Raw genomic sequence first — 52,991 nt, forward strand, 5'->3', positions numbered from 1 at the left:
GCTGGGCATCTGCTACGGCATGCAAACCATGGCGGCCCAGCTGGGCGGCAAGGTGGAAAACGGCCTGGTGCGCGAATTCGGCTACGCTGAAGTGCGCGCCCGCAGCCACACCAAGTTGCTCAACGGTATCGCCGACTTCGTCACCGACGAAGGCCACGGCATGCTGAAAGTGTGGATGAGCCATGGTGACAAGGTGCTGGAAATGCCGCCAGGCTTCAAGCTGATGGGCAACACCCCGAGTTGCCCGATCGCCGCCATGGCCGACGAAGAGCGCCAGTTCTACGGTGTGCAATTCCACCCGGAAGTGACGCACACGGTGCAGGGTAAGGCCATGCTTGGCCGTTTCGTGCATGAAATCTGCGGCTGCAAATCGGACTGGAACATGCCCGACTACATCAGCGAAGCGGTAGAGAAAATCCGCGCGCAAGTCGGCACCGACGACGTCATCCTGGGCCTGTCCGGCGGCGTTGATTCTTCCGTCGCGGCAGCCCTGATCCATCGCGCCATCGGCGACCAGCTGACCTGCGTCTTCGTCGACCACGGCCTGCTGCGTCTGGACGAAGGCAAGATGGTGATGGACATGTTCGCCAAGAACCTGGGCGTGAAAGTCATCCGCGTCGATGCGGAAGAGCAGTTCATGGGCCACCTGGCCGGCGTCACCGATCCTGAGCAAAAGCGCAAGATCATCGGCCGCGAATTCGTCGAAGTGTTCCAGGTCGAATCGGGCAAGCTGGTCAATGCCAAATGGCTGGCGCAAGGCACGATCTACCCGGACGTCATCGAATCGGCCGGCAAGGGCAAGAAAGGCCAGACCATCAAGAGCCACCATAACGTGGGCGGCTTGCCGGACACCATGAAGCTCAAGTTGCTGGAACCCTTGCGCGAACTGTTCAAGGATGAAGTGCGTAAACTGGGCGTGGCCCTGGGCTTGCCGCATGACATGGTCTACCGCCACCCATTCCCGGGCCCGGGCCTGGGCGTGCGCATCCTCGGCGAAGTCAAGAAAGACTACGCCGACTTGCTGCGCCGCGCCGACGCCATCTTCATCGAAGAATTGCGCAACACGCCGTATGAGCCGGTCGTGGTTCCCGGCTTCGACCAGGATAGCGTGCCGACCAACTGGTACGAAGCGACCAGCCAGGCTTTCGCCGTGTTCCTGCCCGTCAAATCGGTGGGCGTGATGGGCGATGGCCGTACTTACGAATACGTGGTGGCCCTGCGCGCCGTGCAAACGCAAGACTTCATGACAGCCCACTGGGCGCACCTGCCGCACAGCTTGCTGGGCAAGGTGTCGAACCGCATCATCAATGAAGTGCGCGGCATCAACCGCGTCGTCTACGATATTTCGGGCAAGCCGCCGGCGACCATCGAGTGGGAATAATTATCAACCCGGCAGCGTAAGGTAACGCCGGGTCAATGAAACAGCCAAGCCCCTGATTTTTCAGGGGCTTTTTTTTTGCGAAACGAGGTGGCAGGGGTGGCGTGCGGCGGGACCGGCTGTCTACGTCATGCTGCCGCTGAAGGGTTTGCTATGGTCGCCGCATTCACGCCGTCTGCCCCAGGCTGACCAGGCGAGCCAGTGTCTCCTGCGCATTCATGGTCTGGGCCAGCTTGACGGCGTTCATGCCGCGGCTGTCCACGGGGTCGATGCGCGCGCCGTGTTGCAGCAGCAGGTCGAGGATGGCCAGGCGGTTGAACATGGCGGCCATCATCAACGGTGTCTTGCCGTCCGGGCTGGCGCCTTCCACATTCGCGCCGTGCTGGAGCAGCAGGGCGGCGATGTCCAGGTAGCCTTTGTAGGCCACGCCGGCCAGCGGCGTCTGGCCCTGGTCGTTGGGGACGTTGGCGTCGGCGCCCGCTTCGAGCAGCAGGCGCGACGTTTCCAAATGGCCATGGTAGCTGGCCAGCATGATCAGGCTGTCGCCTTTTTCGTTACGGAAGTTGACCGGCACGCCTTGGGCGACCATGGCGCCCAGTTGCTGCGTGTCGCCTTCGCGCACGAGGGCAAACAGGCCCTGGATGAATTCCAGGGTTTCGGCATCCATCGTTGGCGGGAGGTTTCGTGCATCGGTCATCGTGTTCTTTCTGCGAGGGTGGTCAATGTCCTAGTCTACTATGCGGCCGGCGCCAGCGCCTTTTGCCGCGAAGCCAGCGCGGCGCCGATGAACAGGGCGATGGCCGAGGCAATCAAGCCCCGCTCCAGTCCGGCCGGGCCGTCGGCGATCCAGCCGACGACGATGGGGCCAACTATCTGACCCAGCGCGAATACCGTCGTGTAGGCGCTGATGCCGGCCGTCCAGGATCGCTGCGGCAGGTTATGCCGCACCAGGGCCGTGGTCGACGCCACTACCGACAGGAAAACGGCGCCGAAGACGAGGCCGGAGAGGAACACGACTGGTACAAAATTCGTCAGTGCGGGCAGGATGGTGACTGCGCCCAGCACGCCGTTCAGGATCGCCAGCGATTCGCCGCCCTTGTAGCGGTCGAGCATGCGGGCCCAGATGCGCGACGACGCCACCACCGCAAGGCCCAATACAGTGTAGAAAACGGTGATCAGGGTGGCGCTCATGCCTTGCTGCTTGAGCAGGGCGATGACGAAGGTCATGTAGCCGATGTAGCCGACGCCAAACATGAAATAGCCGGCCAGGCTGGGGGAAAAGTCGCGCCAGGCGAAGCGCCGCGGCGTGTCGAGGGCGCGCGGCGCTTCGCCGATCGCCTTGGCCGGCAGTGCCATGATGGCGGTGGCGAGCAGGCAGGCGACACCCAGTGCCAGCCAGGGCCATTGCCACGCATGCGCGGCGCCGTGGTCTTGCGCGGCGGCCAATGCGGCCGGCACCAGCAGGGCTGACAGCGCGATGCCAAAGCCCGTGCCGCCGTAATACAGGCCGATGTAGAAGCCTGCGCGCTGGCTGTGCATGGAACCGAGCCGCGCCGCCAAGACGCCGCCGGCGATGAAAATGAAAGCGCTGGCCACGCCCGCGCACACGCGCTGCAGGAACAGGGCCGTCGTATCGCTGACGAGGCCCGACATCAGCATGAAGAAACTGGCCAGCACGGAACCGATGATCAGCAGGCGCCACACGCCAAGGCGGCGCATCAGCGCGGGCGTGGCCAGGGCGCCGAGAAAATAGCCGAGCGCATTGAAGGTGTTCATGGCCCCGGCCAGCAGGTAAGACCAGCCCAGGTCGGCACGCATGGGCGGCAGCAGCAAGCCATAGGAAAAGCGCGACAGGCCCAGGGCGACGGCGGCGCCCAGCGAGAGCGCCAGCGCGGTGGCCAGCGGGTGGGACGGGGAATGTTCGTGTGTCGGCATGGCCTGAGACCCATCCAGGTAGGGGAAAGCGTGGGTGGAAGTGGCGCTGACGACACGCATTTTTACTACTAAGTTAATGAATCGGACCAGGGAAGTCAAGCAGGGGCACGTCTGTATGTGGCGGGCAACAATGTAATCTTTGTCATCGTTACTTTTGGAGAGAATTGTGAGACTTGCAATCTCATATAATTGCAATCAGGAAATTAACTTGCCAAAATTCAATTTTGCAGCTGACTTCTGATCCTCCATATCTTAAGGGCACTATGAACAAGAATAAACCTGGCGCGTTGTTGATCGCAGCGCTGATTGGCGCGGCGTTGGCTGGCTGCGCTTCCGAATCGTCCCAAGCCCTGGCTGTTCCCACAGTCGCCAGCGCGGCCCGACCTTATGTTGGCCCACGCACCCTGATCGCTGTCGGCAAGTTCGACAACCGCTCCAACTTCATGCGCGGCATCTTTTCCGATGGCGTCGACCGCCTGGGCAGCCAATCGAAAACGATTTTGATTGCGCACCTGCAGACGTCCAACCGTTTCAACGTCCTCGACCGCGACAACATGGCCGAGCTCAAGCAGGAAGCCGACTTCAAGAAACAAGGCCAGAACATCAAGGGCGCGGACTTCGTTGTCACGGGCGATGTGACCGAATTCGGCCGCAAGGAAGTGGGCGACAAGCAATTGTTCGGCATCATGGGCCGCGGCAAGACCCAAGTGGCGTATGCCAAGGTTACCTTGAACGTCGTCAATATCGCTACGTCTGAAGTCGTGTTTTCGGCCGGCGGCGCCGGCGAATACAGCCTGTCGAACCGTGAAGTGCTGGGTTTTGGCGGCACCGCCAGCTATGACGCCACCCTCAACGGCAAAGTCCTGGACCTGGCCATGCGCGAAGCGGTCGAGCGCCTGGTGGCTGGCGTCGAAGCGGGCGCATTGCGCAAACAATAAGGTATCCCATGAAAATAATGATGAACAAGGGCGCAGCCCTGCTGGCCATGCTCGCCTGTGCCGCCCTGACCGGTTGCGCCACGCAATCGAAGACCCTGTACCAATGGGAAGGCTACCAGCCGCAAGTGTATGAATACCTGAAAGGCGAAAGCCCGGAGCAGCAGATGGCCGCCATGGAAAAAGACCTGCAAATGATCGCTGCGAAAGGCAATCATGCGCCGCCGGGCTTCCATGCCCACCTGGGCATGCTGTACTCGATCGCTGGCAAGCCGGAGCAGGTCGCCGCGCAATTCGAAGACGAGAAGAAACTGTTCCCGGAATCGACGCCGTACATGGACTTCCTGTTGGGTAAATTGAAAAAAGGCGAAAAATTATGATGTCGCGCATGTTGAAAATGGCCCTGTGCCTGGGTCCCGCCATCTTCATGGTCGGTTGCGCCACCAAGCAGGCGGCATACGATTACACCGCCTTCAAGGCAGCCAAGCCCCGCTCGATCGTGGTCTTGCCGCCGTTGAACAATTCGCCGGAAGTCAATGCCGGCAACAGCGTCTACGCGCAAGTAACGTATCCGCTGGCAGAAGCGGGTTACTACGTGCTGCCGGTGGCCGTGGTCGGTGAAACCTTCAAGCAGAACGGCTTGACGAACGCGGCCGATATCCACGGCGTCGATGCGAAAAAGCTCAACGAGATCTTTGGCGCCGATGCGGGCCTGTACGTGACGATCTCCAAGTACGGCACGACGTACGCCGTGATCGACAGCGTGACGGTGGTGTCGGTTGATGCCAAGCTGGTCGACCTGAAGACGGGCGCCTTGCTGTGGCAGGGCGCGGCCAGCGCGTCCAGCAATGAAGGCAATAACAGCGGTGGCGGCGGCTTGATCGGCGCGCTGGTGACGGCGGCGGTCAAGCAGATCATCAACACCAGCACCGATGCCAGCCATCCTATCGCCGGCACGGCGAATGCGCGGCTGCTGTCGGCCGGCGTGCCGAACGGCCTGCTGTACGGTCCCCGTTCGGAACGCTATCTGGCGCAGTAAGTGTAATACCAGGCCCTGCACTGTTCAGGGCCTGTCGCCTGGCCGGCGCCGGCTCCAGAACGGCGCCGTCGGCCAGCGCGTTTCCTGGCCGTAGCAGTACGCCAGGTGGCGCTCGTATGCGGCGCCGATGGCGGCCAATTCCCCATTGTAGTGTTGGCAGGCTTGCAGCTCTCCCTGCAGCGTGCGGTCGGCGGCCTCGGCCGCGGCCAGGCCCGTGTACAGGGCGTTGAAGATACCTTGCGACGACAGTGGATCGAAGCTCAGGGCGGCGTCGCCGACGGCGAACCAGCCTGGGCCCGCGCCGGCGTCCAGGCTGGCCGTATGGGCGGGCGTGGCCATGGCGAGGGTATCGGCCGCATAGCCTTGCTGCTCCAGCAATTCCCCCGTGGCGGGCAGTCGGCGCGCCGCCGCTTCCAGCCAGCCGGCGTCGTGCAGGGCGTCGCTGGCGAGCAAGTCCGCATCCGTATGCAGGGCCAGCACGCGGCGCTGGCCGGGCAGGGGCGCGCTGTACCACCAGCCGTGTTCGCAAGCTTCGATGTGGGCCAAGCCCCGCGCCGATGGTGTCCGGTCATGCCCGTATTGCCATACTGAAACCAGCCGGTCGCCGCGCTGGCGCCGCGCCCCGACTTTGCGGGCCAGCCAGGCGCTGCGTCCCGTGGCGTCGATGACGATGCGCGCGGCCGCGTCGCAGGGGCCATGCTGCGTTTGCAGCCGTACTCTCCAGCCGCCATCCTCGGGCGTGATGCCCGCGACTGTGGCCGAAGCCAGCAGGGCGGCGCCGCGCCGACGCGCCTCGTCGCGCAGCCACAGGTCGAAGGTGCCGCGCGCCAGGTGCCAGCCGTGCCCATCGGGATCGCTGAGGAAATGGTGTTCCGTCCAGGCGCCGTTCCACCAGGCGCGGTTGCCGTGGTAGGGCGCATGGCCCTGCCGCAGGAAGGCGTCAAGCAATCCCATGTCCTGCAGCAGGCGCGCAGCGGCCGGCGGCAGCGATTCGCCGATGCGCGCCAGCGGTACGGCCAGCCGGTCGACCAGCAACACCCGGTGCCGTCCCGCCAGGTTCAGGGCGGCCGTGGCGCCGGCCGGACCGGCGCCAACGATGAGCACGTCGGCCTGCAGCAAGGTCACAAGCGGTACCGCTGCAGATGGCGCGCTTTTTCCGTGCCCTCCAGGTCGACGTCGACGAACTCGTCCGGTATGGCCGCTGTCGCACGCAGCTGGTGCTTGCCGGCTACCGGCGGCGGCAGGTTTTCCACCTGCAGGAAGGTGGGGAAGCCGGTCACGTCCGTGGGACCGGGCCGCACCTCGACCACACCCACTTGCGCCAGGTCGCCGATCATGTTGTTGATCTGTTCTTCATAACTGATGTTGCCCAGTGGACGTATCCACGCGGCGCGGCGGGCAAAAGCGGCCAGGCGGTCGTCGACGGGCACTTCGCGGTTCATCACCGTGTCGTAGGCCAGCTTGCTCATCACCTGGTTGGGCACGCGCGCGGGCCAGAACGTGGGCACGTAGGGATCGTAGTCGGACTGGTAGCCGGAGCGGCAGCTGGCCGTGTCCGTCTGCCATGGCACGGCCATCCAGCGCGTCACGCCGCCGGCGATCTGCGCCGAGCAGGGGCTGCCGATATTGTCCGGCGTCAGGACGGCGCCGTAATCGGGCTCGACCCAGCCCGGCGGCCGGTGCGCTAGGCGGAACGGCGCGCTGTACATGCTGGCCTGTCGCATGGGCCAGGTCATTTCGCAGCCCGGGTGGAAGGCGTCGGCCAGGCAGAACTCCATGGCCGCGCGCAACAGGGTGTCCGGTTGCTGCGCCACGTCCACCTCGGCCAGGCTTTGCGGCGGCACCTTGCCGGGTGCGTAGTCGTCCGTGAACTTGCCGTCGGCCCATTGCTTGAGGAAGCGCAATTGCAGATTGCTCAGCGCGCAGTTCTGGCGCGGCGTGTCTGCCGGCGGGATGGCCATCGCATCGCCATACAGCCACGGCCACGGCGATGGCGCCCAGGCGTCGCGCTCGAACTGGCGGAACTGGTTATAGATGACGTTGCGCCACTCCCTGCGGTTTTCGGACGGGCTGGACAGGCGCGCCATCCATTCGTCGCGGCTGAACGGCGTGCTGCCGTCCCAGCCGAAGGCGGCCGCGAAGCCCGCGTTGACCCATTGCAGGTTCGACAGGCGCTCGAAAATGGGGCGGATATCGTCCTGGAACGAGGGAAGGGCAGGCGCGGCAATTTTGCCTTCGGAAACAAACAAGTCGCGCATCAAGTCCCACATGGTGCGCACGGACTTTTGCTGCGGCGCATAATCGGGCGGCGCGACGACCACCCAGGCCATGTCGACGGGCAAAGCCTGGCCCTGATAGCTGACCTTGGCGCAGACGGGGCCGTCGGACGTGTCGTCATGCCAGCCTTCGTTGTTGGCGAAGGTGATGGCGCGCGCGCCATTCCACGAGGCCGACTTGCCATGGCCGCCCAGCACGATCAGCCGTCCCATGGCGTCCGTCTGCAATTCGCCCAGGTAGACGGGCGTGCCCAGGAAGCTGCCGCTGTCGAAGGCGACGGCCGACTGTTCCTTGCCGCTGATCTTGCGCTCGCCCGGCGTGATGGACAACTGCGCGCGGTCCGTGACGGCCATGTTGCGCAGGAACGAGGGCTGGGTGACGTGTGCCTCCGGAATATCGAGCGCGATCTGGAACTGGTACCACGCCGCCTTGGTGTTGGCCAGGGTGACGGCCCATTCGATGTCGGCATTGCTTGCGTTCAATTCGGCCACGGCCACGCCGGCGGCATTCAGACCATAGATGCGAAAGCTTGCCGCCTGGCGCTTGATGGCTCCGGACGCATCGCGGTAGTACCCGGCCGGGCGCGCCGCCGGTTCCGGCACTTCCGGTCCCAGAAAGTATTCGCTGGGACTGTTGCCCACGCGGGCAATGCCGATGGGCGGATAAATCGCCGCCCTGACGATGACGGTATCTTGGGTGGAACTGGACATGGCAGGCCTTTCCAGATGCGTGGAGGGAAGGAAAATATACCGCATAAAAAACGCGCCAAATGCGCACATAGTCACCGCATCGTGAATTCCTGCGAGGGGCGGCCGACACATGCTGCGGCCTCGGCCAGACCCGCTTTTTCCAGCCACGTTAAGATAGCGGTATTTTCAAGACTGCGAGAGGTCCAGGTGCGCGTGTTGCTGGTGGAGGACGATCCGATGATCGGGGAAAGCCTGGTCGAGGGCTTGCGCGGCGAGTGCTATGCCGTGGACTGGGTGCGCGACGGCCACGATGCGGAGCTGGCGCTGGCCGGTTTCGCCTACGATCTGATGCTGCTGGACCTGGGCTTGCCCGGCAAGGAGGGCATGGAGGTGCTGCGCAGCATGCGCGCGCGGGGCGCCGAGTTGCCCGTGCTGATCATCACGGCGCGCGACGGCACGCCGGCCCGCGTCGACGGGCTCGACAGCGGCGCCGACGATTACCTGGTCAAGCCGTTCGACCTCGACGAGCTGCTGGCGCGCATCCGCGCGCTGCTGCGGCGCCGGGTCAGCCGTTCGCGCTCCGTCATCGAGCATGGCGCGCTGATACTCGATTTGGCCAGCCACGACGTCACGTTCGAGGGAGAACTGATCAAATTGCCGCCGCGCGAGTTTTCCGTGCTGCGCGCCTTGCTCGACCATCCGGGCAAGGTGGTGTCGAAGCGTCAGCTGAGCGAGAAGCTGTATGGCTGGGATTGTGAAGTGGAAAGCAATACCGTCGACGTGTACGTGTACCAGCTGCGCAAGAAGTTCGGCGCGGACTGCATCCAGACCGTGCGCGGCGTGGGCTACAAGATGCGGCTGGCAGCATGCTGACCATCCGCCGCCAATTGCTGCTCGGTTTGCTGGCCGCCACCTTGCTGTGCGTGCTCGGCGCCGGCATTTCGCTGTTCCGCTCGCTGCTGGAAGAAACCAATGAGCTGGCCGACTTGCAGCTGCGCCAGCTGGCCGTGGCCTTGCCCGACGAGTTCGAGCCGCAGGCGGGCCTGGCCGCCGCGCAAGACCCGGAAGAAGCGTTCGTGCTGCAGGCGTGGGACGAGGATGGACAGCCCTTGCCCGTCCTGCAGGGCCAGCCGGCATTGCCGCGCTATGCGCTGGCCGGCTTTGCCGATGTCACATTGCACGGCGAGGACTGGCGCCTGTATGGCGAGACGCGGCGCGGCCGCTACGTGCAGGTGGCGCAGGCGCAGGCCGTGCGCGACCAGCTGGCATGGCAGATGACCACGCGCGCCGGCGCGCCGCTGCTGGTGTTCGCGCTGATCCTGGCGCTGCTGATCGTCGCCGTCGTGGGGCGCGCGCTGGCGCCGCTGCACCGGCTGGCCGAATCCGTGGCGGGACGCTCGCCGGACGCCTTGACGCCGCTGGCGGCCGACGACATGCCGCCCGAACTGCGGCCCGTGGCGCTGGCGTTGAATAGCCTGATGGGGCAGTTCGAGGCGGCGCTGACGGCGCAGCGCACCTTTGTCGCCGATGCCGCGCATGAATTGCGCTCGCCGCTGACGGCGCTGAAACTGCAGTTGCAAGTGGCCGAGCGGGCCGGCAGCGAGGAGGAACGCCGCGTGGCGCTGGCACGGCTGCACGAACGGCTGGACCGCAGCACGCACCTCGTGCGGCAACTGCTCAGCCTGGCGCGCCATGAAACGGCGCTCACGGCCAGCCAGCTGCACACGGTGGACCTGGGCCAATTGCTGGAAGCGGCCGTGGCCGACCACAGCGCACTGGCCGACAGCCGCGACATCGACCTGGGCGTGCTGGAAACGCCGCCGGCCAGGGTGCTGGTGCAAGCAGATCCCGACGGCTTGCAAGTGTTGCTGAATAACCTGATCGACAACGCCTTGCGCTACACGCAGCAGGGCGGCAGGGTCGATTTGCAGGCGGCGCTGGAAGAGGGCAGGCCGCTGCTGCGTGTGTCCGACAACGGCCCCGGCGTGCCGCAACAGCACCATGCGCGCCTGTTCGACCGCTTTTTCCGCCCCGACGGCAACGACGCCTGGGGCTGCGGCCTGGGCTTGTCCATCGTGCGCCACATCGCCGAGCACCACCAGGCCGACATCGCGCTGGCCGAAGGCGAGGCGGGGCGGGGACTGCAGGTGACGGTGCGTTTTCCGCAGGCGGCGTGAATGAAAAAAGCGGATGCCGGTGAGGGCATCCGCTTTTCAGTCACAAACGAGGCGCTTAGGCCAGCTCGGTGATGAATTGCTCGCGCGCAGGGCGCACTTTTTTCAGGTCCACCAGCCAGTCGCCTTCGTCGGCGCGGTAGCCGAGCGGCAGCATGACGACGGAGCGCAGGCCTTTTTCGCGCAAGCCCAGGATCTCGTCGACCTTGGCCGGATCAAAACCTTCCATCGGCGTCGAATCGACTTTTTCCTGCGCTGCGGCGATCAGGGCCGTACCCACGCCGATGTACGCCTGGCGCGCCGCGTGCTGGTAGTTGGTTTCCGCATCGCGCTGCGGATACGCGGCCAGGATTTGCTGGCGGTACGCTTCCCAGCCTTCGTTTTTGAAGCCGCGCACTTCATTGACCAGGTCAAAGCGCGCGTTGATGCGTTCTACCGTGTAGTTGTCCCAGGCGGCAAATACCAGCAGGTGCGAGGCGTCCGTCACTTGCGACTGGTTCCATGCGTGCGGCTTGATCTGCTCGCGCAGGGCCGGATTCGTCACGACGAAGACTTCGTAAGGATGCAGTCCGCTGGAGCTGGCCGTCAGGCGCACGGCTTCCAGAATGCGCTCGACCTTGTCTTGCGGCACCGTTTTCGTCGGGTCCATTTTCTTGGTGGCGTAGCGCCATTGCAGTGTTTCGAGCAAATCGGACATATAAATCCCTTTCATAATGAATAGTTCAGATTGGAAATGATAGCGGATTCAGGCATTTCAAGTGCAAAGGGGCAAAGAATTGCTTGTCATACTCAAGCTAGCGCACTCCAGCATGATTGTCTACAGGCCAACCATGGCAAGCTCCACGTCCGGGTAGCGCGCACCCTGTACGCTGGCGGGCGCAATGGCGGCGCCGATGGCGGCCAGCTCGGCGTCGCTCAGGGTGATCTGCGCGGCGGCCACGTTTTCTTCCAGGTGGACCAGGCTGCGGGCGCCGGGAATCGGCACGATGTCGGTACCTTGCGCCAGCAGCCAGGCCAGGGCCAATTGCGCCGCCGTGGCGCCGCGCGCGGCCGCCAGGCGCTGCAATTCGGCAACGAGGTGGGCGTTGGCCGCCATCGCGGGCGGCTGGAAGCGGGGCAGGCTGTGGCGGTAATCGTCTGGCGCCAGCGCGGCGCCGGATGTGAGTTGTCCCGTCAGGAAGCCCCGGCCCAGCGGGCTGTAGGGCACGAAGCCGACGCCCAGTTCGCGGCAGGCGGGGAGTACGTCGGCTTCCACGTCGCGGCTCCACAGCGAGTATTCGGACTGGACGGCCGCAATCGGGTGCACGGCGTGGGCGCGACGCAGGGTGGCGGCCGACACTTCCGACAGGCCCAGGTGGCGTACCTTGCCTGCCCGCACCAGATCGGCCATGGCGCCGACCACGTCTTCGATGGGCACGGCGGGGTCCACGCGGTGCTGGTACAGCAAGTCGATGCACTCGATGCCGAGCCTCGACAGCGACGCTTCCACGGCCCGGACGACGTGCTCGGGGCGGCTGTCGACGCCCGCCATGCGTTCCACGCCCTGGCCGTGAGGCAAGATCTTGAAGCCGAACTTGGTGGCGATGTGGACCTTGCCGCGCAGTTCCTTCAGGGCGCGGCCTACCAAGTCCTCGTTGGCGTAGGGACCGTAGACTTCCGCCGTGTCGATCAGGGTCACGCCCAGTTCCACGGCGCGGTGCAGCACGCGCAGCGAGGTGGCGTCGTCCGCGCCGCCGTAGGCAAAGCTCATGCCCATGCAGCCCAGGCCGATGGGGGCGACGCGCAAGCCGGAGTTGCCCAGTGTTCTGTGATTGTCCATTGCATTCCTCTTTAATAGTTGGAACACAGAGTATGGGCGGGCGCACAGCATGCGATAAGATAGCTTATCCTGCATGTATTGCTGAATGAAACTCATGAATGATGGCTGACCTCAACGAATTGACGGCCTTTGCCGCCGTCGCCCGCCTGCGCAGTTTTCGCAAGGCGGCCCTGGAACGGGGCGTGTCCGCCTCCGCCCTTAGCCATGCGCTACGCGCGCTGGAAGAGCGGCTGGGCGTGCGCCTGCTCAACCGCACGACGCGCAGCGTCACGCCGACGGAGGCGGGCCAGTTGCTGCTGGCGCGGCTGGCGCCGGCCATGCGCGAAATCGACGATGCCTTGCTTGACTTGAGTACCTTGCAGGATGTGCCTGCAGGCAAGCTGCGCCTGAACGTGCCCCGTCCGGCCGCCCGCTTGCTGCTCGCGCCCATGCTGGCCAGTTTTGTCGCCCGCTATCCGCGCGTGCAGGTCGAAGTGGTGACCGATGACGGCATGATCGATATCGTGCGCGACGGTTTTGACGCGGGCATCCGCTTCGGCGAGCAGGTGGCGGCCGACATGATCGCCGTGCCCGTGGGCGCGCCGCAACCGTTCGTGGTGGTGGCGTCGCCCGCCTACCTGGCCGCGCATGGCGCGCCAGCCACGCCGCGCGCGCTGCTGAACCACGCCTGCATAGGCCGGCGTTTTCCCAGCGGGCGCCAGTATGCGTGGGAGTTCGAGCAGGCAGGCGAGGGCGTCAGCATCGCCGTCGGCGGGCCGCTCGTGTTCGATGACGATGAATTGATGCTGCGCGCGGCCCGCGATGGCGCGGGGCTGGCGTATGTGTACGAGGCCGATGCGCGCGCCGATATCGCGGCGGGCCGCCTGGCGTGCGTGCTGGAGAGTTGCCTGCCGCCGCCGCCCCGTTATTTCCTGTACTACCCGAGCCGGCGGCAGATGCCGGCCGTTTTGCGCGCCTTTGTCGACATGCTGCGCGCGCCGGCGTAGTTAGCCAGCGGGCGGCGGCGCCGCATGCTCGACCGGCCACTTGATGGTGAACAGGCTGCCGCCCGCCTTGCCACGCGTGCAGACGGCGCTGCCGCCGTGGGCGCGGGCGATGGCCTCGACCACGGCCAGCCCCAGTCCGCTGCCCGCGTTCAGGTCGACCCTGGCGCTGTCGCCGCGGCGGAATGCTTCGAACACGTACGGCGCCAGTTCGTCGGCAATGCCGGGACCCGCATCCTCGACGCTCAGATAATACTGGCCGGCCAGCACGCGGGTGCGCACGCGCAGCAGGCCCGGATGCGCATAGCGGCGCGCGTTGTCGAGCAGGGCCAGCACGATTTGCCGGATGCGCGCCGCGTCGCAGCAGACGGGATGGTCGGACAGGTGCAGTTGCAGGGTAAAACCGGCCGCTTCCATTTCCTGCGCCAGCAACCGGCCCACTTCCTCGATTTCCAGGGTCAGGTCCGTCCACGCCATGCGCAGCTGCATGTGGCCGCTGTCGGCCAGGCTCAGGGTGCGCAAATCCTCGATCAGGCGGCCCAGATCTTCGACTTGCGCCAGCAGGCTGGAAAACGGCACTTCCTCGGGTTTGAAGACGCCGTCGACGACGCCTTGCAAGGTGCCGCGCAGGATAGTCACGGGCGTGCGCAGTTCGTGCGCGATGGCCGCGTTCCACGTTTCGCTTTCCTTGGCCGCCCGCTGCAGGCGCTCGGCCATGCTGTTGAAGTCATCGACCAGCATGGCCGTCTCGCCCAGGCTGCGGTCGCCCGCGAAGGCGCGCGCGGACAGGTCGCCATGGGCCACGCGGCGCACGCTGTCCATCACGGAGTTGATCGGTTTGAGGATGCGCGAAGCCAGCTTGAGGGCGAAAAACGCGGCCAGGCCCAGGCCGAAGATGGTGATGGCGAAGATCCACAGCCATTCGGCCGTCGTCGGCGACCAGTCGTCCGGCTCGGACAGCATGCCGGGATCGATCTTGAAGGCGATGGCGAAGAAGGTCCAGGAACCGATCCAGATGATCAGGATGCTGCACACCATCAGCACGGACATCGACAGGATGATCTGCCGGTTCAAGCCTGTGAAGCGCATCAGAGATCGCTTTCCAGGCGGTAGCCTACGCCGCGCAGGCTGGCCGGCATGTTCATCACGCCCGCTTCTTCCAGTTTCTTGCGCAGCTTGCTGACGTGGCTGTCCACCGTGCGTTCCATCGAATTGCTCTCGGGCATGCACGACTCGAGCAATTCCAGGCGGCTGCAGACGCGCCGCGGCGTGCGCGCCAGGTGGGCCAGCAGGCGAAATTCAGTCAACGTCAGGCTGAGCATGAGAGGCTGGGCCATGCCATCCTGCAGCACGCTGGCCACATAGGTTTCCTGGTCGATTTCGATGGGGCCGCAGCGCAGGCGCTGGCCGCCCACCGGGTGGTGGCGCACGCGCGAGCGGCGCAGCACGGCCGCCACGCGGGCCACCACTTCGGCCGGATTGAAGGGCTTGATGATGTAGTCGTCGGCGCCCACGCGCAGGGCGGCCAGTTTGTCCGCATCCTGGTCGCGCGCCGTCAGCATGATGACGGGCGTCTCGCCGCGCCGCCGCACTTCGGCCAGCACGCCCCAGCCATCCACACGGGGCATTTGCACGTCGAGCAGCAGCAGGTCCGGCGCCAGCGCCAGGTGCTGCTGCAGCGCTTCCTGGCCATCGTGCGCAAAGGCCGTGCGGTAGCCGTCGCGCTCGAGGTAGCCGGCGAGAATGCGGGCGATTTGCGGTTCATCTTCGGCGATCAGGACGAGAGCGGAAGGCGGCGTGGTGGCAAGGAAGGAGGGCTGGCTGGCGCTGTGATGATAGTTCATGCAATTAGTCTAGCATTCTTCGCTGTCTCCATCGAATCTCCACATTTCTTTGACGGAACATCCACGTTGGCCTTCTATGCTCTTGTTATCTGTCGACCGGACTGCCGGTTGGGATCAGCCATAGAGAAAAGTCATGCCAGTAAAGTACCTCACCAGGAAAAACACGTTGATCGCCGCGGCACTGCTCAGTCTTGCCGCCTGTTCCAAGCCTGCGCCGGAAGAAGGCGCCGCGCCGCCCGCCGCCGTCACGGTGCTCAAGCTGCAAGCGGCGCCCGTCGTCCTCAGCGACGAATTGCCGGGCAGGGTGGCCGCCTTCCGCACGGCCGACATCCGTCCGCAGGTGGGCGGCATCGTGCTGCGCCGCCAGTTCGAGCAGGGCGCCGAAGTGAAAGCGGGACAGAAGCTGTTCCAGCTCAATCCGGCGCCGTTCCAGGCGGACGTCGATTCGGCCGCCGCCGCCCTGCAGCATGCGGTGGCCACGGCAAACCGCGCCAGCAGCCAGGCCGACAGGTTAAAACCGCTGGTGGAAGCGGACGCCATCAGCCGCCAGGCGTATGACGACGCCGTGGCCCAGCGCGAGCAAGCCGTGGCCACCGTGGCGCAGGCGCGTGCCGCCCTGGCGCGGCGCCGCCTGGACCTGGCCTTTGCCAGCATCGAAGCACCGATTGCCGGACGCATCGGCTCCGAACTGGTGACGGAAGGGGCGCTCGTGGGCCTGGCCGATGCGACGCCGATGGCGCGCATCCAGCAGATCGACAAGGTGTATGTCGACGTGCGCCAGCCGGCCGCCGCGCTGGCCGCCTTGCAAGCCTCGGGCAACGGGGGCGCGGACAAGCTGCCCGTGACCATTTTGGGGGCCGATGGCCAGCCGCACCCCGTCACGGGCCGCATCCTGTTCTCGGGCATCAGCGTCGATGCGGGCACGGGCGACGCCGTCATCCGCGTGCTGGTCGACAATCCGCAGCGCCAGCTCTTGCCTGGCATGTTCGTGCGCGCCCGCATCGCCCGCGCCGTGCAGGCAAATGGCGTGCTGCTGCCGCAGCAGGCCGTCTTGCACAGCAGCGGCGGCCAGGCGCAGGCCTGGGTCCTCGATGGCACGAACAAAGCGAGCCTGAAAACCATCGCCGTGGGTGATGTGATCGACCACCAGTACGTAGTCAACGGCGGCTTGAAGGCGGGCGAAACCGTCGTCATCGAAGGCCAGGAACGCTTGCAGCCGGGCGCCACCGCCGCGCCGCAGCCGTGGAAGCGTGCCGCCGCCGTGGCTGCAACTGCGGCAACTGCTGCCGCCAAGGTGCATTGATGCGCCATTTGAATACCATGAAAGTTTAACGACATGCCTCAATTTTTCATCAACCGCCCCGTCTTTGCGTGGGTGGTGGCGGTCTTCATCGTCCTGTTCGGACTGATCGCCATACCGCAATTGCCGATTGCGCGCTTCCCCTCGGTGGCGCCGCCCAGCGTCAGCATCAGCGCCAACTACCCTGGCGCCACGCCGCAAACCATGAACGATTCCGTGGTGGGCCTGATCGAACGCGAACTGTCGGGCGTCAAGCACCTGCTGTATTTCGAGTCGTCGACCGATACCTCGGGTTCTGCCTCGATCACCGTCACCTTCCAGCCGGGCACGGATCCGGAAATGGCCCAGGTGGACGTGCAAAACCGCCTGAAAGCCATCGAACCGCGCCTGCCGCAAGCCGTGCGGCAAAACGGCTTGACGGTGGAGTCGGCGTCGTCCGGTTTCCTGATGATCGTCAGCCTGATTTCCGACAATGGCCAGCACGATGAAGTGGCGCTGGGCGACTACCTGGCGCGCAACGTGACGGAAGAACTGCGCCGCATTCCCGGCGTGGGCAAGGTGCAGTTGTTCGGCTCCGAGCGCGCCATGCGCATCTGGGTCGATCCGGCCAAGCTGGTGTCGTACAACATCGCCATGGGCGAGCTGACGGCCGCCATCGCGCAGCAAAATGCGCAGATCGCCCCGGGCCGCCTGGGCGACTCGCCCGCCGTGCACGGCCAGCGCGTGACCATCCCGCTGACGGTGCAGGGCCAGCTGCAAACGCCGGCCGAATTTGCCGCCATCGTCCTGCGCGCGAATGCGGACGGCTCGAAAGTGACGATCGGCGACGTGGCGAAAGTCTCGCTGGGCGCGCAAAGCTTCAATTTCAGCATCCGCGAAAACGGGCAAGCCGCGTCGGGCGCCGCCGTCATGCTGTCGCCGGGGGCCAACGCCGTGCAGACGGCCAGCGCCGTGCGTGCGCGCATGGCCGAACTGGCGCACACCATGCCGGCCGGGATCAAGTATTCGGTGCCGTTCGATACGGCGCCGTTCGTGAAGATCTCGATCGAGAAGGTCGTCGTCACCTTGCTGGAAGCGATGGTGCTGGTCTTCCTCGTCATGTATCTGTTCCTGCAAAAGATACGCTATACGCTGATTCCCGCCATCGTCGCACCGATTGCCCTGATGGGTACGTTCACGGTCATGCTGATGGCCGGCTATTCCGTCAACGTGCTGACCATGTTCGGCATGGTGCTGGCCATCGGCATCATCGTCGATGATGCCATCGTCGTGGTGGAAGCCGTCGAGCGCCTGATGGCGACCGAAGGCTTGTCGCCGAAGGAGGCGACGTCGAAAGCCATGCGTGAAATCACGGGGGCGGTAGTGGGCATCACCCTGGTGCTAACGGCCGTGTTCATCCCGATGGCCCTGGCCAGCGGTTCCGTAGGCGCCATCTACCGCCAGTTCACCCTGGCCATGGCCGTGTCGATCCTGTTCTCGGCGTTTTTGGCGTTGACCCTGACGCCGGCCCTGTGCGCCACCATGCTCAAACCCATCGGTCCGCACGACCATGACAAGAAGGGCTTCTTCCTGTGGTTCGACCGCCAGTTTGAACGCATGACGGCCCGCTATGAAAAAGGCGTGGTGGCGATGGTGAAACGCGCGGGCCGCTCGATGGTGCTGTATGGCGCCATCGTCGCGGCGCTGGGCGTGGCTTTCATGCAGCTGCCGTCGGCCTTCTTGCCGGAGGAAGACCAGGGATACTTCATCACCTCGATCCAGCTGCCGTCCGACGCGACGATGGAGCGCACGCTCGACGTCGTCAAGCTGTACGAGCAGCACGTGGCCACGCGGCCCGGTATCGAAGTGAACCAGTCTATTCTTGGCTTCAGTTTTTCCGGCGCGGGCCCGAACGCGGGCCTGGCCTTCACCATGCTGAAGGATTGGAAACAGCGCAACGGCGCCACGGCGCAGGAAGAAGTGGCGCTGGCGCAGGCCGCCATGTCGCAGGCGAAGGAGGGCGTCATCATGAGCCTGATGCCGCCCGCCATCGATGAACTGGGCAACTCGTCCGGCTTTTCCCTGCGCCTGCAAGACCGCGCCAACCAGGGTGTCGCTGCTTTGCAGGCGGCGCAGAACCAGTTGCTGGGCCTGGCCGCGCAAAGCGGCAAGGTGGCGGGCGTGTATCCGGACGGCTTGCCGCCCGGCGCCAGCGTGCGCCTCGATATCGACCGCACCAAGGCCGAAGCGCTGGGCGTGTCGTTTACGGCCATTGCCGACATGCTGACGGCGGCCATGGGCTCGACCTATGTCAACGATTTCCCGAATGCCGGCCGCATGCAGCAGGTGATCATCCAGGCCGATGCGCCGTCGCGCATGCAGTTGAACGACGTGCTGGCCCTGCGCATCCGCAATAACGCGGGCGGCATGGTGGCGCTGGGCGAGCTGGTGCGCCCCGTGTGGAGCGAGTCGCCGCTGCAGCTGGTGCGCTACCAGGGTTACCCTGCGGCGCGCATTTCGGGCAGTGCGGCACCGGGCGTATCGAGCGGCGACGCCATGCTGGAAATGGAGCGTCTCGTGAAGCAGCTGCCACCCGGCTTCGCGCTGGCGTGGACGGGCCAGTCGCTGCAAGAGAAGGAATCGGCGTCGCAAGCGCCCATGCTGATGGCGCTGTCGATGCTGGTGGTCTTCCTCGTGCTGGCGGCCCTGTATGAAAGCTGGTCGATTCCCGTCTCCGTGATGCTGGTCGTGCCTTTGGGATTATTGGGCGCCGTGCTGGCCGTGATGTTGCGCGGCATGCCGAACGACGTGTTCTTCAAGGTGGGCATGATCACGATCATCGGCCTGTCGGCGAAGAATGCGATCCTGATCGTCGAATATGCGCGCCAGTTGCAGGCGCAAGGCAAGGGCTTGGTCGAAGCGACCGTGGAGGCGGCCCGCTTGCGCTTGCGCCCGATCTTGATGACGTCGCTGGCGTTCGCGCTGGGCGTCGTGCCGCTGATGCTGGCCACGGGCGCCAGCGCCGAGACGCAGCACGCGATCGGCACGGGCGTGTTCGGCGGCATGATCACCGCCACCGTGCTGGCCGTGTTTTTCGTGCCCGTGTTCTTTGTCGTGGTGCTGGGCGCCGTCGACAAGATGGGCACGTACTTCAACAAACGCAGTCATCGCATCGCCGTCAAGGCGGTGGAAGGAGAGTTGTAATGCGTTTATTCTTTATCACGCCCCTGGCCGTGCTGGCCTTGTCGGCGTGTTCATTGACGCCGCCGCTGGTCAAGCCGGCGGCGCCGATCCCTGCCGCGTATGCCGAGGTCTCCGCACCGGGCAGTGTGGACACTGCGGCGGACCTGGGCTGGCGCCAGATGCTGCTCGATGCGCGCCTGCAGCGCCTCGTCGACATCGCCCTGGAGAACAACCGCGACTTGCGCGTGGCGTCCCTCAACGTGGAAGCCGTGCGGGCCCAGTACCAGATCCAGGATGCGGGCCGCTATCCGGCCATCGGCGCGACTGCGGGCGGCGTGCGCCAGCGCGGCACCGATGCGGTGACACAGAATCAGTTCACTGCCGGCATCGCCATGAGCGCGTTCGAGATCGACCTGTTCGGCCGCCTGCGCTCCCTGTCCGATGCCGCGTTTTCCCGCTACCTGGCCACGCAGCAGGGCCAGCGCGCCGCGCACATGGCCCTGATCGGCGCCGTGGCCGATGCGTATCTGGAGCAGCGGCTGGCGGAAGAGCAGCTGGCGCTGGCCCGCCAAACCCTGCTTGACTGGCGCCAGGCCTTGCTCCTGACGCAGCGCCTGCATGGCGCGCAGCAGGGCAGCGGCCTGGACGTGGCGCAGGCGCAAGGGCAGGCGGCCACGGCGGAGGCGGACGTGCAGGCGCGCGAACGGGCCAGTGCCATGGCGCGCAACAACCTGGAATTGCTGCTCGGTGCGCCGCCGCCGACTGACTTGCCGGCTGGCCGGCCGCTCGACGGCCAGCCCGTGCTGACGCAGCTGCCGCCCGGCCTGCCGTCGGACTTGCTGGCGCGCCGGCCCGACATCCTGCAGGCGGAATACGCGCTGGTGGCGGCGAATGCGGAAATCGGCGCCGCCCGCGCCGCCTTCTTCCCGCGCCTGTCGCTGACGGCGTCGCTGGGCTTTGCCAGTCCGGAACTCGGTGACCTGTTCCGCGGCAGCGCGCGCAGCTGGTCGTTCGCGCCGCAAGTGACGCAGCCGCTGTTCCAGGGCGGCCAGCTGCGCGCGGAACTGCAGCTGTCGCGCCTGCGCAAGGACGTGGCCGTGCTGCAGTACGAACAGGCGATCCAGTCGGCCTTCCGCGACGTGCGCGACGGCCTGGCCGGCAGCGCCACGTACGCGCAGCAGATCGATGCCCAGCAGCGCGTGGTGGTAGCGGCGCAGCAGCGCCAGCGCCTGTCGCAGCTGCGCTACGACGCGGGCCAGGACAGCCGCCTGGAATTGCTCGACGCGCAGCGCCAGTCGTATGCGGCGCAGCAGACGCTGCTCGACGCGCGGCGCGACCAGTTCAAGTCTGCCGTGGCCTTGTACAAGGCGCTGGGGGGCGGGCTGGAAGAGTAGGGACTAGGCGGCAGGCCTTGGCGGGGCCAGCGCCAGCGACCACGGTTCCCGTCCCGGACGCAGGGCATACGCGACCACGGTGCCGTGGCCGCTGGAATCGGCCAGCACGGCGGCCACGCCGTGGACCGGGTTGCCGGACAGGGCACGCAAGTCGAAGTTTGGCATGCTCAGGCGACTCCACCTTGGCTGGGCGCCCGAGTCCAGCATGCACAGCTGCCCCTCGCCATAGGCGATGAAGCCATCATGGAAATTGCCCGACACCATCTCGATGGCCAGCGGTGGCGGCGGCAGCGCCGTCCAGGCGTCGTCGCCGCGCGCCAGTTTTGCTGCCGCACCGTCGCCCACCGCCAGCATGCCATGCTGCCAGTCGCCGGCGATCAGGGTGGCCTTGCCGCGCAACAGCGTGGGCGGGGCGGGGCAGCGCTCCCATGCATTCCACTCACCATTGCCATTGGCGGACCTGTCCAGCCGGTACAGGCCGTGACCATCGGCGGCCAGCAGCAGGTAGCCGTGATGGTCGCCGGCCAGGCCGGCCATGCCGGTGCCGGCAGGCGGCCCCGCGACGTCTTTCCAGCGCGCCAGCGGCTGGCCCAGGGCGGCGAGAAAACGGATGGCCGTGCCATGGACCAGCGTGGTGTAGCCGGCGCCGTCGCCGAGCAGGCAGGCGAACGCCGTATCGCCAGGCAGGAAGCCAGGGGCCCTGGCACAGTCCCGCCAGTACAAGTTCGGCTCGACCTGGGCCAGGCTGCGCACCGTGCCATCGTCGCCCAGCAGTACGATACCGGTGGCGGGGCTGCCGGCGATGCGGATGTAGTTGCTCATGCGGGTATCCTTATCGCGTGTTGTTTTGCTGAATGTCTACCATGCCGGACGCCGGGACTGCCGGGGCGAGCAGGCGAAGGTCATCTTTATCATGCCGTAAAGGCCCCGATCGGGCGGTTGCGCGCCAGGCTCCAGCCTGTCGTGTGTTGGGGGCCGGGCTTGCCGTCGGCCTGCTGCACGCTGTGGCTCCAGAGGATTTCCGTAAAGTTCAGCTTGAACTGTTCGGTGGGCATGTCGTCGGGATGGGTTTGCAGCTGGATTTCGCTGATCAGCGCGTCGCGCAGCGAGATGGTGATGATGTTGACCGTCTTGTCGCCCGCGTTGCGGGCGATGTACAGCTTGGTCGGCTGGGTCGCACCCCTGCCCAGCGGCTCGGCGCGCAGGCACAGTTCATACAGCTTGACGGACGTCTGGTCGACATATTTGACGCAGCTAAATTCCGTGATCACGGGCCGTCCGGATGTGCGCGCAGAATTGCTGACGTCCGTCGTTATTTGCTGCTTCATGCCCTGGTGCAGCGAGACCAGTTCGATGCATGGACCCATGCCCTGCAGCGCAGCGGCGTCGCGCCAGATGGTGTCGATGCCGGCATTGCCATCACCCGGCGTCTTGCCGAACACGAGCTCCCCGTTGCCGGGTTCCAACAAGATCAAATCCATGGCGATGCTCCCTTCAAGTCAGTGTGTACGGACCTTTTGCGCTACAGCTGGATATGGCGCGGGCGTGGCACTTGCCAGCCCGCTTCGCCGTAGCTGTCGACAAAACAGATTTTCAACTGCGCCATGCCTTGCGAGGTGAAGCAGACGATTACCGTGGCGCTCTGGCGGTCACGGGTGACGAACCATTGGGCGTCGCTGCGCGCCAGGCCGAAGCTGCTCACGCGATGCACCAGCAGGTCGGCGCTGCCGCGTTCCACCAGGGCTACGCGCAGCTGCGCATCGCCCAATGCGGTTGTCTGATACACGATTGCCATAGTCCGCCCCATGTTTTTGGATATCCTGTCCAGGACTATACACTGAAAAAGTTGCCTAAATACAAGCACAAATTGCGCCGAAATAAATTTTTTTGCATGGCTGCATCCAAACGCGGGCACGGCGAGTAGTACAGGGGTGCGCTCGCCGCAACGGCGGCATGAGCGGCACCTCCACTCACTTTATCGGGACCACGACCATGTCACCACTGCCAACCTTGCCATTCGCCAAGCTGCTGCTTGTTTCCGCCGTCGCCATGACCTTGTCCGCTTGCGGCGGTGGCAGCGACCACGACGATGTCGTCGTCACGCCACCGCCGCCCGTGGTGGTGGCTGGCGATGTCTTCGTGCTCACCGCCAGCAACAAGTTGCTGTCGTTCGACCGCGCCACGCCGGCCACCATCCGCAGCACGGCGACAGTGACGGGCCTGCAGGCCGGCGAAAACCTGCTGGGCATCGACTTCCGTCCCGCCGATGGCCAGCTGTATGGCGTCGGCAGCACGGGGCGCATCTACATCCTGAATGGCGTGACGGGCGCCGCCACCGTGAAAGCCACCCTGGCGGCCGATGCGGGCGATGCGACGGCGCCTTACACGACGCTGGCCGGCACGGAGTTCGGCGTCGATTTCAACCCCGTCGCCGACCGCCTGCGCATCGTCAGCAATACGGGCCAGAGCCTGCGCATCAATGTCGACACGGGTGCCACCACCACGGATGGCGCCATCAATGGCGGCGCCGCCAATACGGCCATCACGGCGGCGGCCTACAGCAACAGCTTTGCCGGCACGGCCAGCACCACTTTATTTGTCATCGACGCGGCCAACGCCACGCTGTACACGCAAAATCCGCCGAACAACGGCACCCTGGCCGGCGCCGTGCCGCTGGGCGTGGCGGCCACCGGCGTGGCCGGCTTCGACATCGATGCGCGCACGAATACGGGCTACGCCGTCATGACGGTAGCCGGCGCGCGCAACCTGTACACCCTGAACCTGGCGGCCAGCACGGCACCGGCGACCCTGGTGGCGGCCGTCGGCGTGACGGAAGAATTGCGCGGCATCGCCTTGAAAGCGCCGGCCGCGCCCGTCGCCTACGGCTTGACGGACGACGCCCGCATCGTCACCTTCAAGACGGCCACGCCGAACACGCTGGACGCCAACGTGGCCGTCACAGGCCTGGCGGCGGGCGAGCGCCTGCTGGGCTTTGACATCCGTCCGAAAGACGGCTTGCTGTACGGGATATCGTCGGCGGGGCGCATCGTCACCATCGATCCTGCCACGGGCGCCGTCACCGTCAAGGCGACGCTGGCCGCCGATGCGGCGGACGCCATCGCGCCGTACACGGCCATCGCCGGCACGGCTTTTGGCGTCGATTTCAATCCCGTCGCCGACCGCCTGCGCGTGATCGGCAACACGGGGCAAAGCCTGCGCATCAATGTCGACACTGGCGCCACGACCACCGACGGCGCCATCAACCGCGCGGGCGCGGCGCCGACTGTCACGGCGGCCGCCTACAGCAACAGCTTTGCCGGTACGACGGCGACCATGCTGTTCGATATCGACACGGCCAGCGCGGCGCTCGCCCTGCAAAATCCGCCCAACGACGGCACCCTGGTGAATGTGGGCGCGCTGGGCGTGGCCGTGGCGGGCGACGTCGGTTTCGATATCGCGGGCGGCGCCAACGGCCTGGCCCTGGCGGCCTTGCGCACATCGGCCACGGGACCGAGCTCCCTGTACCGCATCGACCTGGCGACGGGCGCGGCCGTGCCGAGCGGCGGCGCGGCCACGCCGGCGGCGTCCCTCATCGGCAGCGGGGCGGTGGGGCTGGTCGATATCGCCATCGCGCTCAAGTAAGTCAAGTAGGCCAGCCAGGCGCCGCCCGGTGTATCACGATTTCTGCATTTGCTGCTGGAATGTGAGCTCGATGAATTCGGCCGGGCGGCTGATGGCGACCAGGATGTTGACACGCAAGATACCTTCCAGGAGGTCGTCGGCTGTCATCGTTGTCCCGAGGCCGACTTCCACCTGGAAGGCGTCGCTCGGCGAGGCGCCGGCAAGGCCGCCGCGCTTCCAGATGCCGGTCAGGAAGTTGCTCGCCATGCTACCGATGGTGACCCAGGTGCTGGCCACGTTCGGCTCGAACACATAGGCCTGGATGGCCAGGCGCAGCGACTGCTCGAGCATGATCATGGTGCGGCGAATGTTAATGTAGCGCCAGTCGAGGCTGTTGCCGTCGAGCGTGTGCGCACCCCACACCAGGGTGCCTTGGCCTTGACCGGCGAAGCTGCGGATCGCGTTGACCGACTTTCCCGTGCCGTGCACGTTCAAGCCTTCCTGCTCATCTTGCGTGATATTGACGGCCGGCGCGCTGACCGCAGCGATGCCCACGTTGGCCGGCGCCTTCCACACGCCGCGCGTGTTGTCGGTCAGGGTGTACAGGCCGGCCATCGCGGCGCCTGGCGGCAGCAGATTGAGTTGGCCGTGCATGGCCAGCAGCAGTTGCTGGTACAGGGGACTCATGGCGCGCAGTGCATGGTCGATGGCCGCGATGCGGCTGGCTTGAGCGCTTTCTGACGAATGCGCGATGGCCATTTGCTCGAACAGGGCCGACACTTGCCGCTGCCCGCCGGCGTCCAGCGCCTGCAGCAGCAGGTCTTGCAGCGCGCCCCAGTGGCTTGTGCGGATGTGGGTGAAATTGAGTTCGTCCAGCGGAACGACCGTGGCCTGTACCCACGGATAGTAGGCGGCCCCGTAAGCCAGCGAGTCGCTGCCGATGCCTTCCCGGAAAGCGGCCACGGGCCCATCCGTCAAAGGCGCCGCGCCATTGTGGATGTCGAGGATGGCGAAGCGGTTGCGCATCTGCTGGCCACAATGCATGAGCATGTGACGTTGCAGCGCATGGCAGTCGTCCAACGCCAGCAGCATGGCGTCGGGCACGGCCAGCAGCGTGACTTCCCGCTCCTGCAGCAGGGCATCGATGCCGGCGCGCAGTGCGCCGATGTCCGGCGTGTCATGATAATCGCCGACGGAGACGATATGGCAGGCGCCGCCGCCATTCTGGAAGAAGAGCTGCATGCTGTGATACAGCAGGAAGTGGCCGGCGACCTGACGCAGCGTGCACGACGCGCCGCCAGGCGTCCCGGGTGCGTGGCCCGCCTCGAGCATGAAGCCGGGCATGGGCGCGCCGCCGAAGCAGGCTGTAAATTCCGCCATCGAAGCGATGCGCCACGGCTGGTTGCGCAGCGACTCGCCGTCGTGGCTGGCGCTGGCCGTGTAGCCGACAAAGGCCGGCACGGCCGTCGCGACTTCAACGACCGAATCGGGAAACGCATTTTTTTCCACGATGGACACGCCGGGAGTTTTGTATTGCGCCATTTGCATGCTTTCCTGGTTGGTCAGAGGGAGCGGGGCGTGCCTCGGGCCATGCATCGTCTCAAGCATCGTCCCACGCATCGTCCCAGTATAGCCAGTGATCAGGCGGCAATGGTCATTTCTTGCTTTACATTTGTTTGATAATTCCAGTAGTATTGAAATATTGAATATCATTCTCGCTTTTTCCCGGGACGACTGCCCATGCTCACCGCTTTCCTCATCTTTCTCGCCACCTTGATCCTTGTCATCTGGCAGCCGCGCGGCCTGGGCATCGGCTGGAGCGCCGTCATCGGCGCCTGTGTCGCCTTGCTGGCCGGCGTCATCCATTGGGGCGACATCCCCGTCGTCTGGCATATCGTGTGGAACGCCACCGGCACGTTTGTTGCCGTGATCATCATCAGCCTGCTGCTGGACGCGGCCGGCTTCTTCGAGTGGGCCGCGCTGCACGTGGCGCGCTGGGGCGGGGGCAGCGGACGCAAATTGTTCGTGCTGCTGGTCTTGCTGGGCGCGCTCGTCTCGGCCGTGTTCGCCAATGACGGCGCCGCGCTGATCCTGACGCCCATCGTCATCGCCATCTTGCGTGCGCTGAAATTTTCCGCCAGGGCCACCCTGGCCTACGTGATGGCGGCCGGTTTTATTGCCGACACGGCCAGCCTGCCGCTGGTGGTGTCGAACCTGGTCAATATCGTCTCGGCCGATTTCTTCAAGATCGGCTTTGCCGAGTACGCGTCCGTGATGGTGCCCGTCAACGTCGTCGCCGTGCTGGCGACCCTGGCCGCCTTGCTGCTCTTTTTCCGCAAGGATATCCCCCGCGACTACGAAGTCGCACAGCTGAAACGCCCGGACGCCGCCATCCGCGACCTGGGTACCTTCCGCGCCGGCTGGCTGGTGCTGGCGCTGCTGCTGGCGGGCTTTTTCTCGCAGGAGCACTTGGGCGTGCCCATCAGCCTGATCGCGGCCGTGGGCGCCACGCTGCTGCTGGTGGTGGCCGGCAGGGGCCACGTGATTTCCACGCGCCACGTGCTGCGCCATGCGCCGTGGCAGATCGTCGTCTTTTCTCTGGGCATGTACCTCGTCGTGTACGGCTTGCGCAATGCGGGCCTGACGGCGTACCTGACTGGCATGCTGAACCACTTTGCGCAGTACGGCGTGTGGGGCGCGGCGATGGGCACGGGCGTGCTGACGGCCTTGTTGTCGTCCGTGATGAACAACCTGCCGACGGTGCTCGTGGGCGCGCTGGCCATCGACCCGACGACGGCGCAGGGGGCCGTGCGCGAAGCGATGATCTACGCGAACGTCATTGGCAGCGACCTGGGACCGAAGATCACGCCTATCGGCAGCCTGGCCACCTTGCTGTGGCTGCACGTGCTCGACAGCAAGAATATCCACATTTCCTGGGGCTACTATTTCCGCGTCGGCATCGTGCTGACCGTGCCCGTGCTGCTCGTGACCCTGGCCGCGCTGGCGCTGCGCCTGGGGTGATGGCGGAGTAGGGGACAGTTTACTAGACGACCGGTCAGATTTCTTGTTATACTGGCCGCATGAGCAAAAAATCCTCCGCCGACATGCGCCAGCATCTGATCGATATCGCCAAGGCCCTGATGGCCGAGAAGGGCTATACGGCCGTGGGCCTGGCCGAACTGGTGGCTGCGGCCGGCGTGCCGAAAGGCTCGTTCTACTATTACTTCAAGTCGAAGGAAGAGTTTGGCCAAGCCTTGCTCGACGATTACTTCAGCACCTATCTGCAGACGGTCGACGCCTTGCTGGACGGCCCGGGCAATGCCCGCGAGCGCCTGCTCGCGTATTTTGACTACTGGAGCGCGACCCAGGCCGGCAGCGCGCCGGAAGGCAAATGCCTGGTGGTCAAGCTGGGCGCCGAAGTGTGCGACTTGTCCGTGGACATGGGCGCCGTACTGCGGCAGGGCACGGGCGCCATCCTGGAACGCCTGACGCAGTGCATCGAAGCGGGCCACCTCGACGGTTCCGTGACGGCGGCGACGCCGGCCCGCGTGCTGGCCGAATCGCTGTACCAGCTGTGGCTGGGCGCTTCGCTGATGGTCAAGGTGGCCAGGAACGGCGGACCGTTCGACGCCGCCATGTCGACCACGCAACGGCTGCTGGCGTAGCCGTTTTTTTTAATCATTAACTAGACGACCGGTCAGTTATTTTGATCTCTCGCACAATATGAAAGCAATACGATGAGCGAACAGCATGAAAGCGATTTATTTTCTCCAGTCGACCTTGGCGCGCTGGCCCTGGCCAACCGCATCGTCATGGCGCCGCTCACGCGCAGCCGCATGGGCGACGATGGCGTGCCGAACGCCTTGCACGCCCAGTATTACGCCCAGCGGGCCAGCGCCGGCCTGATCATCAGCGAGGCGACGAATATTTCGCCCCAGGCGCGCGGTTATGCCCTGACACCGGGCATCTGGACGGACGAGCAGGTGGCTGGCTGGAAGCTGGTCACGGATGCCGTGCATGCGGCGGGCGGCAAGATCGTCTGCCAGCTGTGGCATGTGGGACGCTTTTCGCATACGAGCTTGCAGCCCGATGGCGCCGCGCCCGTCGCGCCTTCCGCCATCCGGGCCGAGGGCAGCACCTACACGGCCAGCGGCATGCAAGATGTCTCCATGCCGCGCGCGCTGGAAACGCGGGAAATCGACGGCATCGTCGCCCAGTATGCACATGCGGCCGCATGTGCGCTGCGCGCCGGTTTCGATGGCGCCGAGGTGCATTCGGCGAATAGCTACCTGCTCGACCAGTTCCTGCGCGATTCCACCAACCGGCGCACGGATGCGTATGGCGGCAGTATTCAAAACCGCGCGCGGCTGACCCTGGAAGTGACGCAGGCCGTGGTGAACGTGTGGGGTGCAGCAAGGGTGGGCATCCGTTTGTCGCCCGTCACGCCCGACGCGGGCAACACGCCCGTCGACAGCGACGTGATGGCCACTTATGGCTACCTGATCGAGCAACTGAACCGCCATGGATTGGCGTACCTGCACTTCGTCGAAGGCGCCACGGCCACCTCGCGCGACGTGCCCGATGGCGTCGACCTCGATGCGTTGCGGGCGCTGTTCACCGGCCCCTACATCGGCAACAACCATTACGACTTGCCGCTGGCGCAGGCGCGCCGCGCCACCGGCAAGGTCGATGCGGTGGCCTTCGGCCGTCCCTTCATCGCCAACCCGGACCTCGTGGCCCGCCTGCGCCATGGCGTGGCGCTGGCCGTGGCGCCGCGCGCGGCGTATTACGGGGGCGGCGCCGTCGGCTACACCGATTGGCCAGCCAGCCAGTCCTGATTTTTTTTTCACCCAACCAAGGAGCGCAACATGAACACCACCACTTATGTGCAGGATTACCAGGCCATCGTCGCCGTGCTGAATCAATACAATGCGGGCGGCGCGCAGGCCGACAGCAGCATCATGCGCCCGGCCTTCAGCGGCGAGGCCACCATTTTCGGCGTTGACGGCGAAGACAAGCTGACGGGCGGGCCCATCGAAGGCCTGTTCGAAATCATCGACAGCGCCTTCCGTCCATCGCCGCAGGCAAAGGCGGCCATCGCGCGGATCGATATCGTGGGCACGGCGGCCAGTGCGCGCGTCGATACGGACGACATCTCGGGCTTTCGCTTCACTGATTTTTTCAATCTGCTCAAGGTGCAGGGCGAGTGGACCATCGTGAACAAGATCTATCACACGCACGCGGGCGCCTGATGCTGTATCGTGTGGCGTCCAGTGCATGCGGGAGAAGGAATGAAGTTGATACTGATAGGCGCCACGGGCCTGGTGGGCCGAGAAGTGCTGCGCCTGGCGCTGAGTGACCTGCGCGTCACGGCCATCGTCGCGCCCGTGCGCAAGCCCTTGCCGGCGCATCCCAAATTGGACGCGCCGCTCATCGACTTCGACCGCTTGCCGTTGGACGCCCCTTGGTGGCAGGCGGACGCCGTCATCTGCACCCTGGGCACGACCATGAAGGTGGCGGGCACGCGGCAGGCGTTCCGCAGAGTCGACCATGACTATCCGCTGGCCGCGGCGCGGCTGGCGCTGGCGGCCGGCACGCGCACGTATGCGCTCAATTCCGCCGCCGGCGCCAACGCGGCCTCGCGCTTTTTCTACAACCGGGTCAAGGGAGACTTGGAACGCGACCTCGAAGCGCAGGGTTTTAGATCGCTGACCCACGTGCGGCCGGGCCTGATCGGCGGCGCACGCGCCGTGGCGCGGGCAGGCGAGGGCGCCGCATTGCGCATCCTGCGCGTGCTGGGCCCCGTGCTGCCGCGCCGCTGGCGCATCAATCCCGCGCCGCATATCGCCAGCGCCTTGCTGGAAGCGGCGCTGGCTGGCGCGCCGGGCGTGCACGTCGTCGGCCCGGAGCAACTGGCTTGACCGCGCGCCCCTTATAATTGCCGTTCATGTTTTTTTGAGTACAAAAAATGCAAACTGTGCGTCCTTACCAGGCCGGCGACCGCGACGCCTGCCTGGCCCTTTTCGACGGCAATACGCCGCGTTTTTTCGACCCGTCCGAGCGCGCGGGCTTTGCCGCCTGGCTGGAAAATTCGACACATCCGTACCTGGTCATCGAACGCGATGGGGTCATCGTCGCCTGCGGCGGCCATGCGCTCGATGCGGGCGGTACGGTCGCCAGCCTGTGCTGGGGCATGGTGGCGCAGGATCTGCATGGCCAGGGACTGGGCCGCGCGTTGACGCAGGCACGCCTGGACGCCATCCGCGCCGTGCCGGGCGTGGCCAAGGTAAGCATGAACACCAGCCAGCATACGCAGGCCTTTTATGCGCGCTTCGGCTTTCAGACAGTCAAGGTGACGCAGGACGGCTTCGGGCCAGGCATCGACCAGTGGGACATGCTGCTGTCGCTAAATGAACGGGACCATATCGCCGCCGTGCCGCTGGAAAAAGCGTATCGGCTGCTCAATCACGGCCCGTCCATCCTCGTCTCGGCCCGCCATGACGGCATCGATAACGTGATGGCCGCCGCCTGGGCCTGCGCCCTCGATTTCTCTCCGCCGAAACTGACCGTGGTACTGGACAAGGCGACGCGCACGCGCGCGCTGGTCGAAGGCAGCGGCACGTTCGTCATCCAGGTGCCGACGGCGGCGCAGTTGCAGCTGACCCACGCTGTCGGCACGCACAGCCTCGATGCGCAACCCGACAAACTGGCGCGCGCCGGCGTGCGGCTGTTGCACATGGACGGCTTTGATTTGCCGTTCGTGGCCGGCTGTTCCGCGTGGCTGGCATGCCGTTTGATCCCCGAGCCGCACAACCAGGCCGCGTATGACCTCTTCATCGGCGAAGTGGTGGGCGCCTGGGCCGACACGCGCGTGTTCCGCGACGGGCACTGGCATTTCGAAGACGCCGATCCATCGTGGCGCAGCCTGCACTACATCGCCGGCGGGCGATTCTATGCGATCGGCGAAGCGCTCGATGCTGCTCCAAGCTGACCTGTTGGCGGGCCAGGCCGCCGCCACGCCGCTCGTCATCGTGGCCAGCAGCGGTACGGGCGGCGACATGCAACCGTTTATCGCGCTGGCGCAGGGCTTGCAGCAACGGGGCCGGCGCGTGCTGCTGCTGGTGCCGGGCTGGCAGGAAGCGGCCGCGCGGGCGTCAAGTCTGCCCTATCACACCTTCGGCAGCGCGCAAGAGGGCCAGGCCATGCTGGACGATCCCGGCCTGTGGGATGAGCGCAAGGGCTGGGGCGTGGTATGGAAAGGCCTCGTGCCGCACCTGGGCGCCGTGCGCGACGTCGTGCAAGGCTTGCCGGCCGGCGAGGCGTGCGTGGTGCTGTGCCATCCCATCCTCGTGCCGATGGCGGCCTTGGCCAGGTCGGTACGCCCGGACCTGCGCATCGTCGCGGCGTATCTGGCGCCATCGAATGTGTGCAGCAGCCATGACTTGCTGACCACGGGTTCCCTGCGCATTCCCGCTTGGGTGCCGCTGGCCTGGCGCCAGGCCCTGTGGCGGATAATCCACCGCACGATGATTGACCCGCTGATGCTGCCCGGCCTGAATGCCGCGCGTACGCAGCACGGCTTGCCGCCGGAGTCGCATTTTTTTGCGCACATGCTGGCCGCGCCGGATGCCTCGCTGGGGCTGTTTCCCGCGTGGTTCGCCGCCCCGCAGGCGGACTGGCCGCCGCATTTCGTGCAAGCCGGTTTCACGGGCGCCGCCACGCATGGCGCCGCGGCGCTGCCGCCGGAGCTGGAACGTTTTCTGGGCGAGGGTGCGCCGCCCATCGTGTTTACGCCCGGTACCGGCCACCAGCACGCGCAGCGCTATTTCAGCATCGCCCTGGACGTCTTGCGGCGGCTGGGGCGGCGCGGCCTGTTCATTACGCCCCATACGGCGCAAGTGCCGCAGCACTTGCCGGCCAGCGTCCTGTGGCAGGCGCACGCGCCGTTTGCGGCCCTGTTGCCGCGCGTGGCGGCCGTGGTGCACCACGGCGGCATTGGCACCAGCGCGGACGCTTTTCGCGCGGGCATTCCGCAGCTGGTCGTGCCGTTCGCGTACGACCAGTTCGATAACGGCTGGCGGGTCAAACGGCTCGGCGTGGGGGATGTCTTGCTGGCCAAACGGCTGTCGGCACGGCGCATGCGGCGGCAGCTGGCGCGCCTGCTGGCTGCGCCCGAGGTCGCACTGGCGTGCGGCGACGTGGCCCGCCGGATGGGGCAGGGAGTGGAACCAGCGCGCCTGCTTGACCAAGTCGAAGCGGCGCTGGCAGCTGCCTAGGGACTGGCGTCAGGGAGTGCTGTGCGGCGTATCGTCGAGGGCGATGACCCGGTCGTTCGCGCCGGGCACGCAGCCGTCGGCGATCGCATCCCAGCCCCGGTGCACCACCACCTGCTTGCCGTCGTGGCAGATTTCCACGCGCTCGCTGGCGGGCAGGCGCTGGCGCGCGAACGCTTCCAGGCTGGCCGGCAGGCTCACTGACAGCTGCATCGTGCCGATGGTTTCCGGCGGGTGGTCGTCCATGTGCACGAGCGGTACGAAGATGGAACCGAGCATCAGCCAGCGCGCACCCACGTCGACGGGGGCGGGCGCATAGGGCGCGGCGCGCAGCCAGTCCTGGGCGCGCGCACGCAAGTCGCCGCCTGCGGCCAGTTCGCCCCAGGCGGCGGCCAGCATTTCCGCTACCCACTGATTGCAATTCTGGTATTTCAGGCTATAGGCGTATGCGTTGGCGCTGTAGCGGCCCGCCAGCAATTGCTGCACGCGCACGGGGTCGAGCAGCGCGCGGCGCAGGGGCGGCACGGTTTCCGCCGGCAGTTTGACGAGCGAGATATAGCCGAGCGATGGATTGTTCGTGCCCATGGCGAAACCGGCCGTGCCCTGGTCGAAGATGCGCGGGCGCCCTTCATCGCAGGCGTAGTACAGCTGGCGCGCGGACCAGCCGCTGTCGTTGTCGTGGCGCCAGGCCAGCGCGGCGTGCGAATAGCGGATGCCGAAGCGGGCCAGGTCCAGGCCGGAGCGGCTGATCAGGGCCACGCTGCCCTCGCTGGCGGCCAGTTCCTCGCGCACGACGGCGGCAAAGCGCAACAGGCGATCCTGTTCCGTGGCCGTGAGTTCCTGCGCGCGGTCGCAAAAGCGCGACGAGGCGAGCGAAGTGCCTGCCTGCGCGGCGCCGGCGCTGAAGATGGCGCAAACGCCCAGCAGCAGCGCCGGGCTTCGCGGGAGAAAACGAATCAAAGGCTGACGGGACGCGTGGCCATTTCGCCGTACCAGTCATCGGCCAGCACGAGGAAGAAGGCGGCGCGCGTGTCGTTGCGCGAAAATTCGATGCCGTAGGCGCGGTTTTGCGCATGCACCACGTCGCCTTGCGCCAGCTGCTGCTTGTCGAGCGCCGCTTGCGGCAAGTCCAGCACCAGCGGCGTTGCCGTGGCGTCGGCCTGCATGGTCAGGCGCGTCATGCCGTCGCGGCCCGGCACGGCGGCCACGTCGATGATGCGGTAGGGGCCATTGGCCACCTTGTTGTCGCGCGAGGAGCTGTTGCTCGAACCGTTGAGCGAATCGGAAATGCTGCCGCTCGACTGGGAGCCGGCGCTGGAGGCCGAGGAAACGAAGCTGTCGGCGTTGGCGTTGCACGCCATGGTCAGAGCTGCGGCCAGGCCGAGCATGCGTAAGGAGGTAGTCAAGGCAGTTTTCCAGTGGACATCAATGAAAGCGGACCGGGTTCGTCCCGGCCCGCGCCATCATAGCAGATCGGCCATCAGCTGAGCAGTACCTCGATCAGGGCCTTCGCTTCGGCCGACGGCTGCGTGCGCAGCGCCTGCAGCACGGGATCGTGTTCCAAGTAGTGCTGCAGCGGCGCGCTGATGGTGATGCCGGCCTGCGGCAGCGGCGAGGCAACGGGCGCCAGCGCCTTGGCCAGCAGCAGGGTGTCGCGCAAGCCCTCGGGCGGCAGCATGATGGTCGAGCCAGGCAAGGTATTGACGGCATCGGCCACCGGCTGCGGCACGCCCAGCTGGCGCATCAGCGAGCGGCCGATCACTTCCAGAGTGGAGGCCATCTGCGTTTCCAGGTGGTCGTACAGGCCCGGGGTCTTGTCTGCCTGGGCCAGCAGATAAAAGCCCGCCACTTCATGCACGATGCCGGCGAACAGCGCCGTATCGGCGTCCGTCTGCGTGACGGCGCCCGCCAATCCATGCGCCAGCGCCGCCACGTGCACGGTGTGCGCCCACAGCTGGGTGGCGCGGGCGCGCAAGGCTTCGTCGCGGATGCCCGCGTTCAGCTGGCGGATGACGGCCGCCGTCGCCAGCGCATACAGGTTGCGGTGGCCCAGCCGCTCGACGGCGGCGCGCACGCTGGTGATGGCGGGCGCCTGGCCTGCCGCGAACATGGCCGAATTGGCCAGCGCCACGGCGCGCGCCGACAAGGTCGGTTCGCACAGCAGCAGCCGGCTGATGTCGGCCGAGTGGCAATCGGGGTTGGCCAGTTCCTTTTGCAGGAGCAGGGCCGTATTGATGCTGGTGGGAAAGGCCAAGGTTTCCGTTTCGGCGCTGGCCAAAAGTTGCGCAAGGCTGCTGAGCGTGTTGACGTGCATGGATAGGGGAGCGGGAAGTAGCAATGTCCCATAGTATCAGGCAATCCGGTCCGTATGGCGTCCGCCAGCCTTTGGCTGGAACACGGACGCAACACCTTGATCTCTGAGGCGCCGTCAGCGTCCTGCGCCATGCGCCAGAATCTCCAGGAAAGCCGCCACCAGGCGGCTTTTTTCATCGGCCCGCGTGACGGCTACCACGGTGGTGCTTGTGGCGATGTCGTCCACGGGCAGGAAAACCACGTCGGTGCGGTTGTTTTCCGCGATGGAACGGGCCACCAGGGTGGCGCCCAGGCCGGCGCCCACCAGCGACAGGGCCGTGTAGATTTCCACGGCGGAATACGCGACGGCCGGCTCGGCGCCCGCCGCCTTCAGCGCGGCGACGATCTGCTGGCCGAACGGGCTGATCGGGTCTTTCGGATACAGGATGAAGGGAATGTCCGCCAGCTCGGCCGCGCGCAGCGACGTGCGCCCCGCCAATGGATGGTGCAGGGGCAGGGCGGCCACCAGCGGGTCGTCCAGGGTGACCGCATGGCACAGGTCGGGCGGCGCTTCGCAGGGGCCGATGAAGCGCGACAGGCCGATATCGATGCGGCCCTGGCGCAGCTGCGCCGGCTGGTATTCGGACAGCGCCTCGACCAGGTCCAGCTGCACCTGCGGATAGGCCGCGCGAAACTGGCGGATGGCCCGCGGCAGCACGGAAAACGTGGCCGAGCGGGTAAAGGCGATGCCCAGCCAGCCGTGGCTGCCCGTCGCCAGGCCCTTGGCCTCGTCGTCCAGCCGCGCCGCCTGCAGCAGCAGCTCCTTGGCGCGCGGATAGAAAAACCGGCCCAGCGAGGTCGGCTCCATGGGCCGGCGTGCACGGTCGAACAGTTCGCCGCCCAGGTGGGCTTCCAGCTGCCCCAGCTGCATGCTGATGGCCGTGGGCGCCACGTGCAGGCGCTCGGCCGCGTGCGCGGCGCTGCCCGCTTCCACCACCTCGCAAAAATACCGCAACTGTCTTAGGTTCATTTTTATTGATCCAAGAGTCAATAATCGATGTTTGATATTGAAAACACTTTATATGAAACTGGGCTCCACGACAACAAGATCTGGAGACGTTTCATGGAAGACAGTGTATTCACGCAGGCCCGCGGCCTGAGCAGCGCGGAAGTGTCGGACGCGCTCGACTATTTCGGTTTGCCCGGCAGCGTGCCCGGCCTCGTCCCTGTGGCGGGACCGCGGCGCCTGTTCGGCCCCGCCTTCACCGTGCGCTTCGCGCCCGTAGACAGCCAGTCGCCCGGCACGGTGGGCGATTACCTCGACGATATTCCCGCCGGCGCCATTGCCGTGCTCGACAACGCGGCCCGCCGCGATTGCACGGTATGGGGCGGCATCATGAGCCAGCTGGCGGCGCAGCGTGGCGTGGCCGGCACCATCGTCGGCGGCGTGTGCCGCGACACGGCGGAAGCCGATGCGGCCGGCTACCCCCTGTTTGCGCTGGGGCGCTTCATGCGCACCGGCAAGGACCGGGTGCAGGTGGATGCCATCGGCGCGCCTGTCAGCCTGGCCGGCGTGCGCGTGGCGTCCGGCGACATCGTCGTGGCCGACCAGGATGGCGTCGTCATCGTGCCGGCGGACCGGGCGCACGACGTCTTCGAACGGGCCCTGGCCATGCAGGCCGTGGAATTGCGCATCGTCGCCGCCGCGCTGGACGGCATGTCCCTGCGCGACGCGCGGCGCCAGTTCGGCTATCACACCCTGCAGCGCAAGCCCGCCACCGCCTGATTCTTCCCTCACTTCATCTCTGAAAGCACACCATGGACCAGCATGTTTCCATTGCCACCTTGCACGCCCTGCGCCAGCTGGGTGCGGCCACCATCTATGAAGCGCAGGGCGCGAAAGGCGCGCTCGACAGCGGCATCAAGCCGATTGCGCCCGGCATGCGCCTGGCCGGACCCGCCCTGACCGTCGATACGCGCCCGGCCGACAACCTGATGCTGCATTACGCCATGCTCAAGGCCCGGCCCGGCGACGTGCTGGTGGTCGACGCCAAGGGTTTCTTGGAGGCGGGCGTGTGGGGCGACGTGTTTACCGAGCAGGCGCAGCGGATCGGCCTGGCCGGCCTGGTGATCCATGGCGCCGTGCGCGACGCGGCCGCCATGACGGAAGCCGGCTTTCCCGTCTTCAGCCGGGGCCTGTCGATCAAGGGCACGGGCAAGCACCAGCCGGGACGCCTGAACGTGACCGTCACCATCGGCGACGTCAGCATTGACCCGGGCGACATCATCGTCGGCGACCAGGACGGCGTGGTGGTGGTGAAGCGCCACGAGGTGGAAGCGGTGCTGCAGAAAAGCCGCCAGCGCGAAGAGAAGGAAGCGCAATTTCGCCAGCAGATCCGAGACGGCGCCACGACCGTCGACCTGCTGGGCCTGGAAGAGACATTGCGCCGGCTGGAACTGCGCTGACATCCGCCATCACTAGAAAAAAATCGGGAGACACCTCATGCATACCATTACCACCGCCCCGGCTGCGGCGCCCGCCGCACCGCTGGCCGCCCGCCGTCCCACGCGCTACCGCTGGGTCGTCGCGGCCCTGTTTTTCATCGTCTACACGATTGCCGCCGCCGACCGCGCCAACCTGGGCGTGGTCTTGCCGTTTTTGCGCAAGGAGTTCGAAATGAGCAATACCGACGCGGGCGGGCTCGTCAGCCTGTTCCTCGTCGCCTATGCGCTGGCGCAACTGCCTTCCGCCTGGCTGCTGTCGAAGTTCGGCGTGCGCAAGGTGTTTACCATTTCCATGATCCTCACCTCGATCGCCACCGGGCTGACGGGACTCGTGGGTTCCCTGCTGTCATTGAAACTGTGCCGCATCGGCCTGGGCCTGGCGGAAGGACCGTTGCCGATCGGCGTGACGACGACCATCAATCACTGGTTTCCCTCGCGCGAGAAGGGCACGGCCTCGGGCCTGTTCCTGTCCGCCGTCAAGTTCGGCCCCGTCATCACGCCCATCCTCGGTGCGGCCATCATCGCCGCCTGGGGTTGGCGCGAAGTGTTCATCTGGTTTTCCGTGCCCGGCGTGATTCTGGCCATCTTCTGGTATTTCCTCGTCACCAACAAGCCGGGCGAAAGCCGCTTCGTCAACGGGGAAGAACTGGCCGTCATCGAGGAAAAGGCGCTCGATGGCAGCAACACCGGCTCGGCGGCCACGTCGCGGCCCATGCCGTGGCTCGACAGGCTGATCCGTGTGCGCGAGGTGCCAGCTGTTACCACCAGCCGTGGCGTGTTTGCTTCGTGGAATATTCTCGGCTGCGCGCTCGGCTATTGCTGCCAGCTGGGCATTTCCAGCGTGCTGCTGGCCTGGATCCCCACATATTTGCTGACCGTAAAACAGTTTTCGATCATGAACATGGGCATGGTGGCGGCCGCGCCGTGGGTGGGCGCCGTCTTCGGCAATATCCTGGGCGGCTTGCTGGCCGACCGCGTGCTCGACAAGCGCCGCAAGCCCGGCATGCTCATTTCCGCACTGTCGACGGCCGTCATGATGTACTTGCTGATCCATGCGCCGGCCGACCCGCTGCAATACGGCGCGCTGCTGTTCCTCACGGGCGTGCTGCTGAGCATCGGTTTTTCCGCCTACATGGTGTATCCGATGCAATTCGTCTCGAAGGAAAAATTTCCCGTGGCGAACGCCGTCGTCAACATGGGCGGCCAGCTGGGCGGCGCGGCCACGCCGTGGATCGTCGGCATGCTGTTGGATCATTACGGCTGGGATTATGTGTTCGGCTTCATGGCGGCCATTTCCTGCCTGACCTTCCTGGTGGTGCTGACCATTGCCGAACCGCTCAAGCTGCGGCCGTCAGGGCAGCAGCAGTGAATGCTGGCTGGCCGTATGGAAATCGCGCCAGACGCGGTTGATGGTGCTGTCTTCGCGGGCCGCGTACAGGCCGCAGTACGGATACAGGCCATCGACTGCCGCGCGGCACACGGCGACCAAATCCAGTGAACTCGTCTGCACGGCCTGCATGCCGTCCGCGTCGAGCACCGCGCCGGCCGCCACTTGCGCCCAGCTGTTGTCCAGCACGGCATAGAAGCGGGTGCGGGCGGCAGTGAAGGCGTCTTGCTTGCCTTGCAGGAATGCGGCCACCTCCGGCACGTCCAGCAGCGGCAAGCCGGCGCGCGCATGGCGTCGGTGGCGCATGCATTCTTCGGCCAATTGCATGAAATGCGCGGCCATGCCGGCCACGTTGGCGGCCAGGGTCACGTAGGCGAGCGAGTAGAACGGATAGCGGTACAGGGGGCCCTCGGCCGTCGCGGTGCCGGGACTGATCGTAAAACCATGTTCCTTGCCGAGCCACTGGTCATCGATGCGGTAGCTGTGCGAGGCGCTGGCGCGCATGCCGATGCTGTTCCACGAGGGCACCAGCTGCACCAGTGCGGCGGGCACGAGAAAGGCGCGGATGCGCGGTTTGCCTTTGTCATCGAGCAGGGGCTGGCCATCGCGCTGCAGCCGGGCGTTCAGGGTGAAGTGGGTCGCCATGGGCGCGCCGCTGGCGTAGTCCCAGCTGCCCGTGATGCGGTAGCCGTCGCCTTCTTCCTCCGCATAACCTGTCGCCGCGCCGCTGCCGCCCAGGCAGACGCGGGGCGTGCCGATGATGGCCTGCGCCAGCTCAGGTTCCAGGAAGCCCGCGAACCAGCCCGCGCCCGCGCACAGGGTCAGCACCCAGCCCATGCTGCCATCGGCGGTGGCCACGGCTTCTTCCAGACGCACCACTTGCGGCAGGGGCAGCTCGGCGCCGCCCGCGCTGCGCGGCGCCAGCATCGTCAGCCAGCCGCGCCGGTGCAGCAAGGCTTGCTGGGCCGGATGCAAAAAGCAGGCCGCATCACCCGTCTGGGCGTGGCGGGCGATGCGGCGCGCGTCGCGTTCGGAAAGGATAGCAATGGTAGCGAGGGCAGCGTGCGGCATGGGCAAAGTCCGGCTATGGCAAAGCCGGGCATTTTCGCACAGCGCGGCGGCGCCGTTGCCGTCAGCCGTGCGGCAAGGCGATTTTTTCCATCACCGCGCGCAGCAGCGTGGCGCTTGGCACCGCAGACGGCGCCGAGCGCCACGCAATGATGCCGTCCGGCCGGACGATCACGGCGCCGTCATCGCCTGTGCCGAAGGTGTCGCCCAAGGCCTGATCGGCGGGGAAAACCACGTCGGCGCCGGCCAGCAAGGTCTTCAACGATAGGTGCGCGGCGGCGGCGGACCAGCGCGGATCGGCTGTCAGCAGCACGAAATCCTCGGTCAACAGGTCGATGCTGGAGATGCTGTTGCCGCGATGCCGTACCCATACATGGGGCGCGCGCGTGCCTGGCTGGCCGGCCCAGTCGCGCGGATGGGCGGCCGGCGGCAGTGCCGCGTCCGCGCCGAGGATGGCGCCAGAGCGCGTCAGCTGGCCCAGTTCCATCGCCAGGTTGCCATACAGTGGCGCGTCCTGGTAGCCATCGCCGACCCATTTCGCATAGTCCGGCCGGGCAAAGGTTTGCTGGTGCCGCAGCCAGGCGATGGGCCGGCGCTCGTCCGTGTAGGTGTCGAGCAGGGCGGGGCGCGATTGCCGCCGCAGGACCCTTTGCAGCTTCCATGCCAGGTTGTAGACGTCGTCTATGCCCGTGTTGGCGCCGTAGCCACCCCGCGTGGGCGGCAATTGATGGGCAGAATCTCCGGCCAGGAAAATGCGCCCCTCGCTGAACCTGTCCGCGATCAGGCCGGCCAGCTCCCAGCGCCCCGTGGTGATCAGCTCGAACAGCATGTCCTTGCCCAGGGCCTGGCGGACCAGCGCCCGCAATTGCTCGTCAGTGCTATCGCTTTGCTCTTCAAACATGAGGAACCAGCGCCCATCGGAATACGTGCCCAGGAAGCCCTTGAAGCCTGGCTGGTCGATGTCGAACTGGCGGATGCCCCGTTCCAGAAAGGCGTCCGCCTCCGCGCAGCGGAACAGCACGCTGCGCAGCACGCGCAGGGGACCGGCGCCCTGGCGCGCGATGCCCAGCTGTTCGCGGATGGGGCTGGCCGCGCCATCGGCGGCGATCAGGTAATCGGCCGTGACGGCATAGCATGCGCCCGTGTCGCGCTGGCGCAGCTGCGCCGTGACGCACTGCGCATCCTGCTGCACGGACAGCAGTTCCACGCCCGTGCGCAGGTCCGCGCCGCGCGCGCGGGCGGCCTCGCGCAGTATCGGTTCCAGCAAGTCCTGGGCGATGGCGGCACCGGTCGTGGGCGAGGCTTTGCCGTCGCGCTCTTCCGGCTGGCCTGGCGTCCATGGCAATTCCTCGTAGTGCTGACCCGCCAGACTTTCCACGCGGGCGCGGCGCACGCTGGTGCCGGGCGGTACCTGGGGAATGCGCTCGGCGATGCCGGCGGCGCGGAAAAATTCCAGCGTGTGTTCCGTGAAGCCCGTGGCGCGGGGGTGCGCGGCGCTGCCGTGGTGTTTTTCAACGAGGATGTGCGGCACGCCGCGCCATGCGAGGAAGAGCGAGGCTGAAAGCCCGACGAGGCTGCCGCCGATGATGAGTACAGGGGTGTGGATTGAAGCTGGGTTCATGATGTCGTCCTGGTGGTTGTGCAGAGCACACTCGGTCAAGGACGTGGTGAATTTTCGCGGCAAGCGGAACGCCGTTCAGGCAGCAGGGTGACGGAACGCACGCCGACGAAAAAACGGCGCACGTCCGCTTTTCGTCGTGGTCCGCGGCCCCCAGGGCTGGAATATGACCGTCCGCAGGCGGACGGCTGACCGGGGCTCACCACGCCGGTCCACCTTTTTCGACGCCACGATCTTAGCACGGGACTGTCGCGCGGCGCCAGCCCAGGGTAACCCCGTGCAACAGCCCTCAAGCGGCCTTGGCCAGTCCTTCCGCTTCCAGTGCCGCCTTGACGCTGTCGCGCTCGGTCATGCGGCCCAGGAATGCCTGCACATTGGCCAGTTGCGACAGGTCCACGCCCAGCTGCGGCGCCCAGCCCGTCACGGCGAACAGGTAGGGATCGGCCACGGTCATCGTGTCGCCGGTCAGGTAGGCCTGGCCTTCCAGGCGGCTGTTGATCCACGCATATTTCTTGCCCAGTTGCTCGATGAAGATGGCCTTGGTGGCGGCGTCGATGCGGGAATCGAACAGGGGGCTGTACGATTTGTGCAGCTCGGACGTGATGTAATTCTGCCATTCCATCACCTTGTAGCGGGCAAAGTTGCCCACGGGCGGCAGCAGGTCCTCTTTGCCGGCCAGCTCGGCGATGTATTGGGCGATGACGGGGCCTTCGCTCAAGGTCCGCCCATCGTCGAGCGCCAGCAGCGGTACCTGGCCTTTCGGGTTGAGCTCATAGTAACTGCCGCCTTCCGGCGTCTTGTGCTGGCCCAGGTCGACCTTGACCAGGGTGAACGGCGTGCCCGTTTCGCGCAGGATGATGTGCGGCGCCAGCGAGCAGGCACCCGGCGAGTAAAAGAGTTTCATGGCGATCCTATCCTTGAACAGATTGGGAAGACGCCACTATAGTCCTGCGCAGGCGGCGGGTAAATGCGTGTTCGTCTGGTGATCATTGACGCCCGGTGTCGCCTTGCGTTGGCTCAAACCGCCCGCTTGCGTCGGCGCGACGCTGCGCGTGCCGTGCACTTGCAGCCGCAGGTCATCGCGCTGCGTTTTGCTGTTATTCTGCAAGCAATCTTGTCGGACTATCGCGTGATGAAAACTTTTCTTTATTCGCTACTGGGTTTTGTTATTGCCAGCGTCATCGCATGGGGTGCCATGTTGCTTTGGGGCGGCCTGGTCTTGCAACTGCCGCCCGGCGACAGCTATTGGGACCGCACGCCGTATGCGGCCGATATTTTCCTGGCCTGCTGGCTATGCTTTGCCACCGGGGCGGCAGTGCTGGCGGTTCGGCTGGCCCGTTGATACTGCTTCTACGCAATTCATTATTTTGGCTAATAAGTTCATGCGGACTTTGGCATTTCTGCCCTCATCCTCGTCAGCCAGGGGATGATCGTGCTCGGCACGTCCATCGTGCTGACGGGCTCGCCTAAAATCCACTAGGAACTGGGCTTTACGGATACGGGTCTGGCCTGGGTGCAAAGCATCTACCCCCTGACATTCGGCGGCTTGTTGATGCTAGCCTTGCTGCTGCTGAGTTATCAGGCGCGCCCGCCCAAGCTGCCTCCGCCATCGACCGCCAGCACCTGGCCTGTCACGTAACTGGCTTGTTCCGACAGCAGGAAGCCGACGGCGGCGGCAATTTCATCGGGCTGTCCCAGGCGCCGCATCGGTATCGTTGCAAGCACCTGGCGTTCCATCTCGCTGCCGACGGGGCGGGTCTTGCGGAACAGTTCCGTTTCCACGGGGCCTGGCGCGACCGCATTGACCGTCACGCCGTGTTCGGCCAACTCCAGGGCCCAGGTTTTCGTGCAGCCGACCAGGGCGCTTTTGGCGGCGGAATAGGCCGTGCGGTTCACGTTGCCGTGGATGGCCCGGCTGCAGATATTCACGATCCGGCCATAGCGGCGCTGCTTCATCGCCGCCACGAACTGCTGCGTCACCTGGATGGCGGCGCGCACGTTCAGGTCGAAGACGTTCTGCAAGGTGGCAAAGTCGATTTGCCCCAGCGGCTGGGGCGAGGCAATGCCTGCCTTGTTCACGATGCCATCGATGTCAAACTCTTGTTCAAGCGTCTTGAGAACCTGCGCCGTCTGCGCCAGGTCGCCAAGATCGCAGGCCACCAAGGTGCCGGGAAAGTCCACGCCTTCAATGTGCCGGGCGATGCCGATGACCCGATGGCCTTGCTGATGCAGCAAGGTGCTGATGGCATAGCCGATACCGCGTGTCGCGCCGGTAACGAGAAAAGTACGGGATGTCATGGAAGAGGATAGCCTTTGGCTTGAAAATGTATACCTGCGAAGGCTACACTTTTTTGCAACTTCATGCCGCCGCGGCCGCTGACCACTCGCGCAGCAATTGTCCGAACGCTTCGGCCGCCGCCGTGCTGCTGGCGGCGCGCCAGACGAGCTGGAACCGGGCTGCGGGCAGGGCGGGCAAACCATGCTGGCCATCGATGACCACCATGCCCGCTTCCAGGTCGCCTTGCGGCAGGGCCGTGATCGCCAAGCCAGCCAGCACGGCGGCGCGCAAGCCCTGCTGGCTGGGCGAGGTGAACGCCACGCGCCAGTCGATTCCGGCGCCATCGAGGGCGTCGACGCCCACTTGCCGGTGCATGCAGGGCGCGGGTGAAAACGCCAGCGGCAGCGGCAGCGCGCCATCGTGCCGGAAGTCGTGCGCCGCGGCCCAGACGAAGCGCGTGCGGCGCAGCACGGCCGCCTCATCCTGGCCATCGGCCAGGGTCATGACAACGGCCAGGTCCAGCGCATCGGCGGCGACCAGTTTTTGCAAGTCAAGATAGGTGCCCACCGTGACATCCAGCCGCACGGCAGGAAACAGGTGCGCGAACTGTGCCAGCAGGGCGGGCAAACGCGCGCCCATGAAATTTTCCGGCACGCCAAAGCGCACGGCACCCGCAATCGAGGAGCGCTGAAAGCGCCGCGCCAGCGCATCCTGGGCGGCTAGGATTTGCCGCGCGTGGCGCAGAAAATCCTCGCCGTCTTCCGTCAGGCGCAGGCTGCGCGTCGTGCGCAGCAGCAGCGCGGTGCCCGCTTGCTCTTCCAGGCGGCGGATCTGGTGGCTGATGGCGGACTGGCTCAGATGCAGCCGTTCGGCGGCGCGCGTAAAGCCGCCCGTGTCCTGTACCGCCACAAAGGCGCGCAGCAGGGCGGTATCGAAGTCCATGGGGCTCCCATGATTCATGATGAAAATGAATAAATTGTACAAAATTTTATCATTTCCCTCATGAGTCGAGGTTTTCTAGAATGGTCGCTTGCAGTGCTGCGGCACTACGCATCCCTCCATGACTACCGAAAGCAAGGCTTCGATGCTACCGACTACTTCGCAACAAAACGCACTCACCCTGGCCGCCGTCTGCCTGGCCTCGCTGATGTTTGGCCTGGAAATTTCCAGTGTGCCCCTCATCCTGCCCACCCTGGAAACCGTGCTGCATGGCGACTTCAAGGACTTGCAATGGATCATGAACGCCTACACGCTGGCCTGCACCACCGTGCTGATGGCCACGGGCACCCTGGCCGACCGCTATGGCCGCAAGCGCTTGCTGCTCGCCAGCCTGGCATTGTTCGGTGTCAGTTCCCTGGCATGCGGCTGGGCCGGCAGCACGGGCGTGCTGATCGTGGCGCGTGCGGTACAGGGCATGGCCGGCGGCGCCATGCTGATTTGCCAGGTGGCCGTGCTGTCGCGGCAGTTCCCGGCCGGCGCCGCGCGGGGCCGGGCGTTTGGCGCCTGGGGCATCGTGTTTGGCCTGGGCCTGGGCTTCGGACCCATCATCGGCGCGGCCATCGTCGCGCTGTCAAGCTGGCAGTGGGTATTTCTCGTGCACGGGCCGCTGGCGCTGGCGGTACTGCTGCTGGTGGCGCTGGGCGTGAGCGAATCGCGCGACCCGCAGAGGCGCGAGCTGGACGTGGCGGGCATCGCCACTCTGTCGCTGGCCGTGTTCAGCCTGGCCTGGTGCATCACGCAGGGACCGGCGCTGGGTTTTGCGGACCCGCGCACGCTGGCCAGCCTGGCCGTGGCGCTGGCCGGTTTTGCCGCGTTTGCCTTCATCGAACGGCGCCAGGCCGAACCGATGGTCGATTTTGCCGTCTTTCGCATCCGCCGCTTCTCGGGCGCCTTGCTCGGTTCGGCGGGCATGAACTGCAGTTTCTGGCCGCTCATGATTTATCTGCCCCTGTATGTGCAGCATGGCCTCGGCTACGACAGCCTGGGCACGGGCCTGACCTTGCTGGCCTACACCTTGCCCACCTTGCTCGTGCCGCCGCTGGCCGAGCGGCTGGCGCTGCGCTACCGGGCCGATGCGGTGATCCCCGCCGGCTTGCTGGCCATCGGCGCGGGCTTTCTATTGATGCTGTGGGGCAGCCAGGCGGACGCCGCCAGCTGTCTGACGATCCTGCCCGGCTGTCTGCTGGCGGGCACGGGTCTGGGCTTGACCAACACGCCCGTCACCAACACGACGACGGGCGCCGTGCCCGGCGAACGGGCCGGCATGGCTTCCAGCATCGACATCAGCGCGCGCATGATCAGCCTGTCCATCAATATCGCGCTGATGGGCTTTATCCTCGTCGACGCCATCCAGTCCGCCTTGCGGCCGCATCTTCCCGGCGGACTGGACGCGGCCACCTTGCGCGCCATGGCCGAGGATTTATCGGCAGGCAAGGTCGCCGGCGCGCTGCCGGCCGGCGTGGCCAAGCTTGCATTGGTTCAGGGATTTGGCGCCGTGATGCTGTACGGCGGCGTGGCCGCCTGCCTGTTCGCCGTGGGCAGCTGGCTGGTGTTTGGCGCCGGGCGGGCGCGGCAGGCGGCCGGGTTGCCGGTGCGCGAATAGCCAGGAGGCTATAATCCGGGCAAGTTGGCAAGTCTTGCCAATGTCATTACGAGGCCGCCCATGCATAAACTGATTTCCGAACTCACCCGCCTGTATCTGTTCGAGGAACAGCAGCAATACGTCGACGCAGACGGCGGCACGCAGCCACTGACGCCGGCCGTGCTGGCGCGCCATCTGTCGGGTGAGCAGACGGTGGCCGTGCAACTCGTGACCGGGAGCGGTCTGACGCGTGCGCTGGTGCTGGAATTTGGCGGCAAGGGCGGCGGGGAAGCGCACTGGAGCGCGCTGTGCGCGATCGCCAATGCCGTGCAGCACGAGTTGGACTTGCCGGCGCCCGCCGTCAGCATTTCGGGCACGGCGTTCCAGTTGTGGCTGTCGCTGGCCACGCCCGTGCCCGTCGCCCAGGCGCGCCAGTTCGTGCAGCTGCTGCGTTCCACCTTTTTACCCGCCTCGACGGACATCCTCGCCGCAGCGCCGCCCGCCGACGTGGAGCAGGCGGCGCTGCCGCCCGCCTTGCAGCCGTCGGGCAAGTGGGCCGCCTTCATCCACCCCAGCATGGGCGCCGCCTTCGTCGACGAGCCTGGCCTGGACATGCCGCCGCCGCCAGCCGCCCAGCTGGGCTTCCTGGAAAGCTTGCGCAGCATCAACCCGGGACAATTCGCGCAGGCGCTGGCCAAGCTGCAGGGGCATGCGGGGTTGCTTGAGGCCGTGCCCGCTCCCGTCGCCGCTCCATTGCCAACGGTAGTGTCCCAGTCACCGGCGCAGCCGGGCTTGCTGCTGCAGGACGCCAGCCTGGAAGACATCGTGCGCTGGCTGCATGCGCGTAATATCGAACCGACTTTCCGGCACCGGTTGCCGTAGCCGGGCGCTCCTTATCCCTACATTAAACACCCGGGAGGCAACATGACAGTCAAGCGCATGGACAACGTCGGCATCGTGGTAGCAGACCTCGATGCCGCCATTGCGTTCTTCACCGAACTTGGTCTCGTTCTCGAAGGGCGCGCCCCAATTGACGGAGACTGGGCAGATGGTGTCACCGGTCTGCACGGCATGCGCGTGGAGATAGCCATGCTGCGGACGCCGGACGGTCACAGCCGTCTCGAGTTATCGCGTTTCCTCGCGCCGCCCGTGGTCGCCGATCACCGCAACGCCCCGGTTAACGCTCTCGGTTACCTGCGTGTCATGTTTACCGTCGAGGATATCGACGATACGCTCGTCCGGCTCGTCAAACGCGGCGCGAAGCTGGTCGGCGAAGTCGTCCGGTACGAAAACATGTATCGGCTCTGCTATATCCGTGGTCCCGAAGGAATCCTCATCGGACTTGCCGAACAGTTGCCGCAGAAGACGTCCTGAGGGAATCCCGCAGGGCCTTGAACACTACAGGATCGGCTCCGAGCCCGGTGCGGCGCAGATCGCGGGGCATGCGCCGACACCGCCCGGCGTGACATTGCAGGCCCCTCCTGGGCCGGCATAACACGCGCCGCCGGGGCCTGCGTAGCGGGGGCCTCCTGGGCCTGCATACATGGCACCGCCAGGCCCCGCGTACAAAGGCCCTCCCGGCCCGGCGTAGCAGGAACCTCCCGGCGCCGCACAAGTGACAGACGCCGTGGGAATGCCGGCGCATCCGAAAAGACCACCTGCCAATAACGCCAATCCCGCCAAGCTGAGTATTTTCATCAAATGTATCTCCTGGATCATTGAGCAAAGCCGAACCTGACATACTATACGGTGCAGTCTTCGCTGCACATCAACGGCTGGATGCGGAATGCAACAAAGACAATGAGCATGCCCGATTGATGTCGTGTCTTCGGATTTCAACCATTCCGTGCAGACGATTTGCCGGATCTTGGCCTCGTTTCTGCCGCGAATGGCCGGCAACGCACCGGCCGGCTATTCTTGACCGTCATGGGAGGGTCATGTCCAAACCGACCATCCTGACAATGAAGAAGGTGACGAGTCCCAAGCCCATGAGCAATAGCACGAAGCCTGCGACCACCTTGCCGCTCGCGCGCAGCACGGCGCGATTCTGCTTTGCCTTGTCCTTGTCCTTCTTCCCTTGGTCGTAATGCCACTTGATGGCGAAGAACATGCCCGTGCCGAGCACGAGAGCCTTGAATGTAACGAAGACTATAGGGGTCCAATCCATCATTTGAGTATTTCCAGTCTATTACTTGACACTACCTATCGTGAGGGGCACTCCCTCAAAACACTGCTTCAGCAGTTGCTGTCCCAACCTTTTGTTCAATTATCCCCCAGGCATCCTGTTTGACTCTTTCATTATAGCTAGCCATGAAATAACAAGGGCATCGGGCGCAGTGATGTGCCGAATGCGGAGGAGCGAGGAGAAAACGTCAGCGACCGCCATGCAAGGATGGTGTTGCTGCACGTTCTGATGCATACTACATTAAAACAATCTCCATACATTGAGACAAAATGTCCCAGTTGAAAACCATACAAGATGAACATTTGCCACTCTGGTTGCCGCGCTTGGCCGTGCACGGAGGGCCACGTTTTTTGCAGATTGCCGATGCGTTGCAGGCGGCGGTGGCAGACGGATCGTTGAGACCGGGCGACCGTCTGCCACCGCAGCGCCACCTGGCAGCACAGCTGGAAGTCGACCTGACGACGATCACGCGCGCCTACGATGAAGCGAGGCGCCGCAACTTGCTGGAAGGCCGCGGTGCTCGCGGCACGTATGTCGCGGCGCCGAAGGTCGAATTGACCGCCATCCTCGACCTCTCCATGAATACCCCGCCACCGCCAGCTGGCGTGGACTTCGACGACATGTTAAAACAAGGTTTGTCTCAAGTACTGATGCGGGCAGATAATGAATTGCTGATGACCTACCACCTGGGCGGGGGAAGCGACTCCGACCGCAAGGCTGGCGCCACATGGCTGGCGCCGATGTTTGGCCATCTGGATGCGCAGCAGGTCGTTGTCTGTCCCGGTGCGCAAGCGGCGATCGCCGCATTGATCCTGGCGCTGACGGAACCTGGCGACGTCATCCTGGCAGAGCCAACCAGTTATCCCGGCTTGCGTGCGGCTGCGGCCCAATTCGGCCGGCACGTGATTGCCGTGCAAACGGACAAGCACGGGATGCTGCCCGTGATGCTTGAGCAAGCGTGCCGCCAGCACAAGCCCGCGCTGGTCTACCTCAATCCGACATTGCAGAATCCGACCGCCATCACCATGCCGGAACGCCGGCGCAAGGAGCTTGCCAGCATCGCGCAGCGCTGCAACGTACGAATCGTCGAGGACGATCCCTACTGGCTGCTTGCCGAGGCTCCGCCACCGCCTGTCGCCACGTTTGCCCCGGAACAGGTGCTCTACATCTCCACCCTGTCGAAATGCCTGACACCCGGCTTGCGTGTCGCCTTCGTGCTGATACGCGATCCGGAGGAACGCGAGCGTTTCCTGGTCGCGCTCAGGTCATTTGCGCTGATGGTCGCGCCTCTGACGGCGGCACTGGCCACGCAGTGGATACTCGACGGTTCGGCTGACGGATTGCTGGAAGGCGTACGCAAGGAGGCGCGCCTGCGCCACCGGATGGCCCGCGATATTCTGGCGGGGCGCTACAGCGGCGCGGGAGACGGTCTGCATGTATGGATCGAGTTGCCGGCGTATTGGCACTCTTCGCAGCTTGCGCGTGCAGCCGCCAGCTACGGCATCGCCGTCACGCCGGCGGAGGCATTCGCCACTGGCGGCGACTCCGTGAATGCCATCCGGATCTCCTTGGGCAGCATCAAGGACCGTGGACGCTTGCAGGCGGGTCTTCAACGGCTGTCTCAGCTGCTTGCGCGGCGGCCCGAGTCGCTCAGCGCTGCCGTGGTTTAACTGTCAGGAGCCACTTCCTTTTCTCCAGAAGCATCCTGGCATCAAGCCGCCATTTCCCTCGCCAGTGTCAACACCAGTTCCTCCGCCCCCATTTCCCGCGCCAGCGGCGCGCCCTGGCCGGCCCACTGCGCGGCAAATTCGCTGTTGCCGTGCTGGACAGCCAGCCCGTTCAATTGTTTGGCGGCATCGTAGGCGACGGGATAGTCGGCTGGCGGCGGGCTGCCTGGCGCTTCGCCGTATTCAATTAGACGGTTTACCATGCCGCGCGCCAGGCGGCCCGAGAGCACGCTGGTCAGGCGGGTGGACGCCGCCCGTTCGCTTTTCAGGTTGGCCCGGTAGCCTGTATTGGCCGACGATTCCGGGCATAGCAGGAACGCCGTGCCCAGCTGGGCGGCCGCGGCGCCCAGGTCCAGCGCTGCGCGGATGCCCTGTCCATCCATGATGCCGCCGGCGGCGATGAGGGGCAGGGCGGTGCGTCCTGCCAGCAGGCGCAGCAGCACGCTGGTGCTGTGGCGCTCGTCCGGCGCATGCGGGTCGAAGACGCCGCGATGGCCGCCCGCTTCCACGCCTTGCGCCACGATGGCGTCGACTCCCGCCTGTTCGATCAGGGCCGCTTCGCGCAGATTGGTGGCCGTGGCCAGCGTGTAGATGCCTGCCTGGCGCAGGGCGGCAATCTGCTGCTGCGTCGGCAAGCCGAAATGGAAGCTGACGACGGCGGGGCGCTGTTCCAGCAACAGCTCGAATGCCGCTTCATTGCCGATGAACGTTTCGTAGATTTCGTCGAGTGCCACGGGCACGGCCGCGCCCAGCTCCGCAAACAGGGGCGCCAGATGGGCCAGCCAGGCCGCTTCGCGCCGCGCATCCCTGATCGCCGGCGCATGGCAAAACACATTCACATTGAAGGGACGGTGCGTCAGCGCGCGCGTGTCGGCGATCACCTGGCGCGCCTGCGCCACCGTGCCCGCGCCGATGGCCAGCGAACCGAGGCCGCCCGCGTTCGAGACGGCGGCGGCCATGCGCGGCGTGGAGACGCCTGCCATTGGCGCCTGAATGATGGGCAGTTGCAAGCCGAGACGGTCGAGGAAGGGCTGGATTGAAGTCATGATGTTTCCTTCATGAAGTTGAGGATGCTGCATTCAATTCGTATTTTGAGAATATAATAGCATAATCATTTTCAAATGGAGAATACGATGGAGTTGGAATCATTGCGGATTTTTTGCTCTGTCGCCAGTGAGCTGAGCGTGACCCAGGCCGCAGCCAGGCTGGGTCGCGCGCCGTCCAGCGTCACCACGCGCCTCCAGCAGCTGGAAGCCGATATCGGCGCGGAACTGTTCGTGCGCACGAATAAACGCATGGCCCTGACGGCGGCTGGCGAGCGCTTTCTCGAGTATGCGCAGCGTTTGCTGGCGCTGGCGGAGGAAGCGCGGCACGTCGTCACGGGCGGGCGCGAGGGCGGCACCTTGCGCGTCGGCAGCATGGAAAGCACGGCGGCCAGCCGGCTGCCGGCGCTGCTGGCCGCGTATCACGCCCGCTATCCGGCGACGCGCCTGGCGCTGAGCACGGGGCCGTCGCGCCCCCTGATCGAGCAGGTGCGCACGGGCCTGCTCGACTGCGCCTTCGTGGCCTTGCCGCCAGCGTTCGGCGGCGCCGCCGCCCTGGAAGAGCTGGGCCTCGCATCGACGGCCGTGTGGCGCGAGGAACTGTGTCTGCTGCTGCCGGCCAGCGAAGGGCAGGCGCGCCGCGCCTCGGACGTGCGCACGCGTTCGCTGGCGGCCTTCCCGCAGGGCTGCACCTACCGCGGCATCGCGGAGGAAATGCTGGGCGTGGCGGGCAGCACGCAGTGGCAGGTACAGGAAATGAGCTCGTATCACACGATGATCGCCTGCGTGGCGGCCGGCGCTTGCGTGACCTTGCTGCCAGCCAGCGTGCTGGCGCTGTCGGACGCGCCGGCCACCTTGAAAACCTTGCCTGCAGGGGAGATTGACACCGTGCTGGTGTGGCGCGCCGGATTCGACGTGCCCGCCTTCCAGCAGTTGCTGGCGCAAGTGGGCGAGGCGGCGGCATGAGCGCGGCGGCCAGGCTGCGCGCCGCCATCGCCGCGGCCGTCATCCTCGCCATCGGCATGGGCTTTGGCCGCTTTGCTTTCACGGCCATCTACCCGCACATGGTCAGGGAAGGCGTCCTGAGCTTGCGCGACGGCAGCCTGGCCGCCTCGGCCAACTATGCCGGCTATTTGCTGGGCGCCGTCCTGGCCATGCGCGCGCGTGCCCACAGCGCGCACCGGCTGTGCCTGTGGTCGGTGGCCGGCACGGCGCTGTGCCTGGGCGTGCTGGCCTTGCCGTTGCCCGTCTGGCTCATCGTGACGGTGCGTGGCGTGGCCGGCGTCTTCAGCGCCCTGGCCATGGTGGCCGCTTCATTATGGCTGCTGGTGCAGCGCGGCCATGGTCGCGGCGCGCCGCTGCTGTATGCGGGCGTGGGCGCCGGCATCGCCGTCTCGGCCGAATTGCTGGTGCTGGCGTCGCACCTGGGCTGGCACAGCGCCGGCATGTGGCTGCTGCTGGCCGGCGTCACCGTGCTGGCGGGG

The 52,991-nt window shown here is 65.8% G+C and carries 51 protein-coding genes and 1 pseudogene (1 of these 52 running past the window's edge); 29 read left to right on the plus strand and 23 right to left on the minus strand.

All coding sequences use genetic code 11. The features are described 5' to 3' along the window. Nucleotides 1-1,381, plus strand: the 3' portion of a protein-coding gene (gene guaA, locus VM94_RS19640) for a glutamine-hydrolyzing GMP synthase (protein WP_035818203.1). It extends 230 nt beyond the left edge of the window; 1,381 of the gene's 1,611 nt are visible here — the last part of the coding sequence; its start codon lies off the left edge, out of view; its stop codon occupies nt 1,379-1,381. Between the two features lie 163 nt (nt 1,382-1,544). Here the strand turns inward: guaA and VM94_RS19645 are convergent, their stop codons facing one another. Then, on the minus strand, nt 1,545-2,075 hold the full coding sequence (locus VM94_RS19645) for an ankyrin repeat domain-containing protein (protein ID WP_046684979.1): 531 nt from the start codon (nt 2,073-2,075) through the stop codon (nt 1,545-1,547). A 38-nt stretch (nt 2,076-2,113) separates the two neighbouring features. Beyond that, a complete protein-coding gene (locus VM94_RS19650; RefSeq protein WP_046684980.1) occupies nt 2,114-3,313 on the minus strand; it encodes a YbfB/YjiJ family MFS transporter in 1,200 nt (399 codons plus the stop codon). 263 nt (nt 3,314-3,576) lie between these two features. Here VM94_RS19650 and VM94_RS19655 point away from each other — a divergent pair, with 263 nt between their 5' ends. The 3 genes from VM94_RS19655 to VM94_RS19665 are packed head-to-tail and all read left to right on the plus strand — an operon-like array spanning nt 3,577 to nt 5,287. Next, the gene (locus tag VM94_RS19655; protein ID WP_046684981.1) at nt 3,577-4,251 is read left to right on the plus strand and encodes a CsgG/HfaB family protein; all 675 of its coding nucleotides are present in this window, start codon (nt 3,577-3,579) and stop codon (nt 4,249-4,251) included. A 17-nt stretch (nt 4,252-4,268) separates the two neighbouring features. Continuing rightward, nucleotides 4,269-4,628 (plus strand): DUF4810 domain-containing protein, encoded by a 360-nt coding sequence (locus VM94_RS19660; RefSeq protein ID WP_198511281.1) that lies wholly within the window; start codon nt 4,269-4,271, stop codon nt 4,626-4,628. Next, nucleotides 4,625-5,287, plus strand: a complete 663-nt coding sequence (locus VM94_RS19665; protein WP_046684982.1) for a DUF799 domain-containing protein — start codon at nt 4,625-4,627, stop codon at nt 5,285-5,287. The genes VM94_RS19660 and VM94_RS19665 overlap by 4 nt, the downstream gene beginning before the upstream one ends. Before the next feature lie 24 nt (nt 5,288-5,311). On the opposite strand, the gene VM94_RS19670 is transcribed toward VM94_RS19665, so the two are convergent. Beyond that, entirely contained in the window at nt 5,312-6,412 is a 1,101-nt protein-coding gene (locus tag VM94_RS19670; protein WP_052755840.1) for a tryptophan 7-halogenase, read from the minus strand. Continuing rightward, nucleotides 6,409-8,274: a LodA/GoxA family CTQ-dependent oxidase gene (locus VM94_RS19675; RefSeq protein WP_046684983.1), complete on the minus strand. Its 1,866-nt coding sequence runs from the start codon at nt 8,272-8,274 to the stop codon at nt 6,409-6,411. Before VM94_RS19675 ends, VM94_RS19670 begins: the two co-directional genes overlap by 4 nt. Before the next feature lie 186 nt (nt 8,275-8,460). Between VM94_RS19675 and VM94_RS19680 the strand changes: the two genes are divergently transcribed. Together VM94_RS19680 and VM94_RS19685 are read left to right on the plus strand one after the other, a co-directional pair. Then, nucleotides 8,461-9,126 (plus strand): response regulator transcription factor, encoded by a 666-nt coding sequence (locus tag VM94_RS19680; protein WP_046684984.1) that lies wholly within the window; start codon nt 8,461-8,463, stop codon nt 9,124-9,126. After that, a complete protein-coding gene (locus VM94_RS19685; RefSeq protein WP_046684985.1) occupies nt 9,120-10,430 on the plus strand; it encodes an ATP-binding protein in 1,311 nt (436 codons plus the stop codon). The genes VM94_RS19680 and VM94_RS19685 overlap by 7 nt, the downstream gene beginning before the upstream one ends. 55 nt (nt 10,431-10,485) lie before the next feature. On the opposite strand, the gene VM94_RS19690 is transcribed toward VM94_RS19685, so the two are convergent. Continuing rightward, nucleotides 10,486-11,124, minus strand: coding sequence for an NAD(P)H-dependent oxidoreductase (locus VM94_RS19690; protein WP_046684986.1), 639 nt, complete (start codon nt 11,122-11,124; stop codon nt 10,486-10,488). A gap of 120 nt (nt 11,125-11,244) precedes the next feature. Further along, on the minus strand, nt 11,245-12,246 hold the full coding sequence (locus tag VM94_RS19695) for an aldo/keto reductase (RefSeq protein WP_046684987.1): 1,002 nt from the start codon (nt 12,244-12,246) through the stop codon (nt 11,245-11,247). Nucleotides 12,247-12,344: 98 nt separating this feature from the next. Between VM94_RS19695 and VM94_RS19700 the strand changes: the two genes are divergently transcribed. Next, nucleotides 12,345-13,232, plus strand: a complete 888-nt coding sequence (locus tag VM94_RS19700; RefSeq protein WP_313902974.1) for a LysR family transcriptional regulator — start codon at nt 12,345-12,347, stop codon at nt 13,230-13,232. Here VM94_RS19700 and VM94_RS19705 read toward each other — a convergent pair whose 3' ends face one another. Next, complete coding sequence (locus VM94_RS19705) at nt 13,233-14,318, minus strand: ATP-binding protein (protein WP_046684988.1); 1,086 nt, start codon at nt 14,316-14,318, stop codon at nt 13,233-13,235. Beyond that, nucleotides 14,318-15,073, minus strand: a complete 756-nt coding sequence (locus tag VM94_RS19710; RefSeq protein ID WP_046684989.1) for a response regulator — start codon at nt 15,071-15,073, stop codon at nt 14,318-14,320. Before VM94_RS19710 ends, VM94_RS19705 begins: the two co-directional genes overlap by 1 nt. A gap of 133 nt (nt 15,074-15,206) precedes the next feature. Between VM94_RS19710 and VM94_RS19715 the strand changes: the two genes are divergently transcribed. From VM94_RS19715 to VM94_RS19725, 3 genes are read left to right on the plus strand one after another with little or no spacing between them, the layout of a single operon-like run. After that, nucleotides 15,207-16,376: an efflux RND transporter periplasmic adaptor subunit gene (locus tag VM94_RS19715; RefSeq protein WP_046684990.1), complete on the plus strand. Its 1,170-nt coding sequence runs from the start codon at nt 15,207-15,209 to the stop codon at nt 16,374-16,376. A 33-nt stretch (nt 16,377-16,409) separates the two neighbouring features. Then, complete coding sequence (locus tag VM94_RS19720) at nt 16,410-19,556, plus strand: efflux RND transporter permease subunit (protein WP_046684991.1); 3,147 nt, start codon at nt 16,410-16,412, stop codon at nt 19,554-19,556. Next, a complete protein-coding gene (locus VM94_RS19725) occupies nt 19,556-20,929 on the plus strand; it encodes an efflux transporter outer membrane subunit (protein WP_046684992.1) in 1,374 nt (457 codons plus the stop codon). Before VM94_RS19720 ends, VM94_RS19725 begins: the two co-directional genes overlap by 1 nt. A gap of 3 nt (nt 20,930-20,932) precedes the next feature. On the opposite strand, the gene VM94_RS19730 is transcribed toward VM94_RS19725, so the two are convergent. The 3 genes from VM94_RS19730 to VM94_RS19740 form a co-directional block, all read right to left on the minus strand. Next, entirely contained in the window at nt 20,933-21,751 is an 819-nt protein-coding gene (locus VM94_RS19730) for a hypothetical protein (RefSeq protein ID WP_046684993.1), read from the minus strand. A gap of 89 nt (nt 21,752-21,840) precedes the next feature. After that, nucleotides 21,841-22,410, minus strand: a complete 570-nt coding sequence (locus VM94_RS19735) for an Hcp family type VI secretion system effector (protein WP_046684994.1) — start codon at nt 22,408-22,410, stop codon at nt 21,841-21,843. 41 nt (nt 22,411-22,451) lie between these two features. Beyond that, entirely contained in the window at nt 22,452-22,724 is a 273-nt protein-coding gene (locus tag VM94_RS19740; protein WP_046684995.1) for a DUF6150 family protein, read from the minus strand. Nucleotides 22,725-22,921: 197 nt separating this feature from the next. Here VM94_RS19740 and VM94_RS19745 point away from each other — a divergent pair, with 197 nt between their 5' ends. Continuing rightward, complete coding sequence (locus VM94_RS19745) at nt 22,922-24,571, plus strand: DUF4394 domain-containing protein (protein WP_046684996.1); 1,650 nt, start codon at nt 22,922-22,924, stop codon at nt 24,569-24,571. Nucleotides 24,572-24,604: 33 nt separating this feature from the next. Here VM94_RS19745 and VM94_RS19750 read toward each other — a convergent pair whose 3' ends face one another. Beyond that, nucleotides 24,605-26,092 carry a phage tail sheath family protein gene (locus tag VM94_RS19750; protein ID WP_046685536.1) on the minus strand — a complete coding sequence of 496 codons (1,488 nt, stop codon included), beginning with the start codon at nt 26,090-26,092 and terminating at the stop codon, nt 24,605-24,607. A 198-nt stretch (nt 26,093-26,290) separates the two neighbouring features. Here VM94_RS19750 and VM94_RS19755 point away from each other — a divergent pair, with 198 nt between their 5' ends. The 8 genes and pseudogenes from VM94_RS19755 to VM94_RS19785 all read left to right on the plus strand — a co-directional run bounded on the left by VM94_RS19755 (nt 26,291) and on the right by VM94_RS19785 (nt 32,826). Beyond that, nucleotides 26,291-27,571, plus strand: coding sequence for an arsenic transporter (locus tag VM94_RS19755; protein ID WP_046684997.1), 1,281 nt, complete (start codon nt 26,291-26,293; stop codon nt 27,569-27,571). Nucleotides 27,572-27,630: 59 nt separating this feature from the next. Next, nucleotides 27,631-28,215, plus strand: a complete 585-nt coding sequence (locus tag VM94_RS19760) for a TetR/AcrR family transcriptional regulator (RefSeq protein ID WP_200899239.1) — start codon at nt 27,631-27,633, stop codon at nt 28,213-28,215. Between the two features lie 72 nt (nt 28,216-28,287). Continuing rightward, on the plus strand, nt 28,288-29,388 hold the full coding sequence (locus tag VM94_RS19765; RefSeq protein ID WP_046684998.1) for an alkene reductase: 1,101 nt from the start codon (nt 28,288-28,290) through the stop codon (nt 29,386-29,388). 30 nt (nt 29,389-29,418) lie between these two features. Next, the gene (locus VM94_RS19770; RefSeq protein WP_046684999.1) at nt 29,419-29,802 is read left to right on the plus strand and encodes a nuclear transport factor 2 family protein; all 384 of its coding nucleotides are present in this window, start codon (nt 29,419-29,421) and stop codon (nt 29,800-29,802) included. Nucleotides 29,803-29,841: 39 nt separating this feature from the next. Next, entirely contained in the window at nt 29,842-30,471 is a 630-nt protein-coding gene (locus tag VM94_RS19775) for an NAD(P)H-binding protein (RefSeq protein WP_046685000.1), read from the plus strand. A 47-nt stretch (nt 30,472-30,518) separates the two neighbouring features. Continuing rightward, nucleotides 30,519-30,899: pseudogene (locus tag VM94_RS29135) on the plus strand (GNAT family N-acetyltransferase); the annotation flags it as partial. A gap of 45 nt (nt 30,900-30,944) precedes the next feature. After that, a complete protein-coding gene (locus VM94_RS29140; RefSeq protein ID WP_046685538.1) occupies nt 30,945-31,541 on the plus strand; it encodes a flavin reductase family protein in 597 nt (198 codons plus the stop codon). After that, nucleotides 31,525-32,826: a glycosyltransferase gene (locus VM94_RS19785; RefSeq protein WP_046685001.1), complete on the plus strand. Its 1,302-nt coding sequence runs from the start codon at nt 31,525-31,527 to the stop codon at nt 32,824-32,826. Before VM94_RS29140 ends, VM94_RS19785 begins: the two co-directional genes overlap by 17 nt. A gap of 9 nt (nt 32,827-32,835) precedes the next feature. Here the strand turns inward: VM94_RS19785 and VM94_RS19790 are convergent, their stop codons facing one another. The 4 genes from VM94_RS19790 to VM94_RS19805 form a co-directional block, all read right to left on the minus strand. Beyond that, on the minus strand, nt 32,836-33,783 hold the full coding sequence (locus VM94_RS19790) for a DUF2145 domain-containing protein (protein WP_409929570.1): 948 nt from the start codon (nt 33,781-33,783) through the stop codon (nt 32,836-32,838). Next, on the minus strand, nt 33,780-34,211 hold the full coding sequence (locus VM94_RS19795) for a hypothetical protein (protein ID WP_034788152.1): 432 nt from the start codon (nt 34,209-34,211) through the stop codon (nt 33,780-33,782). Before VM94_RS19795 ends, VM94_RS19790 begins: the two co-directional genes overlap by 4 nt. A 92-nt stretch (nt 34,212-34,303) precedes the next feature. Next, nucleotides 34,304-35,101: an HDOD domain-containing protein gene (locus tag VM94_RS19800; protein ID WP_160309308.1), complete on the minus strand. Its 798-nt coding sequence runs from the start codon at nt 35,099-35,101 to the stop codon at nt 34,304-34,306. Between the two features lie 150 nt (nt 35,102-35,251). After that, the gene (locus tag VM94_RS19805; RefSeq protein ID WP_046685003.1) at nt 35,252-36,145 is read right to left on the minus strand and encodes a LysR family transcriptional regulator; all 894 of its coding nucleotides are present in this window, start codon (nt 36,143-36,145) and stop codon (nt 35,252-35,254) included. 93 nt (nt 36,146-36,238) lie between these two features. Between VM94_RS19805 and VM94_RS19810 the strand changes: the two genes are divergently transcribed. The 3 genes from VM94_RS19810 to VM94_RS19820 are packed head-to-tail and all read left to right on the plus strand — an operon-like array spanning nt 36,239 to nt 38,989. Then, entirely contained in the window at nt 36,239-36,901 is a 663-nt protein-coding gene (locus VM94_RS19810) for an RraA family protein (RefSeq protein ID WP_046685004.1), read from the plus strand. Between the two features lie 32 nt (nt 36,902-36,933). Then, nucleotides 36,934-37,581, plus strand: coding sequence for a 4-carboxy-4-hydroxy-2-oxoadipate aldolase/oxaloacetate decarboxylase (locus tag VM94_RS19815; protein WP_046685005.1), 648 nt, complete (start codon nt 36,934-36,936; stop codon nt 37,579-37,581). 37 nt (nt 37,582-37,618) lie between these two features. Continuing rightward, on the plus strand, nt 37,619-38,989 hold the full coding sequence (locus tag VM94_RS19820; RefSeq protein WP_082127809.1) for an MFS transporter: 1,371 nt from the start codon (nt 37,619-37,621) through the stop codon (nt 38,987-38,989). Here VM94_RS19820 and VM94_RS19825 read toward each other — a convergent pair. The 3 genes from VM94_RS19825 to gstA form a co-directional block, all read right to left on the minus strand. Continuing rightward, nucleotides 38,972-40,078, minus strand: coding sequence for an acyl-coA dehydrogenase-like protein (locus VM94_RS19825; protein ID WP_046685006.1), 1,107 nt, complete (start codon nt 40,076-40,078; stop codon nt 38,972-38,974). The two genes, VM94_RS19820 and VM94_RS19825, sit on opposite strands and share 18 nt — an antisense overlap. A 61-nt stretch (nt 40,079-40,139) precedes the next feature. Next, a complete protein-coding gene (locus VM94_RS19830) occupies nt 40,140-41,696 on the minus strand; it encodes an FAD-dependent monooxygenase (RefSeq protein WP_046685007.1) in 1,557 nt (518 codons plus the stop codon). A 286-nt stretch (nt 41,697-41,982) separates the two neighbouring features. After that, on the minus strand, nt 41,983-42,597 hold the full coding sequence (gene gstA, locus VM94_RS19835; RefSeq protein WP_046685008.1) for a glutathione transferase GstA: 615 nt from the start codon (nt 42,595-42,597) through the stop codon (nt 41,983-41,985). 63 nt (nt 42,598-42,660) lie between these two features. Here gstA and VM94_RS28295 point away from each other — a divergent pair, with 63 nt between their 5' ends. Continuing rightward, entirely contained in the window at nt 42,661-43,035 is a 375-nt protein-coding gene (locus VM94_RS28295) for a hypothetical protein (protein ID WP_138828840.1), read from the plus strand. 236 nt (nt 43,036-43,271) lie between these two features. On the opposite strand, the gene VM94_RS19845 is transcribed toward VM94_RS28295, so the two are convergent. Continuing rightward, a complete protein-coding gene (locus VM94_RS19845) occupies nt 43,272-43,991 on the minus strand; it encodes an SDR family oxidoreductase (protein WP_046685010.1) in 720 nt (239 codons plus the stop codon). Between the two features lie 61 nt (nt 43,992-44,052). Beyond that, nucleotides 44,053-44,913: a LysR substrate-binding domain-containing protein gene (locus VM94_RS19850; RefSeq protein ID WP_046685541.1), complete on the minus strand. Its 861-nt coding sequence runs from the start codon at nt 44,911-44,913 to the stop codon at nt 44,053-44,055. A 142-nt stretch (nt 44,914-45,055) separates the two neighbouring features. Between VM94_RS19850 and VM94_RS19855 the strand changes: the two genes are divergently transcribed. From VM94_RS19855 to VM94_RS19865, 3 genes are read left to right on the plus strand one after another with little or no spacing between them, the layout of a single operon-like run. Beyond that, nucleotides 45,056-46,573 (plus strand): MFS transporter, encoded by a 1,518-nt coding sequence (locus tag VM94_RS19855; RefSeq protein ID WP_046685542.1) that lies wholly within the window; start codon nt 45,056-45,058, stop codon nt 46,571-46,573. Between the two features lie 60 nt (nt 46,574-46,633). Then, nucleotides 46,634-47,434, plus strand: a complete 801-nt coding sequence (locus VM94_RS19860) for a TOTE conflict system archaeo-eukaryotic primase domain-containing protein (protein WP_046685011.1) — start codon at nt 46,634-46,636, stop codon at nt 47,432-47,434. 42 nt (nt 47,435-47,476) lie between these two features. Beyond that, on the plus strand, nt 47,477-47,926 hold the full coding sequence (locus VM94_RS19865) for a VOC family protein (protein WP_046685012.1): 450 nt from the start codon (nt 47,477-47,479) through the stop codon (nt 47,924-47,926). A 550-nt stretch (nt 47,927-48,476) separates the two neighbouring features. Here VM94_RS19865 and VM94_RS19870 read toward each other — a convergent pair. Then, nucleotides 48,477-48,722, minus strand: a complete 246-nt coding sequence (locus VM94_RS19870) for a hypothetical protein (protein ID WP_046685013.1) — start codon at nt 48,720-48,722, stop codon at nt 48,477-48,479. Between the two features lie 284 nt (nt 48,723-49,006). On the opposite strand from VM94_RS19870, the gene VM94_RS19875 reads away from it, so the two are divergent. Next, nucleotides 49,007-50,407, plus strand: a complete 1,401-nt coding sequence (locus VM94_RS19875) for an aminotransferase-like domain-containing protein (RefSeq protein ID WP_185982117.1) — start codon at nt 49,007-49,009, stop codon at nt 50,405-50,407. Between the two features lie 41 nt (nt 50,408-50,448). Here the strand turns inward: VM94_RS19875 and VM94_RS19880 are convergent, their stop codons facing one another. Next, a complete protein-coding gene (locus VM94_RS19880) occupies nt 50,449-51,510 on the minus strand; it encodes an NAD(P)H-dependent flavin oxidoreductase (RefSeq protein WP_046685014.1) in 1,062 nt (353 codons plus the stop codon). Nucleotides 51,511-51,597: 87 nt separating this feature from the next. On the opposite strand from VM94_RS19880, the gene VM94_RS19885 reads away from it, so the two are divergent. Next, nucleotides 51,598-52,473 (plus strand): LysR family transcriptional regulator, encoded by an 876-nt coding sequence (locus VM94_RS19885; RefSeq protein ID WP_046685015.1) that lies wholly within the window; start codon nt 51,598-51,600, stop codon nt 52,471-52,473. After that, a partial coding sequence (locus tag VM94_RS27860; protein WP_144417560.1) for a YbfB/YjiJ family MFS transporter occupies nt 52,470-52,991 on the plus strand: 522 nt, incomplete at its 3' end. The genes VM94_RS19885 and VM94_RS27860, both read left to right, overlap by 4 nt.

Source organism: Janthinobacterium sp. KBS0711, assembly GCF_000988085.1.
Taxonomy (GTDB): Bacteria; Pseudomonadota; Gammaproteobacteria; order Burkholderiales; family Burkholderiaceae_D; genus Janthinobacterium; species Janthinobacterium lividum_E.

Bases quoted from the DNA above. Each gene is read 5' to 3' on its own strand.
- VM94_RS19725 (WP_046684992.1), top strand. From the start codon at position 19,556: ATGCGTTTATTCTTTATCACGCCCCTGGCCGTGCTGGCCTTGTCGGCG.
- VM94_RS19710 (WP_046684989.1), bottom strand. From the start codon at position 15,073: ATGAACTATCATCACAGCGCCAGCCAGCCCTCCTTCCTTGCCACCACG.
- VM94_RS19655 (WP_046684981.1), top strand. From the start codon at position 3,577: ATGAACAAGAATAAACCTGGCGCGTTGTTGATCGCAGCGCTGATTGGC.
- VM94_RS19740 (WP_046684995.1), bottom strand. From the start codon at position 22,724: ATGGCAATCGTGTATCAGACAACCGCATTGGGCGATGCGCAGCTGCGC.
- VM94_RS19745 (WP_046684996.1), top strand. From the start codon at position 22,922: ATGTCACCACTGCCAACCTTGCCATTCGCCAAGCTGCTGCTTGTTTCC.
- VM94_RS19650 (WP_046684980.1), bottom strand. From the start codon at position 3,313: ATGCCGACACACGAACATTCCCCGTCCCACCCGCTGGCCACCGCGCTG.
- VM94_RS19875 (WP_185982117.1), top strand. From the start codon at position 49,007: ATGTCCCAGTTGAAAACCATACAAGATGAACATTTGCCACTCTGGTTG.
- VM94_RS19765 (WP_046684998.1), top strand. From the start codon at position 28,288: ATGAGCGAACAGCATGAAAGCGATTTATTTTCTCCAGTCGACCTTGGC.
- VM94_RS19885 (WP_046685015.1), top strand. From the start codon at position 51,598: ATGGAGTTGGAATCATTGCGGATTTTTTGCTCTGTCGCCAGTGAGCTG.
- VM94_RS19845 (WP_046685010.1), bottom strand. From the start codon at position 43,991: ATGACATCCCGTACTTTTCTCGTTACCGGCGCGACACGCGGTATCGGC.
- VM94_RS28295 (WP_138828840.1), top strand. From the start codon at position 42,661: ATGCGTGTTCGTCTGGTGATCATTGACGCCCGGTGTCGCCTTGCGTTG.
- VM94_RS19760 (WP_200899239.1), top strand. From the start codon at position 27,631: ATGAGCAAAAAATCCTCCGCCGACATGCGCCAGCATCTGATCGATATC.
- VM94_RS19660 (WP_198511281.1), top strand. From the start codon at position 4,269: ATGATGAACAAGGGCGCAGCCCTGCTGGCCATGCTCGCCTGTGCCGCC.
- VM94_RS29140 (WP_046685538.1), top strand. From the start codon at position 30,945: ATGCTGCTGTCGCTAAATGAACGGGACCATATCGCCGCCGTGCCGCTG.
- VM94_RS19830 (WP_046685007.1), bottom strand. From the start codon at position 41,696: ATGAACCCAGCTTCAATCCACACCCCTGTACTCATCATCGGCGGCAGC.
- VM94_RS19855 (WP_046685542.1), top strand. From the start codon at position 45,056: ATGCTACCGACTACTTCGCAACAAAACGCACTCACCCTGGCCGCCGTC.
- VM94_RS19815 (WP_046685005.1), top strand. From the start codon at position 36,934: ATGGACCAGCATGTTTCCATTGCCACCTTGCACGCCCTGCGCCAGCTG.
- VM94_RS19755 (WP_046684997.1), top strand. From the start codon at position 26,291: ATGCTCACCGCTTTCCTCATCTTTCTCGCCACCTTGATCCTTGTCATC.
- VM94_RS19770 (WP_046684999.1), top strand. From the start codon at position 29,419: ATGAACACCACCACTTATGTGCAGGATTACCAGGCCATCGTCGCCGTG.
- VM94_RS19775 (WP_046685000.1), top strand. From the start codon at position 29,842: ATGAAGTTGATACTGATAGGCGCCACGGGCCTGGTGGGCCGAGAAGTG.
- VM94_RS19735 (WP_046684994.1), bottom strand. From the start codon at position 22,410: ATGGATTTGATCTTGTTGGAACCCGGCAACGGGGAGCTCGTGTTCGGC.
- VM94_RS19750 (WP_046685536.1), bottom strand. From the start codon at position 26,092: ATGGCGCAATACAAAACTCCCGGCGTGTCCATCGTGGAAAAAAATGCG.
- VM94_RS19785 (WP_046685001.1), top strand. From the start codon at position 31,525: ATGCTGCTCCAAGCTGACCTGTTGGCGGGCCAGGCCGCCGCCACGCCG.
- VM94_RS19700 (WP_313902974.1), top strand. From the start codon at position 12,345: ATGATGGCTGACCTCAACGAATTGACGGCCTTTGCCGCCGTCGCCCGC.
- VM94_RS19665 (WP_046684982.1), top strand. From the start codon at position 4,625: ATGATGTCGCGCATGTTGAAAATGGCCCTGTGCCTGGGTCCCGCCATC.
- VM94_RS19825 (WP_046685006.1), bottom strand. From the start codon at position 40,078: ATGCCGCACGCTGCCCTCGCTACCATTGCTATCCTTTCCGAACGCGAC.
- VM94_RS19880 (WP_046685014.1), bottom strand. From the start codon at position 51,510: ATGACTTCAATCCAGCCCTTCCTCGACCGTCTCGGCTTGCAACTGCCC.
- VM94_RS19730 (WP_046684993.1), bottom strand. From the start codon at position 21,751: ATGAGCAACTACATCCGCATCGCCGGCAGCCCCGCCACCGGTATCGTA.
- VM94_RS19810 (WP_046685004.1), top strand. From the start codon at position 36,239: ATGGAAGACAGTGTATTCACGCAGGCCCGCGGCCTGAGCAGCGCGGAA.
- VM94_RS19805 (WP_046685003.1), bottom strand. From the start codon at position 36,145: ATGAACCTAAGACAGTTGCGGTATTTTTGCGAGGTGGTGGAAGCGGGC.
- VM94_RS19695 (WP_046684987.1), bottom strand. From the start codon at position 12,246: ATGGACAATCACAGAACACTGGGCAACTCCGGCTTGCGCGTCGCCCCC.
- VM94_RS19820 (WP_082127809.1), top strand. From the start codon at position 37,619: ATGCATACCATTACCACCGCCCCGGCTGCGGCGCCCGCCGCACCGCTG.
- VM94_RS19720 (WP_046684991.1), top strand. From the start codon at position 16,410: ATGCCTCAATTTTTCATCAACCGCCCCGTCTTTGCGTGGGTGGTGGCG.
- VM94_RS19705 (WP_046684988.1), bottom strand. From the start codon at position 14,318: ATGCGCTTCACAGGCTTGAACCGGCAGATCATCCTGTCGATGTCCGTG.
- VM94_RS19675 (WP_046684983.1), bottom strand. From the start codon at position 8,274: ATGTCCAGTTCCACCCAAGATACCGTCATCGTCAGGGCGGCGATTTAT.
- gstA (WP_046685008.1), bottom strand. From the start codon at position 42,597: ATGAAACTCTTTTACTCGCCGGGTGCCTGCTCGCTGGCGCCGCACATC.
- VM94_RS19645 (WP_046684979.1), bottom strand. From the start codon at position 2,075: ATGACCGATGCACGAAACCTCCCGCCAACGATGGATGCCGAAACCCTG.
- VM94_RS19860 (WP_046685011.1), top strand. From the start codon at position 46,634: ATGCATAAACTGATTTCCGAACTCACCCGCCTGTATCTGTTCGAGGAA.
- VM94_RS19690 (WP_046684986.1), bottom strand. From the start codon at position 11,124: ATGTCCGATTTGCTCGAAACACTGCAATGGCGCTACGCCACCAAGAAA.
- VM94_RS19795 (WP_034788152.1), bottom strand. From the start codon at position 34,211: ATGCTCGGCCTGGCCGCAGCTCTGACCATGGCGTGCAACGCCAACGCC.
- VM94_RS19850 (WP_046685541.1), bottom strand. From the start codon at position 44,913: ATGGACTTCGATACCGCCCTGCTGCGCGCCTTTGTGGCGGTACAGGAC.
- VM94_RS19870 (WP_046685013.1), bottom strand. From the start codon at position 48,722: ATGATGGATTGGACCCCTATAGTCTTCGTTACATTCAAGGCTCTCGTG.
- VM94_RS19715 (WP_046684990.1), top strand. From the start codon at position 15,207: ATGCCAGTAAAGTACCTCACCAGGAAAAACACGTTGATCGCCGCGGCA.
- VM94_RS19865 (WP_046685012.1), top strand. From the start codon at position 47,477: ATGACAGTCAAGCGCATGGACAACGTCGGCATCGTGGTAGCAGACCTC.
- VM94_RS19685 (WP_046684985.1), top strand. From the start codon at position 9,120: ATGCTGACCATCCGCCGCCAATTGCTGCTCGGTTTGCTGGCCGCCACC.